Origin of the sequence: Mesorhizobium sp. M0139, from assembly GCF_040322455.1 — a bacterium.
Lineage (GTDB): Bacteria > Pseudomonadota > Alphaproteobacteria > Rhizobiales > Rhizobiaceae > Mesorhizobium.
This window is the reverse complement of sequence record NZ_JAMYTN010000017.1, coordinates 54,835-111,718: the sequence shown is the minus strand read 5'-3', so window position 1 is coordinate 111,718 and position 56,884 is coordinate 54,835. Positions and strand designations below refer to the sequence as shown.

Genomic DNA, 56,884 nt, shown 5'->3' with positions numbered 1-56,884 from the left:
GTCCTTGGCGAAGGCGGCGATCGCCTCGATGCCGAGTGCCGCCATCTGCAGCGGGTATTGCTGCGAGGTGGCGCCAATGACGCCTTCGGTCACCGACTTCACGCCGGGGCAGCCGCCATCGACCGAGACGATCAGCACCTGGCTTTCGAGACCGACCGCCTTGAGCGCCTGGTAGGCGCCGACAGCGGCGGGCTCGTTGATGGTGTGGATGACGGTGATGGAGTTGTCCTTCTGCAGAAGGTTTTCCATCGCCTTGCGGCCGCCTTCTTCATTGCCGTTGGTGACGTCGTGGCCGACGATGCGGGCATCGTCCTCATCGCCGATCTTGTTGGGATCCTTCACGTCGATGCCGAAGCCCATCATGAAGCCCTGGTCGCGCAGCACATCCACGGTCGGCTGTGAGGGGGTCAGGTCGAGGAAACCGATCTTGGCGTCCTTGGCCTTGTCGCCGAGGGTCGCGGCTGCCCAGGCGCCGATCAGCTTGCCGGCTTCCAGATTGTCCGTCGCGAAGGTCGCGTCGGCGGCATCGATCGGGTCCAGCGGGGTATCGAGCGCGATCACCAGCAGGCCGGCGTCACGCGCCTTCTTCACCGTCGGCACGATGCCCTTGGTGTCGGACGCGGTGATCAGGATGCCCTTGGCGCCGTCGGCGATGCAGCTTTCGATCGCCGCCACCTGGCTCTCGCTGTCGCCGTCGATCTTGCCGGCATAGGTCTTGAGGTCGACGCCAAGTTCCTTGGCCTTGGCGGTCGCGCCCTCCTTCATCTTGACGAAGAAGGGGTTGGTGTCGGTCTTGGTGATCAGGCAGGCGCCGACGCCGGCGGCCGATGCTGTCGAAGCAAACGCCATCAGGCCGAGGCCCGCCGCGGCGAACACGGTGGACTTCAATAAAGCTTTGGTCACGATCTTCCTCCCATGGAACCATGCGGATGCCGCCAACCGGCATCTTGAGCGCATCCACTGAAGTTCTCCCAGTGTGGACGCGCCCTCAAATGACACCAGCGGGAGCCGCCTGTCAATAATTAAATCACTCTTATTTATTATTGACAGCTTTGCGCGGTTCACTCATTCTGCCGCAAAAGCAGTAAGAATAAACCAAGGGAAGGAACAAGGGTGGAGACCGGCATTGCGAGGCACGGTTCGCCCGAGGCGGCCGCCAGCCGTCTCCACCGTGGCACCAACCAGAGCGGCATGCGCGACCACAATGAGCGGCTGGTGCTGTCGTTGGTTCGCCAGCACGGCAGCTTGGCCAAATCAGACATTGCGCGCATGACCGGGCTTTCAGCGCAGACCGTCTCGGTCATCATGCGCGAACTGGAGGAAGACAGCCTGCTGCTGCGCCAGGCGCCGTTGCGCGGCAAGATCGGCCAGCCCTCCATCCCGATGGCGCTGAACCCCGAAGGCGCCTTCTTCATCGGCCTCAAGATCGGCCGCCGCAGCGCCGAACTGGTGCTGATCGATTTCCTCGGAACTGTGCGTTCCATGCTGCAGCACTCCTACCGCTATCCGGCGCCGCGCGAGACGGTTGAGTTCGTCACCGAAGGCATGAAGACGATGCGCGCCGAACTGACACCTGCGCAGGACAAGCGCATTGCCGGGCTCGGCATCGCCATGCCGTTCGAACTGTGGAACTGGGCCGACACCGCCGGCGCGCCGCGCGACATCATGGACGAATGGCGCCATCGCGACATCCGTGCCGACATCCAGGCGCAGTGCGAATTCCCGGTCTATCTGCAGAATGACGCCACCTCCGCCTGCGGCGCCGAACTGGTGTTCGGCCAGACCGGCGGGGCGCGCGACTTCGTCTATTTCTATATCGGCGCCTTTGCCGGCGGCGGCATCGTGCTCAACGGCCGGCTGTTCGGCGGGCCAACCGGAAATGCCGGGGCGCTGGGTTCGATGCCGGTGCCGGGACCAGACGGCAAGCCGACGCAGCTCATCGACGTCGCCTCGATCGCCATGCTGGAAAAGGCGCTTAACGCACGCGGCGTCGAGGCTTCGCATCTGTGGACGTCGCCTGAGGATTGGGGCGAGATCGGTCACGAGCTCGACGACTGGATCGCCAATGCCGCTCAGGCGCTGGCCTATGCCATCGTATCGGCGTCATCGGTGATCGATTTCGAGGCCGCGGTGATCGACGGCTGGATGCCGCTCGCTGTCCGGCGCCGGCTCGTCGATGCGATCAGGCAGGCGATCGGTACGATCGATGGCGAAGGGCTGAAGCTTCCGGTGGTGCGCGAAGGCACCGTCGGCATCCATGCCCGCGCGCTGGGCGGCGCCAGCCTGCCGCTGTCCGAACGCTTCCTCATCGGTTCGACCACCATTTCCCGGAGCACCTGAATGCTGATCGGTATTCCGTCGCTGCTCGGTCCGGAGCTTCTGGCGACATTGCGCGCCATGGGCCATGGCGACGAGATCGCGCTTGTCGACGGCAACTATCCGGCGGAAGAACAGGCAAACCGGCTGATCCGCGCCGACGGTCTTCACCTCATACCGGTGCTTGACGCCATTTTGAGCGTGCTGCCGGTGGACGACTTCGTGCCGGAAGCGCTGTTTCGTGCCTCGGTAAAAGGCGATCCCTCGGTCGCCGATCCCGTCCACCTCGAGATCGAGGCGATCTGCACCAGGCGCGCGCCGGGCCGCAAGGTGGTTGCGCTGGCGGGCGCCGACTTCTATGCACGCGTCCGGTCGGTATATGCGATCGTCGCCACCAGCGAACCCCGGCTCTATGCCAACATCATCATCCGCAAGGGCGTGATCTATCCGCCGGAGAACAAGAAATCATGATCCTCTGCTGCGGCGAAGCCCTGATCGACATGCTGCCGCGCACCACGACACAGGGAGAGCCGGCCTTTGCGCCCTATGTCGGCGGCGCGGTGTTCAACACGGCGATCGCGCTTGGCCGCCTCGGCGCGCCCGCCGGCTTCTTTTCCGGCCTGTCGTCGGATCTGTTCGGCGGCCAGTTCCGCGAGGCGCTCGGCGCAAGCAAGGTCAGCTCCACCTATGCGCACACCTCCCCTCGCCCGACCACGCTCGCCTTCGTGCGGCTCACCAACGGCCAGGCGACCTACACTTTCTACGACGAAAACACCGCCGGGCGCATGCTGACGACAGAGGATCTGCCGAAACTGGGCGCCGAGATCGAAGCCATGCTGTTTGGCGCCATCAGCCTGATTTCGGACCCGGCGGGTGCTGCCTACGAAGAATTCATGAAACGCGAGCACGAACGCCGCGTCATGATGCTCGACCCCAACATCCGGCCGAACTTCATCCCCGACAAAGCCAAGCACCTCCGGCGCATCCGCTCGATGATGGCGATGGCCGACATCGTGAAGCTATCGGATGAGGATCTGCACTGGTTCGGCGAGGCCGGCTCGCATGAGGACGTCATCCGCAACTGGCTGGATCGCGGCCCGAAGCTGATCGTCGTTACCCACGGCAGCGAAGGTGCCGTCGGCTACAGCAGGGAACACAAGGTCACGGTGATGCCGCATAAGGTGGAGGTGGTAGACACGGTCGGCGCCGGCGACACTTTCAATGCCGGCATTCTGGCCTCGCTGCACGAGCAAGGCCTGCTCACCAAGGCCGGGATCGGCGGCCTTTCGGAGGACGCCATCCGTCAGGCGCTGGCGCTCGGCGCCAAAGCGGCGGCGGTGACCGTGTCGCGGGCCGGCGCCAACCCGCCCTGGCGGCACGAAATCGCCTGATCCACGCTTAGTCCGCCGCCAGCCGCTGCAAGCAGCCGATCACTTTATGTTTCCGCGAGCCGGAAAGACGCACTGAATTAGCCGGATTAATAGGCGGCGAAGCCCGGATTTCCGGCATCTTGCGGCAATGCAGGGAAAGCCTGAAGTAACAGGCTGCGACACCTAGACAACCCGTCCCGCGGCCGGTCCGGCTTTCTAGACCGGCCCAACTCTGGTACCAGCGGCCCGGTTAAGTTGTTGTTTCTGTGCGTGTCATTGTCCCCGGGGCAGCCCGCACCACACCGTTTTGAGGCCGACATGCAGTTCATCGATCTTGGCGCGCAGCGCGAACGTATCCGCGACCGGCTGAAGGCCGCGATCGACAATGTCGTCGAGGAAGGCCGCTATATCCTCGGACCGCAAGTCACCGAATTCGAAAACAAGCTCGCAGCCTATATCGGCACCAAGCATGTCGTGGCCTGCGCCAACGGCACCGACGCGCTGCTGTTGCCGCTGTTTGCCGCCGGTATCGGCCCCGGCGACGCGGTGTTCGTGCCGAGCTTCACCTTTGCCGCGACGGCGGAAGTGGTGGCGCTTGCCAAGGCCGAACCAGTGTTCGTCGATGTCGAGGCCGAGACCTACAACATCGACATCGCCAGCCTCGAGGCGGCGATCGCCATGATCAAGAAGGAAGGCCGGCTGAAGCCGAAGGCGATCATTCCCGTCGACTTGTTTGGGCTTGCCGCCAACTACGAGGCGATCATGGCGATTGCCAGGCGCGAAGGGCTGCTGGTGATCGAGGATGCGGCGCAGTCGATCGGCGGTTCGGCCGACGGCACAATGTGCGGCGCCTTCGGCCATGTCGGCTCGACCAGCTTTTATCCGGCCAAGCCGCTGGGCTGCTACGGCGATGGCGGCGCGATGTTCACCAATGACGACGCGCTGGCCGACCAGCTGCGCTCGTTTGCGTTCCACGGTAAGGGCGGGACGCAGTATGACAATGTCCGCGTCGGCATCAATTCACGCCTCGACACCATCCAGGCGGCGATCCTGATCGAGAAACTCGCCATCCTCGAAGACGAGATGGTCGCCCGCCAGGTCGTGGCCAAGCGCTACGCCGAAGGTCTCGGCGACATCGTCAAGGCGTCACGCAATCTGGGCGGTGGCCGCTCGGCCTGGGCGCAATACGCCATCGAGACGCCGAAGCGCGACGGGTTGAGGGCGCATCTCGGCGAAAAGGGCATCCCTTCGGTGATCTATTATGTGAAGCCGCTGCACGAGCAGGTCGCCTATCGCGACTATCCGCGCACGCCGACCGGGCTTGCGGTTTCGGAGGAACTGCCGAAGCGCATCCTGTGCCTGCCGATGCATCCCTATCTCAGCGAAGCCGACCAGGACCGCATCATCGAGACGATCCGCAACTACATTGGCTCGAACTCGGCGCATGTAGCGGCGGCGTAAGTTACGCCGCGTCCGCCGCCTTCCCGCTCGCAATAAAATGCGGGTTGGCGAAATCCTCGTCGTCGCTCTGTTTGCGCTTGCCATAGGTGAGCGGCTCGCCGTCCAGCGTGCGCGTCATGCCGCCGGCGGCGCGCAGTACGGCGTCGCCGGCCGCCGTGTCCCATTCCATGGTGCGGCCGAAGCGCGGATAGATGTCGGCTTCGGCTGCGGCGAGCAGGCAGAATTTCAGCGATGAGCCGACCGAGACGATCTCGGCGGCGCCGAGATCCTTGATGAAGGCTTCGGTCTCCGGGGTGTTGTGCGAGCGGCTGGCAACGACCGCCAGCGGCGTGACCGCCCTCCTAACCGAAATCCGCCGGCGGCCGACGATACGGAAGTCGCCATCGACCTCGATTGCTTCGGCCCAGCCCGGCCGTCCAGAGAAGAACCGCCCGCTGCACGGTGCGAAGACGACGCCGATCTCCGGCACGCCGTGCCGGACAAGCGCGATGTTGACGGTGAAATCGGTCCGGCGGTTGACGAATTCCTTCGTTCCATCGAGCGGATCGATCAGGAAGAAGGCGCCATCCAGATCGGGCGGCACAATGCCTTCGGCGACCTCTTCCTCGGCCACGCAGGGAATATCGGGATAGGCCGCACGCAGGCCGGCGAGGATGATCGTCTCGCTCTCGCGGTCGGCTTCCGTGACCGGCGAGGAGTCCGACTTGCTGTCGACCGCGCAGCCGGCCTTGAAGACCCGCATCACCTCGCGTCCGGCTTCGAGCGCCAGGCGCTCGAACACGTCGAGCATCACTTCGTCGTCAGATGCCGCCGCCGCTGTCATATTGGTCTTCGGCAATGTCGCGCTCATTCAGCCAGTGTTCCAGAGCCTCTACCATCTCCTCGGCCGTCTTGCCGAGTGTCTTGAGATGGATTTCGGGATTTTCGGGAGCTTCATACGGGGAATCGACGCCGGTGAAGTTCTTGATCTCGCCATTCAGCGCCCGTGCGTAAAGGCCTTTCGGGTCGCGTCGGGCGCATTCCTCGAACGGCGTATCGACGAACACTTCGACGAACTCGCCGTCGGCCATCAACTCCCTGGCCATGCGCCGCTCGGCGCTGAAGGGGGAAATGAAGGAGACGATGACGATCAGCCCGGCATCGGCCATCAGCTTTGCCACTTCGGCGACACGGCGGATGTTTTCGACCCGATCGGCGTCGGTGAAGCCGAGATCGCGGTTGAGGCCGTGGCGGACATTGTCGCCGTCGAGAATGTAGGTGTGGCGCCCGGAAGCGAACAGCTTCTTCTCGAGCAGGTTGGCGATGGTCGACTTGCCCGAACCGGAAAGGCCGGTGAACCAGAACACGGCGGGACGCTGGCTCTTCAAGTCGGAACGGCCACGCTTGCCGACATCGAGCGACTGCCAGTGGATGTTTTCGGCGCGGCGCAAGGTATGCAGGATCATGCCGGCGCCGACCGTGGCATTGGTGATGCGGTCGATCAGGATGAAGGCGCCGGTATCGCGGTTGTCGGCGAAGGTGTCGAAGGCGATCGGCGCCCGGGTCGAGATGTTGCAGATGCCGACTTCGTTCATCTCGAGCGACTTCGCCGCCTCGCGAGCGAAGTCGTTGACGTTGACGCGGTATTTCAGGTCGGTGACGGTGGCGCTGGTCTGGTCGGTCTCGGTGCGCAGTATATAGGAGCGTCCCGGCAGCAGCGCTGCCTCGTCGAACCAGACGATGTTGGCGGCGAACTGGTCGGCGACCTGCGGCCGTGCCGCCGGCGACACCAGCATGTTGCCTCTGGAGACCTCGACCTCGTCATCGAGCACAAGGGTGATGGCCTGGCCGGCCACCGCCTGGGCAAGATCGCCGCCTTGCGCGACGATGCGCTTGACCCGCGAGGCCTTGCCGGATTTGGCGACCACCACCTCGTCGCCCTGCGCGACGGAGCCGGACGCGATGGTGCCGGCAAAGCCGCGGAAGTCGAGATTGGGCCGGTTGACATACTGCACCGGAAACCGGAACGGCAGTTCGACCGCGGCCTCGTCGACCGATATGGTTTCGAGATGCTCGATCAGCGACGGGCCGGAATACCACGCCGTCTTGCCGGAGCGGCTGGTGACATTGTCGCCATAGCGGGCCGACATCGGGATCGGCACGATCGTCTGGAAGCCGAGCTCGTGCGAGAACTGCCGGTAATCCTCGACGATACGGTCGAACACCGCCTGGTCGAAATCGACGAGGTCGATCTTGTTGACGGCAAGCACGATATGGCGGATGCCGAGCAGCGAAGCGATGATCGAGTGGCGCCGGGTCTGGCGCAGCACACCCTGGCGCGCATCGATCAGCACGATGGCGAGATCGGCAGTCGATGCGCCGGTCGCCATGTTGCGGGTGTACTGTTCATGGCCGGGGGTGTCGGCGACGATGAACTTGCGCTTGGGCGTGGCGAAGAAGCGGTAGGCGACGTCGATGGTGATGCCTTGCTCGCGCTCGGCCTCGAGGCCGTCGACCAGAAGCGCGAAGTCGATGTCGTCGCCAGTGGTGCCGTGCTTGCGGGAATCGCGCTCGAGTGCGGCGAGCTGGTCCTCGAAGATCTGCTTTGTGTCGGACAGAAGACGGCCGATCAGCGTCGACTTGCCGTCGTCGACCGAGCCGCAGGTGAGGAAGCGCAGCAGCGACTTCTTCTCCTGCGCCGCCATGTATTCGCGCACGCCGTCGGTGGGAGCGAGGCTCTTGGCCAGGATATGGCGCATGCTCAGAAATATCCCTCGCGCTTCTTCTTTTCCATCGAGCCGGCTTCATCGCGGTCGATGAGGCGGCCCTGGCGCTCGGAGGTGCGCGCCGTCAGCATCTCGCCGACGATGGCTTCGAGCGTGTCGGCGTCGGATTCGATGGCGCCGGTCAGCGGATAACAGCCAAGCGTGCGGAAACGCACCAGGCGGTTCTCCACCGTCTCACCGGGGCGCAATTGCATGCGATCGTCATCCTTCATGATCAGCATGCCGTCGCGTTCGACCACCGGCCGCTCCTTGGCGAAATAGAGCGGCACGATCGGGATGTTTTCCTGCAGAATGTACTGCCAGATATCGAGCTCGGTCCAATTCGACAGCGGAAACACGCGGATCGATTCGCCCGGCGCAATGCGGGTGTTGAAGATCTTCCACATCTCCGGCCGCTGGTTCTTCGGGTCCCAGACATGCTGGGCGTTGCGGAAGGAAAAGATGCGCTCCTTGGCGCGCGACTTCTCCTCGTCGCGCCGCGCCCCGCCGAAGGCAGCGTCAAAGCCGTATTTGTCGAGCGCCTGGCGCAACGCCACCGTCTTCATCACATGGGTGTGGGTGTTCGAGCCATGGTCAAAGGGGTTGATACCGTCGCGCACGCCGTCTTCATTGACGTGGACCAGCAGGTCGAAGCCGAGCTTCTGCGCCATCTGGTCGCGAAAGGCGATCATCTCGCGGAACTTCCAGGTGGTGTCGACATGCAGGAAGGGGAAAGGCGGCTTGGCCGGATAGAAGGCCTTCATCGCCAGATGCATCAGCACGGAGGAATCCTTGCCGACGGAATAGAGCATCACCGGCTTGGAGAAGGAGGCTGCAACCTCACGGAAGATGTGGATGGATTCGGCCTCGAGCCGCTGCAGATGCGTAAGCGCGATGTTCATGGACTGTGAGCGTTCTCTCGTGCAATCCAGACCTTGCATCAGATGGATCGGGCGTCCTTGTCAGGCGCCCGGTTCAAGCTTCACTGCTGGACACTATCGGTTCGTGCCGGCGTTCTAGCAGATCGCCACCTGATATAACAACGCTGGAAAGGCCGGCGGCCACACCGATCGGGAACGAATTTTCCATGAAAGGCTCCGAGAACGGAAATTCCTGCCCGGCGAACCGATAGCCTTCACAGCCCCAGAAAAATCTTGCCTGAACCGAAAGACTTGCCGGCCCGACCTCGTCGCACTTTCGAAAACCGCACCCAGCCGCTATACCGGCTCCTGAACCTGCGCCGGGCGGCATGCCGCAAATGCCGCCGCCAAACATCGTCCGTCGCCAAGCGACCCAGCGCATTGTGAACCAGAGCATTGACCCCGATTTCCGCCATCAAGCAGCACGTTTCGCCGTCACGGATCAACATCACCTTCTCCATTCTGTGCTTCTTTTTCCCGCCGGTGCTGGGATCGGCGGTCAGCTTTTTGTTCAATGGTGGCGGCCTGTGGTCGGTGCTTCTGCTTGCGCTGAAAAGACGGCGTTTCAACATCGACCGGCCGATGACGGCGATGACGGTGGCCATCTATGCCTATTGTGCAGCCAGCGTGCTCGCCTCCATCGTCAACAATTCGATCGCCAGGGATGCGCCGCATCTGGCAGGGCTGATCACCTTCCTGTTTTTCCCAGTCTCATACGCGACCTGGAGCATTAGCGAGAAACCAACGCTGACGCGCATTGTCGTGCTGGCGAGCGCTGCCGCCTGCCTTGGCGCCCTGCTGCTGGCGGTCGTGCAATATCACGGGCTGGGCATACGGGCCGAAGGCGGCGCCGGCAATCCGATCGTGTTCGCGACCGTCGCCTGCCTCAGCATGATGATGTGCCTGGCAGGCGCCTTATCGGGTGTCGAAAAGAACAGGGCGTTGCTGGCCTGCGCGACACTGGCCGGCGCGGTCGCCATCGTCTATTCGGGATCGCGGATCATCTGGCTGGCGATGCTGGTGGCCGGCATCGCGGTCCTGCTGATCAACCGTCGCAAGCTCAACAACAGAAACGCCATTCGGCTTTTGCTGATTGCGGGCGCGATCGGCATCGTCATCGCTGTCATTGGTCTCCCGATCATTTCCGAGCGCGCGGCCTTCCTGTTCAGCGACTGGGATGCGCTCGCCACGAAGGGCGACCACACGACCGCGCTCGGCTTGCGCGCAGCACTTTGGCAGATTGGGCTGAGCGCCTTCCACGACATGCCGATTTTCGGTCACGGCATTGCTGCAAGCCGTGAGCTGATAAAGGATGGGTTCCACAGTCAGTTCAACATGCCGTCCACGGGCTTCAGCCATTTTCACAATGGCTTCCTGACCGCATTGGTGGAGGCCGGGCTGCTTGGAGCCATAACGCTCGCGGCTGTGTTCTTCGTTGCCGCGAGAAACGCGGCCATCGTGCTGCGCACCAGCACGGACGCGATCGAGCGGTTCGGCGCCACGATGATTGTCGTCACTGCGATCACCTACCTCATCGGCGGCCTGACCGGCATCCTGGTCGGCCACGACATCCTCGATGCCACACTGATGGTGTTCCTGGTGTCCGGGACATATCTTGCATCGGGCCGGCAACAAATGCTGCCGGAACAACAGGCCCCGGCGCCCCAGGCAAGCCGGCCGTGAAAGTGCTGGTCACAGGCGCGACGGGTTTCATCGGCAGGCAGGTGGTCAACCAGCTTCGCGAAGCCGGGTTCGGGGTGCGCATGGCATCGCGCCACCCGGAACGGCTCGGTCCCGTGAGCGATGCGGTTTTGTTGCCGGACTTTGACGCGCCGGCCCAGGCATTCCAGGCGCTGATGCGAGATGTCACCCATGTCGTCCACTGTGCGGCGCTCAACAATGACCGCAAGGCGAGCGAAGCCGACTTCATGGCCGCCAACGCGACACTGACCGCCCAGCTGGCGCGCGCGGCCGCCTCGCGGACAAGCGGGCGCTTCATCTATCTGTCGTCGATCCGGGCAGTAGCCGGTCCCGGTTTCAGCGGAACGATCAGCGAGGCGACGCTCCCTGCCCCACAATGCGCCTACGGGCGCTCGAAACGCGAAGGCGAGATCAAGACACTGGAAGCCTATGCGTCCAGGCCCTCCGATGCCACGGCGCTGCGCCTGCCGCCGGTCTATGGCGAAGGCATGAAGGGAAACCTGCGTGGAATGATGCGGGCTGCCGCCATTGCCTTACCATTGCCCTTAGGCGCTTTCACCGCAGTTCGTTCGCTGATATCGCGCGACGCGGTGGCTGGCGCCGTGGCGCATCTTTTGACTCGTCCCACGCCACCGCGCCCGACCTATGTCCTGGGCGATGCTTCCCCCGTTGCGATGTCCGAAATCTTGACTGCATTCAGGCACGGATACGACGTTCCGACCCGGCTCGTTCCTGTGCCGGCCTGGCCATTCAGGCTGTTCGCCACACTGCTTGGCAGAAAAGCAGCGTACGACGCTTCCATGGCGACACAGATTTGCGACCCGTCACTGCTGATCTCGGAAGGCTGGATGCCCGAAACCGACACGCTCGGCCGGATTGAGGAACTTGCACGACAGGCCCGTCAGGTCCGGTAGATTGTGCCAAGCAGGATTTTGACGTCGAGTCCGATCGAGGCTCCCCTGAGATATTCGGCATCCGTTTCGGCGCAGAGTTTCGGATCCGACATGTCGATGCCTTTCATCTGTGCCAGCCCGGTAATGCCCGGAAGTGCGGCAAGCACACCCAATTGCCTGCGGCGTTCGATCAATTCGGTTTGCGTGGGCAGGCATGGACGCGGCCCAACCAGGCTCATCTCGCCCTTGAGCACGTTCCAGAGCTGCGGCAGCTCGTCGATCTTGAATTTCCGCAGCACCTCGCCGACGGCAGTGACGGAAATTGCCGGCGCCTGATGCGAGGGCAGAGACGGCGTTCCCACAACCATCGTGCGCAGCTTGTGGCAGGCAAACGGCACCCCGTGCTGGCCGACACGGGTTTGAGAGAAGAGTGCCGGTCCAGGCGACGTCGTCCTGATTGCTAGCATGGCAAGCAGGACGAAAGGCGAGGCCAGTGGCAGCAGCAGCGCCGCCACCGCCAGGTCGAAAGCTCGCTTGGGTTCCCTCATGGCCGTCTCTGCATGCTCTAGATCCGCCGCCAGATGAACGCCAGATAGAGCCCAAGCGTCCCAGCCAGCGTCTGCCGGTAGACGCCGCTTTTCCTGAGAAGGCGCAGGCGTCGCAGGATACCGCCCTTTCGCGCCCTGATGAACAGGCCGAGACACGCGGCGGCATCCCTCGAGAGGATGTCGCGATTGACCGCCAGGCCACTCAGATTGTGATCGGTCCAGACGGCGAACTCGCCCCTGAACAGGCGCCCCAGCCGCGACAGCCTCGCCTTCCAGGACACGTTGGCGCCGACCAGATTTGCCTCATGCTGGCGGTAGCGCACCAGCGGTCGCGGGTCATAACGGACAATGCCGCCGGCAGCCGTGACGATCAGGTAGGTCCACCAGTCATGGCTGACGAACTCGGTCCTTGCCGATGCCTTTGCCAGCAACTTTCGCGCGGCGCGGTTGATCATCATCGTGTTGCCGCCGGCAATGCTTTGCACCAGCGCATTGCGAAATGCGGGTGGATGCTGGAACAGCGGCGAATACCCTTGCGCCGCTCCGGTTTCGGACATGGTCGCGGTCCTGGAGCAAAACAGCAGCGGCGTTGCGGCATCGTGCCCTTGCATCCAGGCAATAGCGCTCTCCAACCTATCCGGCTCCCAGATGTCATCCTGGTCGCAGAAGGCGTAGTAGTCGGCCTCGATGCGCGGATCGATGATCATCGCGCGGAAATTGGCGGCAAAGCCCTGGCGAGGACCATTCGACAGGGTCAACCGGCCCTTGGACCAGCGGCTCTGCCAGGCGCCGATAATGGCCGAAGTGCCGTCTGTCGAACCGTCGTCGGAAACCCAGAGGTCGACAACAGGATGCGATTGCGCAGCCAGCGACGCGAGCTGCTCGTCAAGGAAAGCCGCGCCATCTTTCGTGCCCAGCAGCACGGCCACGCGCTGATCTTGTCTGCTCACTGGTTCAGAATCATCTGCAAGCGCCTGGGAACGGCCATCGGATTGGTTTCAATAGCCAATCCCGGTCGATCAGGACAGCATGTTTGTTTTTACGCAATTCCTCAGGGAAAGCGCTACGCGATTTCCCGGGAAACCGCTTCACACTTTTCCGGGAATTGCTCTAACCCGCTGCCCGACTGTTTTCGCAATGGTTTCGCGGCGCGCGTCGGCTTGAGGCTCTTCCGCCTGATGAAGCCCGGCCATGACGGCGAGCGCGGCGGCCTTGTCCTGGTCGCGCATGGCCGCCTGCAGCGACGTCAGCGCCGCTTGGACCCTGGGCCACCCCACGACATCGGTTCTGAGGCCGAAGATCTTGGGGATATCGAGCGCGACAATCTCCTCATTGCCGCCATGCAGCACCTCGTGAAGCTTCTCGCCCGGCCTGATCCCGGTGAAACGGATCGGAATGTCGGTGTAGGGGCTTTTGCCGGCCATGCGGATCATGGTTTCGGCGACTTCGAGGATCGGCACCGGCTTGCCCATGTCGAGCATATAGATGGCGTAATCGTCCTTGCCCTGGCGCCGCTCGGCATCGGCTGCCGACATGATGACGAGGTCGACGGCTTCGGCCACCGTCATGAAGTAGCGGGTCATGCGGCGATCGGTGATGGTGACCGGACCGCCGGCCTCGATCTGCGCCTGGAAGATGGTGGCGACCGAACCGTTGGAGCCGAAGACATTGCCGAACCGCACGGCGATGAACTTGGTGCCGGAGCGACGGCCATTGGGTTCGGTGGCGTGCGTTTCGTGCAGCGAAGAGACGATCTGCTCGGCGGCGCGTTTCGTCATGCCGAGCACCGAGGTCGGATCGACCGCCTTATCGCTGGAAATCAGCAGGAACTGCGGCACCCCGCATTTGGCGGCAACCTCGGCGCAGACGAGAGTACCCAAAATGTTGGTCTGGATCGCCGATTCCCAGTTTTCCTCGAGCAGCGGCACATGTTTGAGCGCGGCGGCGTGGAAGATGATGTCGGGCTTGAAGTCGGTGACGGCGCGGGTGATCTGGCGCCGGTCGGTGACATCGACGATGCGGCTCTTGAGCCGGGCATGATCCTTTTCGTCAACCTGCTGGTCGAGCTGGAAAATCCCGAACTCCGAGATGTCGGCAACCAGAACCGCCTCGGCGCCGAGTTCCAGCGTCCGCTTGACCAGGATGCGGCCGATGGAGCCGGCGCCGCCGGTCACCAGGACGCGCTTGCCGCTGACGAAGCCGCCAATGCGCTCAACGTCCGACGGGACCGTGGAGCGGCGCAGGATCGTTTCCATCTCGACAGCGTCGAGAACCAGCTTTCCGCCCTGCCCGAGCTCCGAGACACCGGAGAACTGGACGACGGCGATGCCGCTGTGACGGGCGACACGGACCAGCTCCGAGTATTCCTCGATCTCGCGCTCGGTGCCATTGCCGAAAATCAGCATGTCGAGGCTTTTGGTGCCTCTTGCATATTCTTCGAGGACCTCGACCAGGCGGGGCCGCACGGCCACCACCGGAACGCCCTGTATCTGCGTGCCCAACGGCGCGCCGTTCTCGATGGCCATGATGCCGGCGATGGAATATTCGGCCGGCTCGGCCGTGCGTGTGAAGCGGATGATGACGTCTGCTTCGCCAAGCCTGCCGACGAACAGCGCTTGTTTGATCGCCGCATTGTTTGGGTTGCGGCTCAGGATTCGCCAGCTCGCCCCGTCGCGCAGGAACCGGTAATAGAGCCGAGGCGCCGATATGATGGTGAAGGAGACGAGGAAAAAGACGATGAACTGGCGCTCGTTGAGGCCGGTCACCGGCTGAAACGATCGAACCGCCAGCGAGACGACATAGAGCGTGACGGTCAGGATGGCGCAGCTCTTCAGGATGTTGAAGAAGTCCGGCGTGGAGGCGAAACGCCACACGGTGTTGTAGAGGCCGCAATAGCGAAACAGCATATGGCTGAGAAGAACAATACTTGCCCAGCACGCCAGGCCGGCCGTGGAGAGCGCGTCGAATGAAAGTCTCGACTGCGAAAGCCCCAGACTCAGCGCCACCGCGACCAGGACCATGACCAGATCCTGGATCATTATAATGGCGCGCCGCATCTTCGGCCGAAGTCCGGACACGACCTCTACATAGGATGTCATTGGGTAGTACTGAACTCCAGGCGCAAGGACATGGACACTAACGTGGTGCAAGAGCGACGGAAACCCGTCACCGATCACCTGTTTAGAGTGCCAATCCCCAGCCCCGCCGCTTTGTATCGCATAGCGTGGAGTTGTAGTGATCGCCACTAATTTTTTTGGCGGACCCTTTGGTTAAGGGATTGAAAATAATTGAACGAACGAGGTTTTCGCCAAGTATGGCAAAATATCGAGCCGCTGGGGTAAACGGCGCGCCTTGAGCCTCTGCCGGGATTGTAGCCAAGTGCCAGGATGCGCCTCTGCTCATAATCAGAGGCATGAACTTACGATTCGCGCAGTGCGCCGATTGCGATATCGAGGTAAGGGGCGTCGACCTGTCGCAAGCGATTCGTGGTCCATCGCGACTTCATTGCGACGCAATGCGTTGCCAAATGCGTGCCGCAGTGGCTATGAAGGGCGCCTTTGGCCGGTCCAACGGCCATGGGACGTGAATCACAACAACAAAAGACTGCGACACTAGGAACGATGATTGCGGCACTAAACGGCGCTGTCGACGATATCAGCAAGGCCATGAAGCTGCACCGGGTCTGGATTGCGCTTGCTCACGAAGACATCGGCGATCAGCATAGGCGCACGACGCTCGGCCCGCTTTGGCTGCTGGTCAACTACGTAGCGTTCGTCGGCACGTTCGTATTCGTGTTCCAGCCCGCCGGCAACGATGCTGCGGGCTATGCTGCCTATGTCGCCATCGGCCTTCTGGTGTGGTTCTACCTGATGGAGGTCATCAGCTTGAGCGTATCGCTCTTCAAACGCGAAGAGAGCTTCATAGAAGGTACCACGCTGCCGTTGTTTGTGTATGTGATGCGATTGGCGCTGCAATCAATTATCCGCGCGGGCTATGCGATCGTGGGTTGCGTTGTCATTCTGTTCCTGAGCGGGTCCGGGCTCAATGCTGGTTGGCTGTGGTCGCTCGCGGGACTGCTCATGATCCTGATTGCCACCCCAGCCGTTATCACGGTCTTCGCTTTTCTTGGCGCTTTCTTCCCGGACAGTGAGTTCATCGTCGGCAACATGATGCGGGTTGGCATGTTTTTTACGCCCGTTTTCTGGGTGTATGATGGGCAAGACGGCATTCAAAAATATGCCTATCACTGGAACCCGTTCACCTATTTTCTAGAGATCGTTCGAGTTCCGATCATCAGTGACGAATTGCCAATGCACGCTTTCGCTGTAACCGGCACCATCTCTCTGACTGTATGGGCGATTGCATTGCTGCTGCTTGGCCGGTATCGCAAGCAAGTCGTCTTCATCATCTGAGTTTTCGATGGTTTCCATAAAGTTGCACAATATTAGCTTGGTCTACAAACTGCATGAGAGGCTGACGCTTTCCGCGCCCGATCGGCGTGTGAGCGGGCCAGGCGGCAAAATTGAAGGCTCAGGCAGAAAGCAGTATGTGCAAGCTCTCGACGGCGTCAGTTTCGAGCTCAAGGCGGGCGACCGATTGGGCCTAGTTGGCCCAAACGGTGCCGGCAAGACAACACTTCTCAAGGTGCTTTACGGTATCTACGAGCCGTCGGCAGGAAGCATAGAGATTGAAGGCAAGGTCGACGCCTTGTTCAACATCAACATAGGCTTTCGCCGCGAGGCCACTGGGCGCCGGAACATCGTCTTGCGCGGATTGATCAACGGCTGGACGGAAGCCGAGATCGAAGAAAAAATGGAGGGCATCATTGCCTTCAGCGAACTCGGCGACTTCATTGACCTGCCGTTCAAGGCATACAGCCAGGGCATGGCCGCGCGGCTTGCGTTTTCAATGGCAACGTCGCTAGACCCGGAAATCCTTCTGATGGATGAATGGATCGGAGCGGGCGACGCCTCTTTTCAGGACAAGGCCAAAAGGCGTATGGACGAACTCGCGGAAAAGGCAGGCATCATCGTTCTGGCAAGCCATAATGAGAGCCTGATCGAAAGCGTGTGCACAAAAAAACTGACGCTCAAAAGTGGCCGGGTGGAATCGCTTACGACGAAGTCGGTCAAAACCTCACAAGTTGGAAAAACTGCTTTGTCGCGACCAAGATAAATTCTTGACGACAGGCTTCATCGCATCAAAAATCGCTGCCCCGCTAGCGCACCATGCCATGAAATTCGGTTAGCCACGTGTGAAGCTACTCTGGTTCTGCCATCCATTTTCGATACCCAAGCTCAAGACCTGACAGAAGAACATCGCCCAAAAGAGTGACAACCCGATGTGCAATTGCAACGGCAGTGGAGGTGGCCGCTGGTATGCCGATCGTCGTAAGGCCTGCGATGAAGACCGCCTCTCTAACACCCAATCCACCTGGCGCCCCTGGCACAACAAAACCAAGCAGCCAGCCAGCGGCTGACACGCCGATCACCATCTTCCACTCCATCGTGGGTCCGTACAGTACATGGACAAGGACGATGACGATTAAACCATTAGCAAGAAAAAAAAGAACATAAGAAGCGATACTTAGCGCCGCCATCGAAAAGGTGACGTGTCTGCGGCTCTGCTTGAAATATCGACCAGCAACAATAGGGGCCAGCACAAAAGCTGCTAGTCCACCTACAAGATAGGCTGCGGAGGCTAGATAACGATTTATTCCGTAATCCTCACCTGCCTGAAGCACAAAAGAGAATGAGAAAAGGAGTGCCACGCTTCCGGCAGCCAAGACCATCAAAACAATCTCCATCATCTGTGCGTAAGACAACGCTTCCTTTGAAGCACCCAATCGAGACGCCACGACAAAGCGGCCAACAAGGTGAACCACATTGGTTGGCAGATACTTATAGACTTGGGTACGCGCGAAAATACGCAGGGCAAGAAATGGAGCGATTGCCTTCTCTCCGACTGAGGCCAAGAGGGTGAACCAGGCCAGTCCAACAAGCTGTAGAACGAGCGCATAAAAAATCGCACCGGCCAAAACAACGGGGATGAACTGGGGTATCTGCAACATTTCGTAGAGCTGATCAGCGTACCCGTAGACGGAGCGCACAACAAAGAACATTGCGGCCACAGCAATGACAACACCGCCAGTACGAAGGATCTTAGCGCTTTGCATGAGCGTCGAACGGCTTCACAACCGATCTGCCGTCCGAATTCGTGACCTCAGCGATAATGTTCGGGTTGCGATCGTCGCCGCGAGTCGCAACGATCAACTCAGCCACCATGCCGAACAGAGTGAATTGCACTCCCACGATCATCAGGAGCGTCGAAACAAGCAGCAACGGGCGGCCGCCGATTGCTTCGCCGCCAAACCACCGTGCGCAGAGAAACAAGAAAATCATAAACCCGATCGCGAAGACGGCCATGCCGAGACCACCAAAAAGATGGCCGGGACGTGAATTGAACTTAGTGATGGTCACAACCGTCAGCAGATCCAAGAAGCCCTTCAGAAGGCGACCAATTCCGTATTTGGATTTTCCGAAGCGGCGAGGATGATGCTGGACGACGATCTCACTGACCTGGAAACCGGTCGCATGAGCTAGGGCTGGGATGAAGCGATGCAGCTCACCGTAGAGGCGAATGTTATTGAAAACCTCTCGGCGGTACGCTTTGAAACCGCAATTGAAATCGTGCAAGTCGACGCCGGAGACTTTCGCTGTCGCTCGATTGAAAAGCTTTGACGGCAGCGTCTTGCCGAGCGGATCATGGCGCACCTGCTTCCACCCCGAAACGACATCGGAACCAGCGCGGATTTCGTCCAGAAAACGTGAAATTTCCTTCGGGTCGTCTTGAAGGTCTCCGTCCATCGTGACGATGACGTTACCCAGGGCACTTGAAATGCCGGCCTGGAGCGCCGCTGCTTTGCCAAAGTTCCGCCGAAGGCGGATACCCTTTGCATGAGGATGGGCCTCAGTGGCGCTCAGAATCTCCTTCCAGGTATTGTCCCGACTCCCATCGTCTACAAAGATGATCTCTTTGAGCGAGGCTTCCGCCGCATCGATCTGCTCAAAGGCCGCCTCGATCTGGATAATGAGCTCCCGAACAGTGTCTTGCTCGTCCTTTACGGGCACCACTATCGATACAGTCTGCACGTCAGGCCCTCAATGTCAGAAGGGAGGTCTGGCTGGGGAATGGCAATGCCGGCGCCAATCCGCGCATCACCCGTTCCTGCAGGCCGCAGGAGTTGATGGCCTCGCGATATTCGAGCCTGTTGCTATTGTCGAACAGAATCATGCCACGAGGTGATAGGCGGCCGACCGACTTCGCCAGACATGAGACCCTAGCTCGACCGTCGATCACGATAAGATCGAATGTGCCTTCGACTTGATCAATCGATGATACATAGTGATCGAACGAGCTTTCCGTATAACCCTTTCGATTGGACCGGGCCTTAGTCGAATTGGCAGCAGCTGTTGGCTCCACAACCCGCACGGTGATGTTCGGATAGACACCAAACATGCTGCCCATGGATTGTGCGAACGTGGCGTCATGCTCGACAGAAACGACTGAGCCGCTTCGTTTCGCCAACCAAATGGTACTAGCGCCGGCACCAAACTCATAAACCCGGGCTCTGCGGTTACGCGAAGCCAGGAAAATTTCCACGGCATCAATCGCCGAGAACGTCCACCATGGCACATCAAGTCGAACCAGGTCGGTGCTGTCGTAGATACCAAATAGACTTCTAATCCAGAGGGCCGAGCGGTTGTTCGATCGTTCCAGGCTTGCAAGTAACCCACAGCGGTCAGCAATCTTCCTCGCGAATCTTACAGCGCTTACGTAGGCGTTTTTCAAAACTGAATTCCGACTTCAATTGGTGTTTGCAATTTTGCCCATCCAGACGGCGTGACTAAACCTGCATATATCGATCGAAGGGCGGGCGGGCCAGAGAGAAGTTGGAGATCGATGTATCCGCTCCAGCCGTAGTCGTCACGTGGCCGTCCACCAAGGGCCTTTGCCACGTCCGGCCGGTGCAATCCTCCCAATCCCAACCCTACAACCGTTCCCTTGCCATCAAGGAAAGCAATACAGCGGTAGGTGGAAAGGAGATCGCTACCCAGTAGTGGAGGCCGTTTGTCCGACTTGTCTGCGACCCAACCTGAGACGCGTGCCCACTGCGGATCTTGTGTTTTGGACACGGCATCTACAAAGCCCGTTATATTGCCCGGCTGGCTGGAGATAGTCATCTGCGTTCCCAGCGAGGGACAGCCAAAATCTCTTCCGTCGAATGGGACATGATTGAACTTCTTCAGATAGTCCTCAAGCGCATAGTACTGATCCGGCACTGGTGTAACGTACTGCATGAGGTCAGGGTCTCTGACACCGAGAGACAACGCCAACGTTGCGATATCTTTTCCTTCAGCCCTTGCAAGAGCCTCCGCCACCCGCGGCGTGCCATTCACCAGAACTATTGCGGCTGCGGTAGCAAATATCGCGATCGAGAAACGACGACCAAAAGCAGTATGCCGAAAGAGGCAAAAGCCTGCTCCAAACAATCCTACCCAGAAAAGTTCTGGAATGGTCGCATATCTGCTCGCCAGGGCTGCCGCGTCTCCCCACAAATTTGATCTACCAATTGCCGCCAGCCCACTCGTCATGGCCGCATATGCCATAATCGCAACCCAAAAGGCTGATCGAATGCTGCTCTCGTCAGGCCGCAGAATGCGAAATCCCGCAATCAGGAAGGCTGCCAAAATTGCGATTGCGCCAAGCGGAATTGCCGCGGATTCGGAAGTTACGATGCCACCACCGATGAACGTAAGGCAGAACAGGACGATCTGTACTGGATTGAAATTGCGTGAACCGTGTTGCGCGGGGACGTGCTGAAGCAGCGCGATCATAATCACGTAGGCTACGCCTATCACGAAAATCGCAATACCAAGCCGCCTCGTTTTGTCTGAGCAGAATCCTTGGATGCCGATCGCGCACAATGCAGTGAGGCCCGTGCTGTAGAATTGGGCAGCAATGGCTGCCAATGCTATCGCAACGACATAGCCATATGGATTATCGTGCTCGGCTGATTGCCAAAAAGTCAATGCAGCCAGGACCGTGAAGAGATTCGCGCCAATCCAGGCTACTCCGCTCATACCAAGAAAGAAGTTGTGTGCAGCGAGTGGACTGAAGACGAAAAGCGATACGGCTATCCCGATGACAAATGTTTCACACTTGGATTTCGTAGAGAGTGAGAGTGCATACGAAAGAGCGACAGCGATGAGAAGCGAGAAGACGGCGGTAATGGCTGAGAGGCCGAAATTGTCCCCGCTGGAGAGATGGAAATTCAGGAGATAGAAGAGCTTTGCGCCAGCAACGATATGCTCGTTCGATTTTGCATAGAGGTCCGATGCCGCTGGGAGCCCGTCCAGCGATCTGATCATCGGGGAGAAAATGTCCCAATAGTCATTGTCAGGAACCCCTCTCGCCTGCACTGTCAGGATGAGCGCAACCAGGAAGAGCGCGATCGGCCCAAAGGAAGCAACCAGGAAAACGGGAACTGAGCGGCTGATAGAACCTGTACGAACGTCGGTCGACATCAATTCAATACCGTTGATCCTGAGATTACTGCATTGCCTTGTGGTAGTTGGCACCTCGCACAACACGCTGAGTTGCGCAACCACGAAGTCGACGCCTGGCCGGCGGAGCAACAGATAGGCCCGATGCGAAGCCCTACAAGCCGGCGCGGCCGAAACGCATCGATATTCACCCCATGCTGAGGTGCAGGAACGCCGATCGAATATATCGTAGCGGGGCAGTTACTTTCCACGATGTCGACTGCAGCAGGGCATCGTTCCTTGCTGTGAGGTACTGAATCTGCTGCTTGGCAGCATCGAGTTGTTTTGCGGCGTCGAAGTCGTACTTATCGTCTCGGCTTATGCGCATTTCACGCAATTCGCGCTCTGTCTCCTTGAGCAGATCGATGTCGGGTTTCTGCAGCGCTGGAGCGGCCTTCGAGAGGCTTATGTAGAATTCGTGCATACTTGGGCGGGGGGATTCATGCTTGTGAAAGGCCAGTTCGCCCGATTTGATGTATCCGAGTGAGCGAAGTTTCTTGATCAGATACCGGAACGACGTCGGCGTGAACTGCCATCCGTGCGCGTCGAGATAGTCGTCGCTGGCCTGTGCGCTTTCGAACAGTGTCCTGGCTTCTTCGCCGCCTCGCACCAAATCGACGTCATCAAAGGTCGGCTCGATCCAGACGATCTGTTTCGCCTTGGTGCAAGTGTACGAGGCTTGGTCGAATATGATTCCGGGCGCGTGCCGTTTGCGTTGCTCTGTGTACGCCTGCAGCGCCTGTCCAACAGTGGACAGAGGGCGCAATGCATCAAAGCAATAGCGTTTGTCCGGCACGGCCAGAACCAGCCGGCCATCGGGTTTCAGAAGGGTTTCACAGTCCTGGATAAACCGAACGATATCGGTCACGTGCTCGATGACATGCGAAGCGAAAATGAAATCGTACCGTTCCTTTTTGCCAATGACCTCAAGCAAGCTGCGTCCGTCCGAAACGTAGTCGACCTCTTCGATCTTTGATGCATTGTTGCTATATTTCTCACGCAAGGTCGCAGCATCTGCATGGTCGATCGTTTCGACGTTGAAGCCACCGGTCTTTGGTAAAAGCGGGTTGTAGCTTGGACCGACCTCAAGGCCAAAGCCGCTCGAATCGAATAGTGAAAGTAGCAATTCTGTCCTGTCCATGTATCCTCCCGGTGCCAGGAATGGCCGATGCTAGCCAAATGTGTTGACCAACCAAAGCCAGCATTTCTCTGCCTCCGATCGATATGCAGCACGCACATCCTCTGAAACAGGCGAGTGTACCGCCTCTACCCTTGAAAGGAGCTACCAACTTCGCGGGGGTTGCGAAGCGTGGCCGTCGACGGCAGCCGCGCCAGTCTTCGAAATGCCCGATTCGTCATATGATTCCATCGCTGAACTGGATCCTCTTCAAGAACCCCATTTGAGTTCCAATGCCCTTCCGCCTCATATCCGACAGAATTTCATCAATGTGGCCTTCATGACCGAGCTCTTGGAGACAGGCCTCAACATCATAGATTGAATACTGCAAGCGATACACGAGATCTCGCTTGAGAATCGGGCATCTCAGAAACTTCCGATATAGAAACCCGCCCGTGTGAATTTGGGAGCGTCCCGATATTCGATTCAGTATCTCACCTTGTATCTCAATTCGCCGAGAGCCTTTGACTTCCTTCTTCTTGAAGCGAAGCGCGACCGGAATACTGGTGTTCATCGCAACCAATTCGCTTGACGTAAGATCCTTTAGGTGCGGTTTGATATCATTTGGTGAATAAATCAAATCTATTTCATTTGAACCCGGTATAATTGCTCTTGACAACCCAATTTCACCTGCATCTATAGCCCATTTTCTCGAATTAACAGGCAGGTAATTTTTCCAGAACTTTATTGTTGCGGAGGAGTCCAGCACGCGGCGCGACATCGAGAAGCAGAACGATTGGATATGGTAGAAAATCTCCCAATTCTCGAATGCGGCGCATATGTCAGCTTTCGAGGTTGAGAGCCGCTGCATCATCTCCGTCAGACCTTCCCTGAAAAGATAGATGCTGTCGTTGAGATAGATCAGACGATCAATCTCAAAGTTCTCGCGCACGAAATGTGTTGCGTCCTGGAAACCGCCAATGTCGAATCCCGTATTATCTCGCGAGAGTATCCAACGACTTTGCGAAGAAAGCGCTGCCTTCATCGATTCGTTGAGGGCATGATTTGCAACCACGATGACATTTATTTCTGCTTCCGCAAACGCATCGAGAGCATTCTGGACGTACCATGGAAGACTATGTGGCTGCCATATCAGAAAGATAGCAAATCTCCCATTCTCGAATATACGACTGCCTTCAATGCTCTCCGTAATAAAGCTATTCTTCCCCGAAAAGCGGCGCAGTAACGCGGAAACCACCTTTGGGTAGTGAAAGACAGCACGAGCACAATACTTGAGCGGAGTTGCGATCAACTTACCAATAGACTTTTTCGCCACGTTTCTACTTCCCATTCACAATAATATTCCATGCCATTCTTGATCACCGGTGGCTCTTAGGTCCAATCGCTAGTCGTCAACTACGCACGCTCCGCAACAGCCAATTTATATGTGCTGAAAGCGCTCGCATTGGTCCGGTCACCCGCCAGCTTGTTGAGTCCCGCAATTCTCGAACGGCGAATTCGCTTCGCCTTAGCCTTTCCTCGATCGCGCTAGTGGCCTCTTGTGCTCGTGCAATCTCGTTGTCGCGCCTTTCGAGCTGTTGCACCCAATTCTCTTGGTTCAGCGCAAACTCCGCGTCGCGCTGTTCAATCTGTCGCTGCCACTCCTTGCGGCTCAGCGCAAACTCCGCTTCCACCTGCCTTGCCGCCTGGACGGCAGTTCCGCGCTGGGCAACCGCCTGGCCAAGATGAGCGAAGGTGTCTCGCACGGCCTGCCGCTCGCTATCCTGTTTGCCGGCGGCGAAAAGCGCTGCAACTGCCTTTGGATATTTCTTGCCAATCCCCAAAACGCCCAGGCCATATCCATGCAGGAACTCAAAATGCGGCCGACCCGACGAGACCTCGCCCCACAGGCGAAAGACGCCGAAATCGCGCTCGCGCACATTCGTATCGTGAAAGAGCACAATGGCGTTTTGCGTTAGTTTCGGCTGCCAACTCTCGAAGTCATGTCGGACAGCGTCGTAGCTGTGCAGGCCGTCGATGTGCAGCAGGTCGATGCTACCGTCCTCGAAATCGTCGACGGCATCGTCGAAAGTTGACCGCATGAGGCGCGAGAAGTCAGCATATCTTGGTGCGTGGTAGGCGGCCAGATCGGAGTACACCGCTTCGTCGTAGAAGCCGGCATGCTCGTCACCCTTCCAGGTGTCGATTGCACAGCCGGTGCAAGGGAGGCTCAACAGTTCGATCGCCTGACAGGCTGCGCAATAAGAGACTCCGGTGTGCGTGCCAAGCTCGACAAACCGATTTGGCCGTAGCGCATCAAACAGCCAGAACATGAATGGAACATGCTCGATCCAGGCAGACGGAGCTACCTGGTCAGGGAACCGGAATGTCGTCGAGGTGAAGGGGATCATCGCTGCTTCACGATGCCAGACAAGCGCATGGTCTCAACAAGAGGAGGATAATCATCAACAAGGTTTTGCATCAGCCGGCGCACCACGGTCTCCGTCGATTGCCGCCAGTCCGGCGCGGTCCACCCAAGCGTATCAGCGAATTTCGCCGTCGACAGCCGTGAATTGGCGGGGCGCTTTGCCTTGGTCGGATAGTCGCTGGTCGCGATGTCGCGTATCCGCGCGTGCGGTCCACCAAGCGCCCGGCTTGTCTCCAGGATATGACGGGCAAAGCCGCTCCAGTTGGTCTCGCCGGTGCCGACGAGATGATAGATGCCGTAGCCGTCAAAGTCATCGCGCAACGTCGCCGCCGCATGCAGGATCGCGTCGGCAATATCAAGCGCCGACGTCGGATTTCCCCATTGGTCGGCGACGACAGCGATCTCGTCGCGGTCGCCGGCCAGCCGCAGCATGGTTTTCACGAAATTCTTGCCGAACGGGCTGTAGACCCAGGCCGTGCGCAGGACCAGGTGGCGCGGATTGGCAGCCGCCACCGCCAGTTCGCCGGCAAGCTTGGAAGCGCCGTAAACGCCGAGCGGCGCGGTGGCGTCGGTCTCGACATAGGCGCCGTCCTTGGTGCCGTCGAAGACGTAGTCGGTCGACAGATGGATGACGGGCACGCCGAGCCGGGCCGCCGCCTCGGCGACCTTGCCGGCGCCGACGGCGTTCACCGCGAAAGCAAGGTCTGGCTCGTCCTCGGCCCGGTCGACCGCAGTGTAGGCGGCGGCCGACACCACGATATCCGGCCGCGCGGCCGCGAGCGATTCGAACACCGTATCGGGCTGCGTGAGGTCGAGTGCCGGCCGGCCGACGGCGACGACCTCGATGCCATCGCGCCTCTGCCCGGCCTCCAGCAGGCTGGAGGCGACCTGACCGTCGCGTCCGGTGACAACCAGCCTCACGCCGCGCCCTTCCTGCCTTCAACCTGGCCATGGGACTGGACGTGCCCCAGCCGCTCGCCGGCATAGCACTGCTCGCGGATCGGTCCCCACCACCACTTGTTGTCGAGGAACCAGTCGACCGTCCTTGCCAGGCCGCTGTCGAAACTCTCCGCCGGCGCCCAGCCGAGATCCCTGCCGATCTTGGAGGCATCGATGGCATAGCGGCGGTCGTGGCCGGGGCGATCGGTGACGAAGCTGATCAAATCGCGGTAGCTCCTGCCGCCGCTGCGCGGACGCCTGATGTCGAGCAGGTCGCAGATCGTCTCGACGACGCCAAGATTGGTGCGTTCGGAATTGCCGCCGACATTGTAGCTCTCGCCCGGCTGGCCCTTGGTGGCGACCAGCTCCAGGGCACGGGCATGGTCCTCGACGAACAGCCAGTCGCGCACATTGGCGCCGGCGCCGTAGACCGGCAGCGGCTTTTCGTCGAGTGCGTTGAGGATGACCAGCGGGATCAGCTTTTCGGGAAAGTGATACGGCCCGTAATTGTTCGAGCAATTGGAGAGCACGACTGGCAGGCCGTACGTCTCGTGCCAGGCCCGCACCAGATGGTCGGACGCCGCCTTCGAGGCGGAATAGGGCGAGGACGGCGCGTAGGGCGTTTCCTCGACGAACATGCCGCCGTCGAAGGGCAGATCGCCGAACACCTCATCGGTCGAGACATGATGGAAGCGGAAGCGGGCTTTTCTGTCCTCGCCAAGGCCGCGCCAATATTCGAGCGCAGAATTCAGCACCCGGTAGGTGCCGACGATGTTGGTCTCGATGAAGGCGCCGGGTCCGTCGATCGAGCGGTCGACATGGCTTTCGGCGGCGAGGTTCATGACGACGTCGATCTCGTCGCGGTGGAGGATGTCGAGAACCGCCCGCTCGTCACAGATGTCGGCCTGCGCAAATTTGTAGTTGTGCGCATTCTCGATGGTGCGCAGCGAGGCGAGATTGCCGGCATAGGTAAGCTTGTCGAGATTGGTCACATGGTAGGCCGGATTGGCGCACAAATGCCGGCACACCGCCGAGCCGATGAAGCCGGCACCGCCTGTCACCAGAAAATTCATGGCGCTCTCCTCACATCGTCGCGCGTCATGCGAACACCTCGGCCGTGGCGAGCGGCGGCGCCTTGAGGTCCTTGGCCGAGAGCTCGAAGCCGCCGGTGGGCGATGGCCAATCGATGCCGATGTCGGGGTCGTCGAAACGGATCGATCGGTCGTGCGCCGGCGAATAGGTGTCGGTGACCTTATACACAACCTCGGTGTCCGGCACGAGCGTGACGAAGCCGTGCGCGAAACCCTTCGGCACCAGGAGCTGGTTGCCTTTCTCGGCCGATATTTCGAGCGCGACCCATTTGCCGAAGGTTTTCGAGCTGCGGCGAATGTCGACCGCCACGTCGAGAATCTTGCCTCTGATCACACGCAGCAACTTGTCCTGCGCGCGTGGAGGAAGCTGATAGTGGAGCCCCCGCACGACACCTGCCGCCGCCGAATAGGAGTGATTGTCCTGGACGAAACGCAGGTCGATGCCGGCTTCAAAAAAGCGCTCGGCATTCCAGGTCTCGATGAAATAGCCGCGCGCATCGCCGTGCCGCTTCGGCACGATCTCGAGCACGCCATCAAGACCAAGCTGCCTGAAGTCCACTCTAGTTCTCCGTCAGCTCAGTGACACGCCGGCGCAGATAGGCGGCGTATTCGTTCTTGCCCAGGCGCGTCGCGCGCTCAAGCACCTTGTCGGCAGTCAGCCAGCCCTGCTCGAAAGCGATTTCTTCAGGACAGGCGACCTTGATCCCCTGGCGGTGCTCGATCGTGCGCACGAAGGAAGAGGCTTCATGCAGGCTGTCATGCGTGCCGGTGTCGAGCCAGGCATAGCCGCGGCCGAGCTGATGCACGTGCAATTTCCCGCGCTCGAGATAGACGTTGTTGACCGCCGTGATCTCGAGTTCGCCACGCGCCGAGGGCTTGATCGTCGACGCGATGTCGACGACCTCATTGTCGTAGAAATAGAGGCCGGTGACCGCCCAGTTGGACTTCGGCTCCCGCGGCTTCTCCTCAATCGTCAAAGCCGTGCCGCTGAGCTTGTCGAACGACACCACGCCGTAGCGCTGCGGGTCCTCGACATGGTAGGCGAACACCGACGCGCCGCTTTGGCGCTGCGCAGCAGTGCGGCAGAGCTGCGACAGGCCGTCGCCGAAATAGATGTTGTCGCCGAGAATCATCGACACATTATCCTTGCCGATGAAGTCGCGGCCGATGATGAAGGCCTCGGCAAGCCCGTTGGGCTGCGCCTGCTCGGCATAGGAGAATTCGACCCCGAAATCCGAACCGTCGCCCAGCAACTCCCGAAACACCGGCAAGTCGCGAGGTGTCGAAATGATCAAAATCTGGCGGATACCGGCGAGCATCAAGACGCTCAGCGGATAAAAAATCATCGGCTTGTCGTATATCGGCAGAATCTGCTTAGAGATCGCTAATGTAAGGGGATACAGACGCGTCCCGCTGCCTCCTGCAAGGATTATTCCCTTCAACAAGCTCTCCTTGAATTACCGGCCCCCGCCTCGAAATCAAGTTGCCCGTGCTTAGGTTTCGCGCAATGGCTTGTCAATTCAATCTCGGCCGTGGATCGGCGCCAGAATTGCTCTGCATCTGCCGCCTCGCGGCAATTTGACCGACCAGGCACAAGCTGACGATGCAAATGGGCGTGGCGATTTGGCAACCGGCTTGCACCATCGGCTGGCGGACGCGTGACAACAAAAAGCCGGCGGGCCCTGGGCCCGCCGGCTCATTCATTTGTCCGGTTTCAGGGCTGCTTGGGCAGCAGCGACCATACTGCCGGCACCAGGCTGGCGGCGAGCGCAACCTTGATCAAATCCCCGAGGACGAACGGCAAAACGCCGAACTGCCACGCCTTTTCCACGCCGATGAGGGTGGCCAGCCAGGCAAAGCCCATGGCCATCATGACGATTTCGGCGACCAGCATGGCGTTGAACAGCTTGATCGGGTGGCGGTCCCAGCCGCGGTCGGCGGCCCAGCCGACAATGGCTGCCATGACGACGAAGCCGGCGAGATAACCGCCGGTGCCGCCGATCATGTAGGCGATGCCGATGCCCTTTTCAGGCGTGCTCTGGAAGACCGGGAAGCCCATGGCGCCTTCGGCCATGTAGAGAAGCAGGGTAGCGACGCCAAGCCGCAGGCCAAACGCGGTGGCGATCAGCAGGACGGCCAGCGTCTGCATCGAGATGTCGACCGGCCCGAGCACGACTTTCGTCTTGGCCGACAGGGTCAAAAGCAGCGTTCCGGCGATCGCCAGCAAAAGCTGGGTTGCCAGGCGCTGCGCGCCCTCCTGGGGCAAAGCGAGAGAAACAAGCGGGCGCATCGTCGTTGCAAGTGCCATGGTCTTCCCCAATCCGGATTGCCGCAGATCGCGGCCTTGCGTTTTTCTATATTGGCTTCCGTGTTATGCGGCAATCAGTTTTGCCGTCTTCCTGAACAGAGATTCAACGACACCGCCATGGCGCTCAAATTCGACACCAGCTTCGATCCCGCCTATGGCCAGGGCGTCACCGTCGCGCCCGAGGTCTTGCGCGTCACCGCCAAAAACCCCAGCCCATTCACCTTTCACGGCACAAACAGCTACATTGTCGGCCGCGACACACTGGCGGTGATCGACCCGGGTCCGGATGATGAAGCGCATTTCCAGACGTTGCTGAAGGTGATCGCAAACCGGCCGGTGAGCCATATTTTCGTCAGTCACACGCATCGCGACCATTCTCCGCTGGCCGCCCGGCTGAAAGCGCGCACCGGTGCCGCCGTGCTGGCCGAAGGCCCGCACCGCCCGGCAAGGCCGCTGCGGATCGCCGAGATCAATCCGCTCGACGCCAGCGCCGACACCGGTTTCGTGCCGGATGTCACTTTGCCCGACGATACGCTGGTCGAGGGCGATGGCTGGACGATCCGGACGGTGCTGACGCCGGGCCACACCGCCAATCACGCGGCATTTGCGCTCGAAGGCACCGGCATCCTGTTTTCGGCCGACCATGTGATGGCGTGGGCGACGTCGATCGTGGCGCCGCCGGACGGCGCGATGGCCGACTACATGGCCTCGCTGGATAAATTGATCGCGCGCGGCGACCGCCTGCTGCTGCCCGGCCATGGCGGCCCGGTGAATGCGCCGCGCAGCTTCATGCGCGGGCTGAAGACTCACCGCAAGATGCGCGAACGGGCGATCCTCGAACGGATCCGGGGCGGCGACCGGACAATCCCGGACATGGTCAAGGCGATCTACAGGGACACCGACCCGCGCCTGCATGGCGCCGCCGGCCTGTCGGTGCTTGCCCATCTCGAGGACCTGGTGGCGCGCGGCCTGGTTGCTACCCAGGGTGACCCGGCCATCGACGGCGTTTTTGTGCCGCTGGGGTAGAACTACTCAGCCGGCGCCGCACCCACCTGGCCCGCAACTTCCTGATCAAGTTCGGCGAGGAACCCGACGATGCGCGCCGCATTGTCGCCGAGGTCGTAGCGGCCGTAGCGGGAGGCCGAGCGCATGTCGACGACGATGGTGTCGCCATCATTGCTGACCCGGATGGCGACGTCGGCGGGCAGGCCCACGACGAAGCTCCGGGCAACGGCCGATATCGTCACCTCGTCTTGACCGTCCGTCACCGGATATGGCGCGGTAAGTTGCCAATCGCGGCGGTCGAGCACGGTTTCAACGGCGTCGACGACGGTTTCGAACGGCAGATTGTAGCTGTGCCCGGTGACCAGCGGATAGGCGTCGGCCTGCAGGCGCGCTTCGCCAGCCGTTGGCGGCGCGAGCACGTTCATGTCCTTGGTGCGGTCGCTGGTGTCGAGCACCGGCGGATTGTCGAGGTCCGTCGAAATGTCCCTCAGGGGCGGCGTGGTCGCCGCCAAATAGGTGGCAAAGCCGTAGGGCGTCAGCACCAGCAGCGCCAGCAGGGCGCCGACCGAGAGGTCGCGGCCGCCACGGTCACCGAAATGCCACAGCCGGGACAAAGCGAGGCCGGCAAACAGCAAAGCGAATGCGGCAAGCAGGGCGACGATCGCCAGCACCCACAGGAAGGCCGGCGTTTCCACCAGTTCGAAATGATGGCCGGCCAGCACGGTGAGCAGCAGGACCAGGGCAAAAGCGCCCGTGCGCCGCGACCAGCCGGCCGCCTTCGATGTCTGCCGCTCGTCAATTTCCATTGTCTTCAGCACCGCCCCAACCCGCACAGACGCTTAGAGCAAAGGATGCTCAAATTGAACATCCCCTGCCCTAACGTTTTTGCCGCCGGTAGCTTGAAGGTCAAGGAAACGCACGGTCCCGGTCAATCCGTCGGCAGGCGGTAGTCGCTGAACTGCTTGCGCAAGGTGATCTTCTGGATCTTGCCGGTGGCGGTGTGCGGGATTTCGCTGATGAAAGCGACGTCGTCGGGCATCCACCATTTCGCCACCTTGCCGTCCATGAACGCCAGTATGTCCGCCTTGCTCGGCTCCTTGCCGGGTTTGGCGACCACGACCAGCAAGGGCCGTTCGCCCCATTTCGAATGATGGACGCCGATCGCCGCGGCCTCGGCGACATCGGGATGGCCGACGGCGAGGTTCTCCAGGTCGATGGTCGATATCCACTCGCCGCCCGACTTGATGACGTCCTTGGCGCGATCGGTGATCTGCATGTAGCCGCCGGAATCGATATGGGCGACATCGCCAGTGTCGAACCAGCCGTCCTTGTCGAACTGCTCGGCTCCGACGCCGCCATAATAGGCGCTGGCGACGGCTGGACCGCGCACCTTCAGCCGGCCGAAGGTCTTGCCGTCCCAAGGCAGTTCCTTGTCGTCGTCATCCGTCACCTTCATCTCGACCCCGAAGGGCGGGTAGCCCTGCTTGCCCTGGATATCGAGCCGGTCCTCGCCCTCGAGCGCTTGATACTGCGGCTTCATGGTGCACAGCGTGCCGAGCGGCGACATTTCGGTCATGCCCCAGGCATGGATGACTTCGACACCGTAATTGTCCTGGAATTTCCTGATGATGGCGCGCGGGCAGGACGAGCCGCCGATGACGACTTTGCTGAGATAGGGAAGCTTCTTGCCGGTCTCTTCCAGATGCTGCAGCAGCATCATCCAGACGGTCGGCACGGCGGCGCTGAAGGTCACCTTCTCGGTGTCGAGCAGCTCGTAGATCGAGGCGCCGTCCATCTTGCAACCGGGCATGACCAGCTTGGCGCCGATCATCGGCGCGCTCTGGCCAAGGCCCCAGGCATTGGCATGAAACATCGGCACGACGGGGAGGATCGTGTCCCGCGCGGAGAGGCCCATGGCGTCGGGCATGGCGGCGATCATGGCATGCAGCACATTCGAGCGGTGGCTGTAGAGCACGCCTTTGGGATCGCCCGTCGTGCCGGAGGTGTAGCACATGCCGGCTGCGGTGTTTTCGCCGAAAACCTTCCAGGCGAAGTCGCCATCGGCCTCGTTCAACCAGTCCTCATAGGCAACCACATTCGGCAGCGTCGTTTCAGGCAGATGCGCCTTGTCGGTCAGGACGATCACCTTTTTCAGCGATTTGACCGCGCCGGCGATCTTTTCCAGCAGCGGCATGAAGGTCAGGTCGACGAAGATCCCTCTATCCTGCGCATTGTTCATGATCCAGACGATCTGCTCGGGGAACAAACGCGGGTTGAGCGTATGGTAGATGGCGCCGATGCCCATGATGCCGTACCAGGCCTCTATGTGGCGCGCCGTGTTCCAGGCCAGGGTCGCGATGCGGTCGCCGAGCACAAAGCCATCGCGCTCCAACCGTTGAGCGACCTTGAGCGCGCGGCGATGAACTTCAGCATAGGTGGTGCGAACGACAGGACCTTCGATCGAGCGCGAGACGATCTCGCGCGTCCCGTGCTGCCGCTCGGCATTGTCGATCAGCTTGTGGCAGAGCAGCGGCCATTCCTGCATCAGTCCGAGCATCTGGTTCCTCCCATTGCTTCCTCGTTTTTCCCGTCTTTTGTTCCATTGTGGGACGAACGGACGGATTGTCCAGCCATGACGTCTCCAACCGTTAACGGCTGAAGCAAGCAGTGATCGAAAGGCGGGGAAAACCGCCACAATCCGGCCATCGTCGACGTTAAGGTTCGTTAACGGGGTAGGGGTGCGGATTGGCGACTGAAAGAGGTTCGCATGGACACGCAGCTCGACGACAAGCAGATCGACGACAGGCAGATCGACGACAGGCAGCTGGCTGACAGCGGGGCCGAAGACGTGCAGTTGGACGATATTCAACTCGACGACAAAGAGCTTGAAGACACGCTTGCCGCAAGTCTGGCCGATCTCGTGCCGGAGGCCAAAAAGGTTTCCGAAGACGAATTTGTCGAGGTGGTCGGCGGCGCCCTTGAGGCGGTCGGCGGCACGCTGCTGTTCAAAATGTGCGTCCAAAACGAAGGCGAAGGCCAGCATGTCGCCGCCGCATCGATCGGCGACGGCGGCAATCGCCAGTTCCTGCTGCTCACCTTGCCGACCGGCGGCGGCCCGCTGAAGGTCGAGACGACGTCAAGAAGCACCAACCCGGTAGCCGGTATTGCCGCGGCCTATGCCGGCCTAATGGACGTGTTCAAGACCGCAGCCTAGCATTCCACGCGGGATCGTTTTTAGTGATCGGAAGGCCAGCTCTGGCCTACTGGCGAAGGCTTGCGCAACGAGTTCTCCAGACACATTTTAGGGACATGGGAAGCAACCCCGCACGCTCTCAATCGGACTGTGCTCCCAATCGAACAAGGAGAACCCCGCATGGACCAGATCGCCAACCCCGCCCCCGGCTTTCAGAGCAATCCCGGCAAGGTCATCACCGTCGAACCCTATCGGGGTACCGTGGTCGTGCGTGCCGGCGATACGGTGATCGCCTCATCGACGCGGGCGAAGCTTCTGTCCGAACCGCCCTACCGCCAGGCATTCTACATCCCCTTCGAAGACATCGACTTCACCCAGCTCGGCAAAACCACCCTGTCGACCCACTGCCCCTACAAGGGCGACGCCAGCTACTGGAGCGTGCTGCCGGCCGGCGAGACCGGCAAGGACGCAATGTGGGGCTATGAGCAGCCGTTCGACGAAATGGCTGAGATTCGCGACCACGGCGCCTTCTATCCTGACAGGGTGACGATCGAAGCAGCACCGGCCTGAGCAAGCGACTCAAGCCGCCGTTGCTCGCTTCGTCATCCCAGGGTCTTCGCGACGGAGCTTCGCTCCTGTTTCATCCTGGGATGACGAAGCTCAGAGGCCTCGGCTAATCTCAAACGTCGGCGACGTCAGTCCAAAGGCGATGAAACTGCCTGCCGCCGCCTGATCCTAATCAGTCGTCCCGTCGTTGCCGACACCGTCGGCGTCATCCAGCCGCACGAACGTCAGCCCCTTGGCCTTCAGCGCGAGCAGACCTTGCACGACGCCCTCGCCGGCGGCGTGGGTCGGCTGGTTGATGTGGGCGATGATGACATCGCCATCCTTGGCGGCGGCGATGCGCCGGGCAGTTTCTGTTGCGCCGAGCAACGAGCCGCCATCGCCGTTGATCGAAAAGCCGGCGACCTTGAAGCCAAGCTTGCGGATCATGGCGATAGCCGACGGGCTGTATTCGGCGGTCGCGCCGCGAAACCATTTCGGCGCCGGCTCGCCGGTGCCAGCGAGAGCGGCAGCGCCCGATTCGACTTCGGCCTGCACCGCTTCCGGGCTGCCGGCGCTGCGGATGCCGTAGATCTTGCGCGGCGTGTCAACGGCCGGGATGTGATGGCCGCCATGGTTTTCCAGTTCGAACAGGTCCGGATGCGCGCGCATGATCTCGACGGCGGCGGCGTTGCGCTTCAGCCAGATACCGGTGACGAAGATCGTCGCCGGAATCCGGTTCTCCACCAGCGCCGACAGGATCCTCGTATCGGTCTGCCCGCCGCAGGCGTCGAGCGTAAGCGCGACGCGGCCGACACTGCTACCGTCCTCAGCCTTCAGATGCAGTGCCGGCTCGACAAGCGGCGCGGCCTGGGCCGAGGACACGGCCACGATAGATAGCGCCAAGGCGCAAAACAGCTTTTGCAAGGGATGCCTGTCTTGTCTGAGAATCGGCGCTGTCATAGCCGCATCCCAGGACCCGCAACAAGGCGGAAATCGGGATAGTGGCCGTGAGAAAGCTGATATCCAGACAATGTGACCGCCGCGCACCGTCAGACGGCGTGTTCCAGTTCCACATGCGTGCGTGACAGGACTTCGCGCACGGCCGCGACGACCGGTTCGACCTCGAGGCGCCAGACGCAGCAGGCCTTGCTGGGATCGAGCGGATTGCACAGGCTGCCCGCCACGCAATTGCACGGCATGGATGGCTGCAAGGCGAGGCTGGGCACGCCGACCGGTCCCCAGACGGCCGGGCTGGTCAGGCCGAACAGGCCGACAACCGGCGTTCCGGCCGCTGCTGCCATGTGCATGGGGCCGCTCTCATTGCCGACAAACAGCCGCGCCTGCTGCAACACCGCCAGCAGCGTTTCCAGCGACAGCGCGCCGACGAGGTTGACGATCGACGCGGCACTGGCGAGGATCTGCTCGGCCGGCTTGCGCTCGTCAGGGCCGCCGACGAGTACGAAATCCAGTCCGGTTTCGCGCGAAATCGTGTCGATCACGGCGGCAAAGCGTTCATGCTGCCAGCGCCGGCCGTGAAAACTGGCGCCGGCATGCACCGCGATAAAGCCATTTGGCCGCAGATGGTGTTTGTCCAGCAATGCCTGGGCCCTCGCCGTCTCCATCGGCAATGGCCGAATCGACGGCACCCGCACGCGCAGACCGACGCCGAGCGGCTCGAGCGGCGAAAGGTAGCGGTAGAGATAGTGACGTTCGCCAAAACCGAACGGCTCGGCAAAGACATTGGCGGGCTGGCGCTCATGCCAGCGCAGCGGCCTTTCAGGAGGATTGTAGCCGATGCGGGTGCTGGCGTTGAGGAACCTGACGATGAGCCGCGATGTCTTTGAATCGGTGAGGTCGATGGTCAGGTCGAAACGGAATTGGCGCAGCTGGCTGATCATCGAATAGAGTTCGCGTCCACGCTCCAGCGGGGTGCCGCGCATGGCGGCGCGGCGGAAGGTCACGACTTCCGAGGCGATGCCGTGGGCGGTCACGAAACTGGCGAGGCGCGCCTCGCAGAGGAAGACGATCCTGACACCGGGATATTCGAGCTGCAGGTTCCTGGCGAGCGTGGAGGACAGAACAACGTCGCCGATGAACTTGGTCTGGATAATCAGGATCGAGCGGAAGGGTCTGGGCGAAATCTGTAACATCTTTTTCTCGGCACCGGGCGGGTTGGGGGGCCGTGAAATTGGGCAGAAACGATGTCGGGATTGCGTGTTGAGCCGCGCACATCAGCGTGAATTTGCTTACAAAATCGTAAGCTTAGCGCCAAACGGCCACCCAGGGTGGCCGTTTCATCGCTGCCGAAATGACTATGTCGAAATCAGGATGCCGCGGCGCTCTTTTTGGGGCGCGGCACTGCTGTTTTGGCAATCTGCACCGCGGCTTGGGCTGCGGCCAATCTTGCGATCGGCACCCGGTAGGGAGAGCACGAAACATAGTCGAGGCCGACCTCTTCGCAGAAGCGGATCGAGGCCGGATCGCCGCCATGTTCGCCGCATATGCCGAGCTTGATGTCGGGCCGCGTCGCCCTGCCCTTTTGCGCAGCCATGCGCACCAGTTCGCCGACGCCCTCGATGTCGAGCGAGACGAACGGGTCCTGCTCGATGATGCCTTTCTGCCGATAGGTCTCGAGGAAGGACGCCGCATCGTCGCGCGAGATGCCGAAGGTGGTCTGGGTGAGATCGTTGGTGCCGAAGGAGAAGAACTCGGCCGTAGCGGCGATGACGTGGGCGCGGATCGCCGCGCGCGGAAGCTCGATCATCGTGCCGGTGAGATAGTCGATCTTGACGCCGGTCTCGTCCATGACAGCCTTGGCGACCGCATCGATGCGCGCCTTGACGTAGTCGAGCTCCTTCACCAGGCCGACCAGCGGCACCATGATCTCGGGAACGACCAGCGCGCCGGCTTTCTTGCCGGCCTCGACGGCTGCCTCGAAAATGGCGCGCGCCTGCATCTCGGCGATCTCGGGATAGGAGACGGCGAGACGGCAGCCGCGATGGCCGAGCATCGGGTTGAACTCGTGCAAGGCTTCGGTGCGCTGCCTGAGCTTGTCGGGCGAGACGTTCATGGCGGCGGCGACCTCCGCCACCTCCGCTTCCGTCTTGGGCAGGAATTCGTGCAGCGGCGGATCGAGCAGCCGGATCGTCACCGGCAGGCCGGCCATGATCTCGAACAGTTCGAGGAAATCCGAGCGCTGCATCGGCAACAGCTTGGCAAGCGCGGTGCGGCGGTCCTTCTCGGTATCGGCCAGGATCATCTCGCGCATGGCGACGATACGCTCGCCGTCGAAGAACATGTGCTCGGTGCGGCAGAGACCGATGCCTTCGGCGCCGAAGGAGCGCGCCATGCGCGCATCGAGCGGCGTCTCGGCATTGGTGCGCACCTTCATGCGGCGCACCGCATCGGCCCATTCCATGATGGCGGCGAAATCGCCCGACAGTTCCGGCTGCAGCATCGACACGGCGCCCTTCAGCACCTGGCCGTTGCTGCCATCGATGGTGATGATGTCGCCCTTGCGGAAGGTCTGGCCCATCGACATCAGCGTGCCGGCCTTGTAGTCGACACGCAGCGAGCCGGCGCCCGAAACGCAAGGCTTGCCCATGCCGCGCGCGACCACGGCGGCGTGGCTGGTCATGCCGCCGCGCGTGGTCAGGATGCCTTCCGAAGCATGCATCCCATGAATGTCTTCGGGGCTGGTTTCGATGCGCACCAGGATTGCCTTGCGACCTTGCGTCTTCAGATCCTCGGCATCGCTCGAGGAGAAAACAATCTCGCCGGTCGCCGCGCCCGGAGAAGCCGGCAGGCCGACGCCGATGACATCGCGCGCGGCCTTGGGGTCGATGGTCGGATGCAACAGCTGATCGAGCGAGGCCGGATCGATGCGGGCGACCGCCTCCTCCGTCGTGATCAGCTTGTCGCGCGCCATTTCGACGGCGATCTTCAGCGCCGCCTTGGCGGTGCGCTTGCCGGAACGCGTCTGCAGCATCCACAATTTGCCGCGCTCGATGGTGAATTCGAGATCCTGCATGTCGCGGTAGTGCTGTTCCAGGCGGTCGGAGATGTCGACGAAGGAGCGGAACGCGTCCGGCATCAGTTTCTGCAGCGACGGCTTGTCGGAGCCAGCGGCAATGCGCGCCGCCTCGGTGATGTTCTGCGGCGTGCGGATGCCGGCCACGACATCCTCGCCCTGCGCGTTCACCAGGAACTCGCCGTAGAGCATCTTTTCGCCGGTCGAGGGGTTGCGGGTGAAGGCGACGCCAGTGGCCGACGTCTCGCCCATATTGCCGAACACCATGGCCTGGACATTGACCGCCGTGCCCCAGCTTTCCGGGATGTCGTGCAGGCGCCGGTAGGTGATGGCGCGGTTGTTCATCCAACTGGAAAACACCGCGCCGATCGCCCCCCACAGCTGCTCGTGCGGGTCCTGTGGAAACGGCCTGTCGAGCTCCTCCTCGACCTTGGCCTTGTAGAGGGCAATGACGCTCTGCCATTCCTGCGCTGTCAGTTCGGTGTCGAGCTCGTGGCCGAGGCTGGCCTTCTGGTCTTCGAGGATTTCCTCGAACACTTCGTGGTCGAGACCCATGACGACATCGGAATACATCTGGATGAAGCGGCGGTAGCTGTCATAGGCAAAGCGGGCATCGCCGGAATCGGCTGCCAGCGCCTCGACCGTCTCGTCATTGAGGCCGAGATTGAGCACGGTGTCCATCATGCCCGGCATCGAGGCCCTGGCCCCGGAGCGGACCGAGACCAGAAGCAGCTTCGACGGATCGCCGAAACGGCGCCCGGTCAGTTGCCCGATATGGTCCAGCGCCTTGACGACGTCGGCCTTCAACGCGGCCGGATAGCTGTTGCCGTTGGCATAATAGGCGTTGCAGACTTCGGTGGTGAGGGTGAAGCCCGGCGGCACCGGCAGGCCAAGACTGCACATCTCGGCCAGATTGGCGCCCTTGCCGCCGAGAAGGTTGCGGTCGCCCGCACGTCCCTCCGCGGCGCCATCGCCGAAGGTGTAGACCCATTTGGTCATGCTCGCCCTCCAAGTCCTCGGAAGATAGAACACCGGGGCCAAGACCCGGTTCCCCCGCGTTCCGACCCGAGCGTTATTATGCTGCAGTGCGAAAGGCAAGGTGTGGCAGCGAAGCCCGGCGACTACAATCGATTAAGCAAAAGCAGCGTCGAAAAGACTTGCCGGATCGCTGCCCAGGATATAGAACATATAGGGAACAAGTTGGGAGCAGCGTGATGAAACTCAACGGAAAACTCGACTATCTCGAACTGCCCGCGACCGGCGCAACGCTGGACAGCGTCAAGGCTTTCTACAGCGCCGCCTTCTCGTGGTCGTTCACCGATTACGGGCCGACCTATTCGGGCTTCGGCGAAGGGCTCGATGGCGGCTTCCAGGCCGATGCAGCGGAGGCGCCGGCGAAACCATTGCCGGTGCTCTATTCGCAGGATCTGGAAGCAACGCTCGACGTTGTCGAAAGCGCCGGCGGCACGATCGTTAAGCCGATATTCTCGTTCCCGGGCGGCAGGCGGTTCCATTTCACCGATCCCGCTGGCAACGAGTTGGCGGTCTGGGGCGAATAGCGCGTCCCCGCGCCAAGCGGTGGATCAGTTTTGCACAGTGGCCAACTCGGCATTGAGCTTTCGTGCCGCTCGTCCTATAAGGCCGCGCGCAGCGGGCAAAGCTCGTTTGCTGGGGCGTCGCCAAGTGGTAAGGCATCGGTTTTTGGTACCGACATTCCCAGGTTCGAATCCTGGCGCCCCAGCCAAATCACATGCCTTTGGAATCAATGATTTACCGAACTTATCGATGGCTGCCGTCAGGAGCTATCTGACTCCCACGCGACCCCGACTCCGTTGACAGAGCCGGGGCCGTGCGGAGAGGATCAGTAATCGTTGTCGTCCTGGATGACGACGGGATGATGCCGATGATGTCGATAATAGCGATGATGGCTGCGCTCGATCGAGCCGGTCACGATGACCGTATCCCGGCGATGATGTCTGCGGCCGTGGTCGTAGAAGGCAACCGTGCCGTGTCTGCGGTGATGAAGGCGTTGACCCTGGTCATTGATGACCTTTACGCTCCTGTGATGATGTCGATGGTGGGTCGTGATGACCACGTCAGCTTCGGCTGCCGGAGCTATCGTCGGCATGGCAATGAACAGCGCCAAGGCGCTCACGATCATTGTTTTCATTGTAATATCTCCACCTGCTAATTATCCCTTCGCGGGGATAACCGCGTCCCATCCCTTTGGTTCCGAGTAGCGTCGTCGGTCCCCGGGCGCGATCAGTGACGGCTGCTCCCGTGCAACACGGCGTATCGAAAGAAGAAGTTACGACAGCAGCTCCTGTTGGCAACTTCTGGCAAAGGCGCTCTTTCAAGCCGACCACCAGGGTTACGCCACTCGACAAAGCAGCGCTGCACAGGACCCTTCTATGTCGTCGCGTTCGATCTCCTGATCTGTGACGGGAAACACTTGTCTTGCGAGGAAGACCATCGGCACAATTTGTGAGATTTACGAGACCAATCAGGCCATTTCAGATCCCATAGGTCGGGCCGTCTCAGATCCCGTAAGAAAGTGCAAGGTAAACCACCGGCGCCAAGATCAGCAGAACCGCGATTCCGATAACCACTGCGATTGCCAGGCGCTCTGTTCGCCTGACAAGCTCAGCGACCTTGTCGTCGTCAGCCGATGGTATGAGGTCAAGAACGGAAGAAACTTCCGCAGGACTGTCGTTGTCGTTTGCGGGTCGGGTTGCGCCGTCACGCACAGATCTTTGGACAAAGGTCACTGTTAGCCTCGCTATTGAAACGCACGCCGTGGCGGTGTCACGACAATCGGGTGCCCGCTAACCTCTCAGGAATGGCGGGCACCCGATTGACCACCGATGAAGGGACTCATGCTCGGCAGCCCGGTTCCAATGTATCGGGAGGGCATAGGTTGCCCGCCTTCAGGCCTATGGCTCCGACGTCAGGACTTCAGTCATACCCTGGTCGGACCTTGGTCTGGCAATCGACGAAGCGATGGCGGCCATTTTGTTTCGACGCAGAAAATGCGGGAACATTAGTAGGCTCTTACGAGTTCACTCCCAGCAACTAGTTCGGGAGAGATACGGTGAACAACATAATCTGGCTCATCGGAGCAGTCGTTATCGTGATTGCGATACTGAGCTTCCTGGGCTTCCGATAAACGTGGCAGCTGAATTGCGGTCGGAGCCTATTGCCATCTGTGCCTTATAGGCATCGCTTTCGCGTTGGCCGGGCGCTTTGCATGTGGGCTTTGGCGTTCGCTCTCAGGTGGTGCTTAAATTCCTTCTCTTCGAACCTTACAGAATGCGCGTCGCAAGCAGGTCGCAAGGGCGACGGTCCTGTTGCAACAGTCGGATCGACGCCATCGCCGACGAAATCAACAAAGCATGCTGCGTCAGCTCGCCTCGCGCATCGCCTCGGCGGCCTGCAGATCGACCGAGACCAGTTGGCTGACGCCCTGCTCGGCCATGGTCACGCCGAACAGGCGGTTCATGCGCGCCATCGTGATCGGGTTGTGGGTGATGATGACGAAGCGCGTCTCGGTGGTCGCGGCCATTTCGTCCATAAGGTTGCAGAAGCGTTCGACATTGTGATCGTCGAGCGGCGCGTCGACTTCGTCGAGCACGCAGATCGGCGCCGGATTGGTCAGGAACACGGCAAAGATAAGCGACATCGCCGTCAGCGCCTGCTCGCCGCCGGACAGCAGCGTCATGGTCTGCGGCTTCTTGCCGGGCGGACGGGCCAGGATTTCGAGCCCGGCTTCGAGCGGGTCGTCGGATTCGATCAGCTGCAATTCGGCCGTGCCGCCACCGAACAGATGCGAGAACAGCCGCTGGAAATGGCCGTTGACCACCTCGAAAGCGGCAAGCAGCCGTTCGCGGCCTTCGCGGTTCAGGCTCTGGATCGCTTGCCTCAGTTTGCGGATTGCCTCGATGATGTCCTCGCGCTCGGAAACGATGGCCTCCAGCCGGTCCGACAGTTCCTTCTGCTCTTCCTCGGCGCGCAGATTGACGGCGCCGAGCCGCTCGCGCTCAACCTTCAGCCGGTCGAGCTGGCGCTCGATCTCGGCCATTTCGGGCATCGGGCTGTCGGCTTCCAGGCCAGTATGGCGAATGACCAGATGCGGCGGCGTGTTCAGCGTTTCCTGGATGCGCGCCTCGACCTCGAGCCGGCGCTCATCGGCGGCGGTCAAACGCTCTTCGGCGCGGACGCGGGTTTCGCGGGAATCGGCCAGCGACTGGATCGCCGCGGTGGCGGCCTTGTCCAGCTCGGCCTGCTTGTTCTCGGCCTCCTGCAAGCGGTCGGCGGCCGCCTTGCGCAAGGTCTCTGCCTCGGTCAGCTGCGACAGCAGCGCGCGCCGCCTGGCGTCGATCTCGTCGGGGGCGTCGGCCAGCGTTTCGCGCTCGGCCTCGGCCTCGGCCCTGCGCTCGCCGAGAGAGGCGATCTGGGTCGAGGCGTTTTCGGCCCGCTGCAGCCAGTTGCTGCGCTCGGCGCCGATGGCATCGAGCCGGCGCGTGCGCGCCTCGGCTTCGCGGCGCAGGCCTTCATGGACGGCACGCGCGTCGGCCAAGGTTGCGCGATCGCGGCTGACATTGGCGGCGGTCTGTTCGAGCTGAAGTTGCAGGTCGCCGAGATCGGGGGCGTCCTGCAGCAGCATTTCGGCCTCGGCGAAGGCGGCGGCCGTCTCTTCATGGCTGTCGACGATGCGCGCGCGCGCCTCGTCGAGCGCGGCGCGGCGGCTTGCCAATTCGCCGCCGGCCTTTTCGGCCTCGGCCAAGGCGTTGCGGGCGGCGTCCAGGCCGTGCTGGGCATCGCGCCCTGCCTGGCGGGCATTGCGTTCGGCCTCGCTCGCCTGGCGCAGCGCCTGTTCGGCCTGGGCAAGGGCGGCTTCGGCCTCGCGAACGATCTGCGCCGCCTGCACCGCCTCGGCATCGAGCTCGGCCAGCCGGTTCTTCTGCGCCAGCCTTTGCGCCGCCGCGGTCGGTGCATCGGCGCTGGCGGTCAGCCCGTCCCAGCGCCACAGCGCGCCATCGCGGCTGACCAGCCGCTGGCCGGGCGCAAGCAGCGTCTGCAGGCGGCGGCCATTAGCCGCGTCGACAATGCCGATCTGCGCCAGTCGGCGGGCAAGCTGCGAAGGCGCGCGCACCACGCTGGCGAGGCTCTTGATGCCTTCCGGCAAGGCCGCATCGCCTGGTTGAACCTGGCTTTCGCCCCAATGCACCGGCGCGCTGCGGTCGAGCGGCACGTCGAGGTCCTCGCCAAGCGCAGCACCAAGGGCCGTCTCATAGCCGCGTTCGACGCTGAGTTGCTCCAGCACCGACGGGAAAAGATCGCCGCTGGCGGCATTGAGGATCTTGGCCAGCGTGCGGGCTTCGGTCTCGATGCCGGCGAGTTCGGCCCTGGCATCCTGCAGCGGCGGACGGGCGGCACTCTCGGTGGCGCGCGCCTCGGCGACCGCCTGTTCGGCAGCAATGGCGCCGGCCTCGGCTTCCTCCAGCCGGGCGAGCGCGTCCTCGACCAGAGCACGTTTTTCGGCCGGGTCAGGCAAGCCCGCAACCTTCGACACAATTTCGGACAATTCGCGGTCGACGTCGGCCAGCTGGCGGGCAAAGCGGTCGCGGCGTTCGGCGTTTTCGCGCAGCGTGCGCTCGATCTGATTGCGCGAGGCGGCAGCCTCCGCGCGTTCGGCGGTCAGCGCAGCGAGCTTTGCTTCGCTCTGCGACAGCGTTGCGCCGGCCTGCTCGAAAGCGGCCCGCGTCGTGGCCTCGCGCTCGGCGGCGCCGGCATTTTCGGAGTTGAGCGTGGCTTCTTCCTCGCGCAGGCGCTCAAGAATATCCGCATTGTCGCGGACCATGCGCTCCTCGCGGGCGATGTCGCCGTCGAGCTGCTGCAGCCGGCGCTCCAGTTCGGCCTGGCGGGCGCGGATGCGGCCAGCCTCCTCCTCGATCTGAGCCTTGGCGATCGACAGGCGCTGGAAGGCGGCAGCCGCGGCGGCCTCGGCATCGCGCAGATCGGGCAGCCGGTGGGCGCCGATGCCTTGCTCACGGGCGGCAGCCATCTGGGCGGCGGCGCGGTCGCCGACCAGAGCTGTGGCAACCGCCAATGCCGAACGCGCATCGCCCTCCTGGGTTTTGGCCAAAGTCCAGCGCAGATGCAAGAGCGTGGCTTCCGCCTTGCGGATATCGGCCGACAGGTTCTTGAAGCGCGATGCCTGGCGCGCCTGGCGCTTAAGGCTTTCGATCTGGCTCTCCAGTTCGCCGACGACATCGTCCAGCCGTTCCAGATTTTGTTCGGCCGCCTTCAGCCGAAGCTCGGCCTCGTGACGGCGCGTGTGCAGGCCGGAAATGCCGGCGGCCTCTTCGAGCAGCGCGCGGCGCGCCTGCGGCTTGGCCTGGATCAGTTCGCCGATGCGGCCCTGTCCGACCATGGAAGGCGAGCGCGCGCCGGTCGACTGGTCGGCGAACAGAAGCTGCACGTCCTTGGCGCGGGCTTCCTTGCCGTTGATGCGGTAGAGCGAGCCGGCTTCGCGCTCGATGCGGCGCGACACTTGCAATTCATCGGCGTCGTTGAAGGCGGCGGGCGCGGTCCGGTCGCTATTGTCGAGGAACAGCGTGACTTCGGCGGTGTTGCGGGCCGGGCGCGTTCCCGAGCCGGAAAAGATCACGTCGTCCATGCCGGACGCGCGCATGTTCTTGTATGAGCTTTCGCCCATCACCCAGCGCATCGCCTCGACAAGGTTCGACTTGCCGCAGCCATTCGGCCCGACAATGCCGGTCAGGCCACGTTCGATGACGAACTCGCCGGGTTCGACGAAGGACTTGAAGCCGAGGAGGCGAAGGCGCGAAAACTTCATTCGCGCCTGCCTGGAAGGCACAAAGGTGCGCTGACGCCGAAGCGCAGTCGCTCCGGCGCCGCCTGGACGTCAGAGCAGAGGGTCGATGATGGCCGATATTTCCTCAATCGACATCGCACCTTTGTAGGTTTTCCCGTTGATGAAGAAGGTCGGCGTCGAGTCGACCTTGAATTCATCGGCGCCGCGCTTCTGGACCGATCTCACATCGTCCAGAAGTTTCTGGTCCGTCAAGCAGGCCTCGAAGGACTCCTGTGTAAAACCGGCGAGCTTGGAGATCTGCAGCAGCGCATCCTTGGTATTGTTGACGCCGACCCAGTTGGCCTGCTGCTTGAACAGCACGTCGACCATCGGGAAATAATTGTCCTTCGAACAGCGCGCCAGCATGAAACCGGCCTCGGCGCTCGGATCGAACGGGAATTCGCGCAGGATGTAACGCGCCTTGCCGGTGTCGATGTATTTGGTCTTCAACTCAGGGAAGGTGGTCGCCGCGAAATGCGCACAATGCGGGCAGGTCATCGAAGCATATTCGACGATGGTGACCTTGGCGTCATCCTTGCCGAGCTGCTTGTCGGGCAAAGCGCCGGGCTTCAGCAGTTCGGCCATGTCGACATTGCCGGAAGACTCCGGGACCTTGACGGCGGCCGGAGTGGCAGGCGTCGAAGCAGGCACCGCGGGAGCCGCAGGCTTCACATCCGCTGCTTTGGCATCCTCGCCTGAATCGCTGCATGCGGCGAGCATAGCCACTGCCGGAATGACGGCCAGCGAAGACAGGAGGTTTCTGCGGGACAAGCTACGGTTCATGCGAATCACCTGACTGTGGTTTGATTTTGCAACGCAAAGGCTAGAAAAGGCGAGAGTTGGCGGGAATTAAGGCATCGCCGTCCCCATTCCAATCGCCAAACTCTACATGCAGGATCACGAATGCGCGAGATAGATGACGCGTTCATGACCGACTGATTACCGGTTGATTACCTTGGCCGCTTCCTTTGGCCAAGAATTGTGGCGCCAAGACGCTCCAGCGAGGCGCGCAAGCCTTCATCCTCGATCTTGCCGACGGTATCGGACAATTTGGCCTTTTCGACAGAAGTCAGTGCTCTCGGCGTCGGTTTCGGCCGGGCTTTGTCCCTCAGCACCGGCTTTTGCACGATCCGGATCCTGCCGATCGCGTTGAAGCCGAGAAAGGCATTGACGCGGTTGATGATCTCGCCGGTCTCGTGCTGTAGGTGCAGCGCGGCCATGCCCTCGCAGGCGATGACCAGCACCGCCGGCTCGAACGGATCGTCCTCATGCATGCGGCGCGGCCACTGGATTTTTTCGGGGCGCGAATGGCCGGCGAGCCTGGGGCCGGCGATCTCTTCCCATGACTGCACCAGCCCGATCGAAATGCCGGCCCGCTTGCGCAGCACGGGGTCGAGGATCGCGGTCGCGAGATCGCTCACCGGAACGGGATTGCCGTAAGGCGTTCTCCCTGCCATGTACGTTCTCCAGCCACGCTCCTCACCAGCCTAGAGCCAGCCCGCGATCAATGGCACTGCACGAACAGACCCGCAAGGCCGCATCCGGACCAACTCTATCGGGAGAGATCGCCGCGCGTCTGCTTGCCTGGTACGACGCGCACCATCGCGAACTGCCGTGGCGGATCACGCCGCACGCCGCGGCCGGCGGTGCACGGCCGGACCCCTATCGCATCTGGCTTTCGGAAGTGATGCTGCAGCAGACCACGGTCGAAGCGGTAAAATCCTATTTTCGCGCCTTTGTCGAGAAATGGCCTGATGTGAAGGCGCTGGCGGCTGCGCCGGCCGAGGATGTGATGAAGGCCTGGGCCGGGCTCGGCTATTATTCACGGGCGCGCAACCTCAAGGCCTGCGCCGATCTGGTTGCGAGCCAGGGCGGCCGTTTTCCCGACAACGAAACGGGATTGAGGGAATTGCCGGGGATCGGCGCCTATACGGCGGCGGCGATCGCGGCGATCGCCTTCGACCGTCCGGCGGCGGTCGTCGACGGCAATGTCGAACGTGTCATCTCGCGGCTCTATTCGATCGCAACGCGGCTCAGCGAGGCAAAGCCTGAAATCCGCGCGCTCGTCGCAAGACTGGTTCCGCAGACAAGGCCGGGCGACTTCGCCCAGGCAATGATGGACCTTGGCGCCACGATCTGCACGCCAAGACGGCCGCGCTGCATGCTGTGCCCGGTGCGCGAGGATTGCAGCGCCATCCTGTCCGGCGACCCCGAGCGCTTTCCGGTCCGCCTGCCCAAGGTCGACAAACCACTCAGGCGGGGTGCCGCCTTCGTCGCCGAGCGCGGCGACGGCGCCATCCTGTTGCGCAAGCGGCCTGACAAGGGCCTGCTCGGCGGCATGACCGAGGTGCCGACCACAGGTTGGACAGCGCGGATCGACGGTGCAACCACTTCGGAGGCAGCGCCCTTCCCTGCCGACTGGCGGCGCGCTGGAGAGATCGCGCATGTCTTCACCCATTTCGCGCTCGAGCTCGAAGTTTTTCACGCTCAAGTGAAAAGTGATGCGCCGGAAGGGCATTTCTGGTCGCTGGCCCATGACATTTCCGGAGAAGCGCTGCCGACCGTCATGAAAAAGGTCATCGAAGCAGCGATACCGGGCGCAACCAAAAAACACCGCCCAATTGACTAGCATTCGCTTTGAAAGGCCAGAAATGAGTGAAATCCGCCATATCGTGTTCGACATCGGCCGCGTCTTGCTCCACTACGATCCGAACATTCCGTTCAGCCGCCTCATTCCCGATGCCGAAGAGCGCAAGTGGTTCTTCGACAATGTCTGCACGCATGACTGGAACATCGAGCAGGATCGTGGCCGGACGTGGGAAGAGGCGGAAGCGCTGCTGATCGCGGATTACCCGGATCATGCTGAAAACATTCGCAATTTCCGGCGCTATTGGAACGACATGGTGCCGCATGCCTATGAGGACAGCGTCGCCATCATGCTCGGCCTGATCGAGAGCGGCCGCGACGTGACCATGCTGACGAACTTCGCCGCCGACACGCTTGCCGAGGCAAGACTGCGCTTCGATTTCCTTAGCCGCCCGCGCGGCGTGACCGTGTCGGCCGATATCCGTGAGATCAAGCCCGACCGCGCCATCTACGACCATCACGTGGTCGCGTTCGGCCTGGAGCCCTCCGCCACGCTGTTCATCGACGACAGCCCCAGGAATGTCGACGGAGCCAGGGCGGCTGGCTGGAATGCTGTGCTGTTCACAGATGCAAAAACGCTCAAGGCGGACCTTGAGCGGTATGGCATCGCGACCTGAGCTACGCAGAGGGGTCGAGGTAGCGCTTTATGGCGCCCCCCTCTGCCCTGCCGGGCATCTCCCCCACGAGGGGGGAGATTGGCAGCCTCGCCGACGGCTCTTTCTTACAACGTTGAAGGTTGGCGAAAACAATGAAGCGCGCGATCTCCCCCCTCGTGGGGGAGATGGCCGGCAGGCCAGAGGGGGGCGCCGTAGGGCGCCGACCTTTATGTGGTAGCGTCAGGCCCCTGCCCGTTCCATGCCGAGCCTGGCGATGCGGCGCAGTTCGTCGATCGGGGTCAGGCCGCCCGAGCGCTCATAGTGCCAGAAGGTCCAGCCGTTGCAGGCGTCCAGGCCCTGCACTTCGGCGCCGATCTTGTGGATCGAGCCGGCGCTGTCACCGATGGCAACCGTGCCGTCGGCGCGTACCTTGGCCGACCAGCGCTTCTTGGCATCGTAAAGCGTGGCGCCGGGCTGCATAAGCCCGGTATCGATGAGGCTGACAAAGGCGACGCGCGGCTCGGCGCGCTTGCCGGTGAGCACGGCGAGATCGGCGCTTTCCAGCGGCCGCACCGCATCGATGCGCTCATTGGCGGCGTCGATATAGGCCTGTTCGCGCTCGATGCCGACGAAATGGCGGCCAAGCCGCTTGGCCACGGCGCCGGTGGTGCCGGAGCCGAAAAACGGGTCGAGCACGATGTCGCCCGGCTTGGTCGAGGCCATCATGATGCGGGCGAGCAGCGCTTCCGGCTTCTGCGTCGGATGCAGCTTGTCGCCATTGTCGTTCTTCAGCCGCTCGCCGCCAGTGCAGATCGGGAACAGCCAGTCGGAGCGCATCTGGATGTCGTCGTTCGATGCCTTCATGGCTTCGTAGTTGAAGGTATAGCCCTTGCCCTTCTGGTCGCGCGAGGCCCAGATCATGGTCTCATGCGCGTTCTGGAAGCGGCGACCGCGGAAATTAGGCATTGGGTTGGTCTTGCGCCAGACGACATCGTTGAGGATCCAGAAGCCGAGATCCTGCATCTTGGCGCCGACGCGGAAGATGTTGTGGTAGGAGCCGATGACCCAGATGGTGCCATTCGGCTTCAGCACGCGGCGTGCCGCCAGGAGCCAGGCGCGGGTGAAGGCGTCATAGGCCTCGAAACTCTCGAACTGGTCCCAGTCATCGTCGACGGCGTCGACCTTGGACTGGTCGGGCCGGTGCAAATCGCCGTCGAGTTGCAGATTGTAAGGCGGATCGGCGAAGATGACGTCGATGGATTTTTCCGGCAGCCGGTCGAGCGCGGCGACACAATCGCCCTTGAGGATCGTGTCCAGCCACTCGGATTGCTGGGGGGCGTGGGAGAGGTCGGCGAGAAGACGCACGGCAGACATTTTTACACCCAAGGCACGCGTTACTGTTTACTCCCCGTTATGGTTACCGATCAGCGTAAATATTCGGTGAAGGACGCAACGGTCCAGGCAGCCCTGACGTCGTCAATTTGCGCAGCCCGGCCCGTTGGTGTATGTCGCGCCGCTTGAGCCTTGCCGGGCCTCCATCACCCTCCCTCGTTCGGATTGCCATGCCCCAGCCAGATCTTGTCATCTTCGATTGCGACGGCGTGCTCGTCGATTCCGAAATCATCGCAGCCCGCGTCGAGGCCGAATTGCTGACCTTGGCCGGATATGAAATCTCGGCTGAGGAATACGCCGAAACCTATGCCGGACTGACCTTCAAGGACATCATGATGCGGGTCGAGCAAAAATCCGCCATCCCGTTCCAGGCCTCGATGATCGACCGGGCCGAAGAGCTGGTCGACCGCAAACTGCGCAGCGACGTGCGCGCCATCGACGGCGTGCGCGAGGCGGTCGCCGCGGTCACCGCGCCGCGCTGCGTCTGCTCGAACTCACGCTTGGAGCGGATCGAGTTCATGCTCGAGAAAGTGGGCCTGCTGCCGTTCTTCGCCGGCCGGATTTTTTCAGCGCTGGAAATACCAAGCAAGAAAACCAAGCCCGCGCCGGATGTGTTCCTGATCGCGGCGCAGCAACTCAACGCCAATCCGGCAAACATCTTCGTCATCGAGGATTCGGTGCACGGCGTCACCGGCGCCAGGGCCGCTGGCATGCGCGTGATCGGCTTCACCGGCGCCGCGCACAGCTATCCCGGCCATGCCGATGTGCTGACCGAAGCCGGCGCCGAAACCGTCATCCGCCGCTGGGCCGAACTGAAAAGTGTGGTTGCCGCTCTGTCGGAATGGTCGGACGCCTGAACCGATCAGTCCTTGGCTTTGGCCGACTTGGCCGGTTTCTTCTTTGCCCTGTTGTAGGCAATCGCGGCACGGACGAGCGCTTTCAGCGCATCCGCATCGATCTCGTCGCCCTCCGCCACATCGATGGCGCGCCACACCTTGCCGTTGAGCCCGTTGTTGAACAGCCTGTCGGGATCCGGCAGGCTGGCGCCGTGAGAAAAGGTCAGCTTCACCTTGTCCTTGTGAGCGTTGCCGACGGCGATCATGCCGTCGCGCGACCATACCGGGCTGCCCATCCACTTCCACTCCTCGATGATTTCCGGGTCGGCGTCGAGGATGGTCTTGCGCAGGCTGGCCAACGTCTTGCCCCGCCAATCGTCCAGCTCCCGGATTCGGGCATCTATCCGCTCGGAGGCAGAGGCGCCTCCCTCGTCCTTGCTCGACATGCTGACCTTCATGGTCTGCCTCCGTTCACATCTTCTCGCCGGGCAATCGGCTGGCCTGGCTCACCCAGGAGGCGAAGCGGGCTTCGTCGATCTCTTCGCCTTCATGGATGTCGAGATAGCGCACTTCCTTTTGCCTGGAACCGCCGGGAGGCACAGGATCGAGCGACGTGCCGCGAAAGAAGGCGACTTTGACGTATCTGGTGAAGCAATGCAGGCTGAGGAACCAACCCTCGCCCTCGATGCCATAGAACGGTGAGTTCCACTTCACCGCCTTGCAGACGCTGGGGACGGCGCTGACGATAAGTGCGTCGATCCAGCGCCCGACATCGCTTTTCCAGCCCGGCATGGCAGCAATATAGGCCTGCACCGGAGCGTCCCCATAGGCCTTCGGGATCTGCGGGTTGCCGCCCGAAAGCAGGACCGGCTTTTCCGGCTTGTCTGGGGCCGGTTTTGCGACCTTCGATTTTCCCGGCGCCTTGGCCATGTCCTACCCTTGCGCGCCCTGCTCGCCACGCGATCTCGCGACGTAAGGCAGCACGAACATGTAGAGGCCGCTGAACAGCAGCAGGAATAGCGGCAGCAGCGGCGAATAGACCACCCAGGCCGGAGGTTGCCCGAACGCCATGGTGATGAAATTGGCTGCCACGGTCAGCGTGAAGATGATCGACAGCCAACGATGGGTTTGACGTATCCATTTGCTCAAGTTCATTGCAACTTCCTCTTGAAACCAGCGCCTACCAACGCGCCAGTTGGGTGATCTGGATGAGATTGCCGCAGCTGTCGTTGAGCTGGGCGATAGTCGAGCCGGTCACTTCTGTCGGCGCCATGGCGAACGCACCGCCGCGTCCCTTGATGCGCTCGTAATCACCCTTGACGTCGTCGGTGAACAGCATGAGCGCGGGCTGCCCCTGCTTGAAGATGGCCTGCTGGTAGGCCTTGGCGGCCGGGTTGTCGTTGAGCGCCAGCTGTAGCTCGGCTCCCTCGGGCTCATCGGGTGAGATGACGGTCAGCCAACGAAAAGCCCCATTGCTGAAATCGGCCTTCACAGCAAAGCCCAGCACGTCGGTGTAGAAGCGCAGTGCGTTGTCCTGGTTGTCCACATAGACGCTGGTCAGCTTGATCTTCATCGATTTCCTCCTTTTTGCATTCGGTGCCCCGCGATCAGGGCATGGTACCGGCAGGCTTCAATCCGGCTTCGCCAGAAGCTGCTCCAGCTTGGTGAGGAATTGCTGCCACCCGGCCATGGCTCCGCCATAGGCCTGCTTCTGGCTCGGATGGAAACCCGACTGCTCGACGCGCAGATGGGTCCCCTTGCTGGTGGGCGTGAGCGTGAACGTCACCACGCTCTTCAGATTGTAGGCGGCATCCTCATGCGCAAAATCCCAGCTGTAGGACAGCGTCCTGCCTTGCTCGACGGCGAGGACCTCGCAATCGAGCACGCCGCCCCAGTCGCCGCGAAGATTGAAGCTGTGGCCGACGACAGGCTTGAAATCGTTCTTCATGAGCCATTCCTCCATCAGATGCGGCTGCGTCAACGCGCGCCAGATCTTCTCCGCCGGCCAGGATATTTCACGTTCGACGACGACGGTGCGCAGTTCGGGATTGCTCACTGGTCCATCCTTTTAAGCAGGTTTTCGAGGTCATCGAAGCGGCCCTCCCAGAATCCTGTCATTTGAACTGTCCAGTCGGTCAGCGGACCAAGTGCCTCGGGCTGCGCGCTGTAGTGGGTCTGGCGTCCGGCGTGGCGGTCACGCACCAGCCCGGCCAGCTTCAGGACGCCGAGATGCTTCGACACCGCCGGTTGCGAAACCCCGGACTGCGCCGTCAGCGCCCCCACGGTCTGCTCACCTTGGCGGCACAAGCGCTCGAAGATGGCCCGCCGGGTCGGGTCGGCAAGCGTTCTGAACAAAGTATCGTGGGCGTCCGGCATCGAGATCAATAACCTGCGAGCTATTGATTGACGTATAACCGCCGGGATATGGATGAGTCAAGTGCGCTGGCGGAATGGATCGAGATTAAAGCGCAGACGCGACCTGCCGCAGGCGCACGCCTGCAGGATTACGATCGGATCGTTTGGATCTTTCAAAGAGTTGACCGGCACCGTCGCAGCAGCGACGGCGCCCAGGCGCTTAGTTCGTCGCGGGAGCGCGCTTCTTTTTCTTGCCGGACTTCTTGTCCACCGCCGCCGGCGCGGTGTCGTCATAGCCGGCATAGACAGTGTAATCCCGGGCGGAGGGTTCGGGCACGACGACGTTGGGATCGGTGAACACGAACTGGGTGGCGGTCGAGGGATCGCTGACCTGGATCTGATAGGGGTGGATCTGCGAATAAAGTACGTCGGGGCCGTGCATGACGGCAATGCGGATCGGCATGGTGATGGTGCCGGGGGCGAACAGCGGTCCCGGCACGATCTTGCCGGCAACCCCAACCTTCATCGTCAACTGGCCGTTGGCACGGCTGCAATCGCGGCTCACATCGCTGATCGAGGCCTGGTAGATGATCTTGGCCGGATCCTTGTTCGGATCGACGATGGAGCCGTCAGGCGCCGTCTGCGCGGCGGCAGCGGCCTCGGCATCCTGTGTTGCATCAGCCTTTTTCTTTTTCGGCTGCGGCGCGCCCTTGGCGTAGGTATTGAAGTATGCGGTGCCGTCACGCACCGTCACTTTCGGGCAGTAGGCCTGCAACTGGCTGGCGAGAACCTTGGGATCCTGAGGCGGTATTGGCGCATTCGGGTCGGTCTTCTTGCCGAAACCGAGATTGAGGATGCCATTGTCGCTCGATTGGCAACCGGCGGCGGCAAGCATAAAGCCCGTTAGCGCCAGACCCGCGACAAAGCGACGGTTGAACCTATGAAACGCCATGAAACTGCACTTCCCTCTCGCAAAGTTGGTGACGTATAGCAACGCCACGGCAAAAATGCGACTGAGGCGGCTCGGAAAATTAACCAATTGCCGTGGATGAAACCGGCGGCAGCAATGGACCTTTGACGATGCGCTATGTGAGTACCCGCGGGGATGTGCCCGTGCTTGGATTTGCCGATGCGGTGCTGGCGGGGCTGGCCCGCGACGGCGGGCTTTATGTGCCGCAGACATGGCCGCAGTTTTCGGCAGCCGAGATCCGCGCCATGCGCGGCCTGCCCTATGCGGACCTCGCCATCCGCGTGCTGACGCCCTTCCTCGGCGGCGAGATCGCCGCACCCGTCTTCGAGCGCCTGGTGCGAGAAGCCTATGCCACCTTCCGCCACCGGGCCGTCTGCCCGCTGGTGCAGACCGGCGCCAACACGTTCATCCTCGAGCTCTTCCACGGTCCGACGCTGGCCTTCAAGGACGTTGCCATGCAGCTGCTTGCCCGGCTGATGGACCATGTACTGACTGAGCGTGGCCAGCGCGCCACCATCGTCGGCGCGACCTCGGGTGACACTGGCGGCGCCGCCATCGATGCCTTCGCCGGCCGCGACCGAACTGACATTTTCGTGATGTTCCCGCATGGCCGCGTCTCGCCGGTGCAGCAGCGGCAGATGACGACATCGACTGCCGCCAACGTCCAGGCGCTGGCGATCGAAGGCAATTTCGACGATTGCCAGGGCCTGCTGAAGGATATGTTCAACGATCATCGTTTTCGTGATCGCGTGTCGCTGTCGGGCGTCAATTCGATCAACTGGGCCCGCATCATGGCCCAGATCGTCTATTATTTTTCCTCGGCGCTTTCGCTCGGCGCGCCGGACAGGCCGGTCTCCTTTACCGTGCCGACCGGCAATTTCGGCGACATTTTCGCCGGTTACGCCGCCAAGAAGATGGGCCTGCCGATCGAGCGGCTGATCGTCGCCACCAACGACAACGACATATTGGCGCGCACTTTCGCGACCGGTGAATACCGCACCAAGGGTGTGTTTGCGACGACGTCGCCATCGATGGACATCCAGGTATCGTCGAACTTCGAGCGACTGCTGTTCGAGGCCTGCGACCGTAACGCAGAGACGGTGCGGCGTTACATGGCCGGCCTCAAGCAATCCGGCGCCTTCACCATCGAAACCGCAGAAATCGACCGGATGCGGTCCGAATTCGACGCCGGACGCGCTGATATGGACGAGGTTGCCGCCACCATCCGTTCAACGCTCGAATCCAGCAATTATCTGCTCGATCCGCACACGGCCGCGGCCGTGCATGTCGCCGCCGGCAAGGCTGACGGTGCAGTGCCGATGGTGGTGCTGGGCACGGCGCACCCGGCCAAGTTCCCGGCCGCGGTCGAAGCCGCCTGCGGCGTGTCGCCGGCCCTGCCGGCATGGCTGGGGTCCTTGATGTCAGCCGACGAAAAGTACACGGTACTTCCATCCGACCTGAAAATGGTGGAAGATTACGTGAGCCGCCACTCAAGGGCAGCGCGTTAGGGAGTACTTGCCATATGGGTGTTGAGGTAAGCCGTCTGTCGAACGGCCTGACAGTCGCCACCGAAACCCTTCCAAGCCTCGAATCCGTTGCCCTTGGCGCCTGGGTCAAGTCCGGCGCCCGCAATGAGCGTGACGACGAGCACGGAATGGCCCATCTGCTCGAGCATATGGCCTTCAAGGGTACGAAAAGGCGGACGGCCTTCGAGATCGCCTCGGAAATCGAGGATGTCGGCGGCGAGATCAATGCCGCCACATCAGTCGAGACGACGTCCTATTACGCCAGGGTGCTGTCCGACGATGTGCCGCTGGCGGTGGATATCCTTGCCGATATCCTGCAGGAGTCCGAATTCGACCCGGAGGAACTGGAGCGCGAGCAGCATGTGATCCTGCAGGAGATCGGCGCCGCGCACGACACGCCCGACGACATCGTCTTCGACCGTTTCACCGAGACCGCCTTCCGCCACCAGACGATCGGCCGCTCGATCCTCGGCACGCCGGAAACCGTCAAATCCTTCACCTCCAAACAGCTGCATGATTTCATCGAGCGCCAGTATGGCGCCGAGAAGATGGTGATCGTCGCGGCCGGCGACATCAAGCATGACAATTTCGTGCGCGAGGTCGAAAAGCAGCTCGGCGGTTTCCGCAGCAAGTCCGACAGCACGATGCCGCAATATGCGCAGTATGTCGGCGGCGATTTCCGCGAGGATCGCGACCTGATGGACGCGCAGATCGTGCTCGGCTTCGAAGGCCGAGCCTATCATGTGCGCGATTTCTACGCTTCGCAGGTGCTGTCGATGATCCTCGGCGGCGGCATGTCGTCCCGGCTGTTCCAGGAGGTCCGCGAAAAGCGTGGCCTGTGCTATTCGGTCTATGCCTTCCACTGGGGTTTTTCCGATACCGGCATCTTCGGCGTTCATGCCGCGACCGGGCAGAGCGACATTGCCGAACTGGTGCCGGTCATTATCGACGAGCTGCAGAAGGCCGGCGAGAATATCCTTCAGGAAGAGCTCGACCGCGCCCGCGCGCAATATCGCGCCGGCCTGATCATGTCGGCTGAAAGCCCGGCCAGCCGCGCCTCGCAGATCGCCAGGCAGCTGCTTCTGTTCGGCCGGCCGATCGCCAAGGAGGAGTTGATGGAACGGCTGTCGGCGCTGACCGTCGAGCGGCTGACCGACCTTTCGTCCCGGCTGTTTTCGACCAAGCCGACGCTGACTGCGGTTGGACCGGTGGGTACGCTCGCGCCCTATGAGGCGATTCTCGATTCGCTTGCGGGCACGCACACCACGGCCCGCAAGCTCGCCGTCTAAGCCTTCAAGCGCCGGTGTTCGCGCTCCCTTTCTTTCGCCGTGACCTGCCGGCACTGAAAGGCGACCGGGTCATGCTGCGCGTGCCCTACACCAACGACTATCGCGAATGGTCGGCGGTGCGCGGCGAAAGCCGTGCCTTCCTCGAACCGTGGGAGCCGCGCTGGACGCCCGATGAACTCGAC

Annotated in this window: 55 protein-coding genes and 1 tRNA gene (2 of these 56 running past the window's edge); 19 read left to right on the top strand and 37 right to left on the bottom strand. The window is 61.5% G+C overall.

What is annotated here, in order from left to right; genetic code table 11:
• On the bottom strand, positions 1-849 hold the 5' portion of the coding sequence (locus NKJ58_RS25945; protein WP_081725578.1) for a sugar ABC transporter substrate-binding protein. It extends 129 nt beyond the left edge of the window; the window shows 849 of its 978 coding nt (coding positions 1-849); it begins with the start codon at positions 847-849; its stop codon lies beyond the left edge, outside the window.
• Positions 850-1,113: 264 nt separating this feature from the next.
• Between NKJ58_RS25945 and NKJ58_RS25940 the strand changes: the two genes are divergently transcribed.
• The 4 genes from NKJ58_RS25940 to NKJ58_RS25925 all read left to right on the top strand — a co-directional run bounded on the left by NKJ58_RS25940 (position 1,114) and on the right by NKJ58_RS25925 (position 5,147).
• On the top strand, positions 1,114-2,340 hold the full coding sequence (locus tag NKJ58_RS25940) for an ROK family transcriptional regulator (protein WP_023709842.1): 1,227 nt from the start codon (positions 1,114-1,116) through the stop codon (positions 2,338-2,340).
• A complete protein-coding gene (locus NKJ58_RS25935; protein WP_023687195.1) occupies positions 2,341-2,787 on the top strand; it encodes an RbsD/FucU family protein in 447 nt (148 codons plus the stop codon). It begins immediately after the preceding gene.
• Positions 2,784-3,707 carry a carbohydrate kinase family protein gene (locus tag NKJ58_RS25930; protein WP_023684582.1) on the top strand — a complete coding sequence of 308 codons (924 nt, stop codon included), beginning with the start codon at positions 2,784-2,786 and terminating at the stop codon, positions 3,705-3,707. The genes NKJ58_RS25935 and NKJ58_RS25930 overlap by 4 nt, the downstream gene beginning before the upstream one ends.
• A gap of 297 nt (positions 3,708-4,004) precedes the next feature.
• On the top strand, positions 4,005-5,147 hold the full coding sequence (locus tag NKJ58_RS25925) for a DegT/DnrJ/EryC1/StrS family aminotransferase (protein ID WP_023684583.1): 1,143 nt from the start codon (positions 4,005-4,007) through the stop codon (positions 5,145-5,147).
• A gap of 1 nt (position 5,148) precedes the next feature.
• Here NKJ58_RS25925 and cysQ read toward each other — a convergent pair whose 3' ends face one another.
• From cysQ to NKJ58_RS25905, 4 genes are all read right to left on the bottom strand, one after another.
• Complete coding sequence (cysQ, locus tag NKJ58_RS25920) at positions 5,149-5,937, bottom strand: 3'(2'),5'-bisphosphate nucleotidase CysQ (RefSeq protein WP_031196090.1); 789 nt, start codon at positions 5,935-5,937, stop codon at positions 5,149-5,151.
• Between the two features lie 10 nt (positions 5,938-5,947).
• Positions 5,948-7,885, bottom strand: a complete 1,938-nt coding sequence (gene cysN, locus NKJ58_RS25915; protein WP_023742691.1) for a sulfate adenylyltransferase subunit CysN — start codon at positions 7,883-7,885, stop codon at positions 5,948-5,950.
• Between the two features lie 2 nt (positions 7,886-7,887).
• Positions 7,888-8,793, bottom strand: a complete 906-nt coding sequence (cysD, locus tag NKJ58_RS25910) for a sulfate adenylyltransferase subunit CysD (protein WP_352498447.1) — start codon at positions 8,791-8,793, stop codon at positions 7,888-7,890.
• Positions 8,794-8,866: 73 nt separating this feature from the next.
• A complete protein-coding gene (locus NKJ58_RS25905; protein ID WP_352520121.1) occupies positions 8,867-9,208 on the bottom strand; it encodes a hypothetical protein in 342 nt (113 codons plus the stop codon).
• On the opposite strand from NKJ58_RS25905, the gene NKJ58_RS25900 reads away from it, so the two are divergent.
• Together NKJ58_RS25900 and NKJ58_RS25895 are read left to right on the top strand one after the other, a co-directional pair.
• The gene (locus NKJ58_RS25900; protein ID WP_352520122.1) at positions 9,208-10,494 is read left to right on the top strand and encodes an O-antigen ligase family protein; all 1,287 of its coding nucleotides are present in this window, start codon (positions 9,208-9,210) and stop codon (positions 10,492-10,494) included. The genes NKJ58_RS25905 and NKJ58_RS25900 overlap by 1 nt on opposite strands.
• Complete coding sequence (locus tag NKJ58_RS25895) at positions 10,491-11,426, top strand: NAD-dependent epimerase/dehydratase family protein (RefSeq protein WP_352520123.1); 936 nt, start codon at positions 10,491-10,493, stop codon at positions 11,424-11,426. The genes NKJ58_RS25900 and NKJ58_RS25895 overlap by 4 nt, the downstream gene beginning before the upstream one ends.
• Here NKJ58_RS25895 and NKJ58_RS25890 read toward each other — a convergent pair.
• The 3 genes from NKJ58_RS25890 to NKJ58_RS25880 all read right to left on the bottom strand — a co-directional run bounded on the left by NKJ58_RS25890 (position 11,414) and on the right by NKJ58_RS25880 (position 15,051).
• Positions 11,414-11,953 (bottom strand): sugar transferase, encoded by a 540-nt coding sequence (locus tag NKJ58_RS25890; protein WP_352520124.1) that lies wholly within the window; start codon positions 11,951-11,953, stop codon positions 11,414-11,416. The genes NKJ58_RS25895 and NKJ58_RS25890 overlap by 13 nt on opposite strands.
• Before the next feature lie 17 nt (positions 11,954-11,970).
• The gene (locus NKJ58_RS25885; RefSeq protein ID WP_023705481.1) at positions 11,971-12,903 is read right to left on the bottom strand and encodes a glycosyltransferase family 2 protein; all 933 of its coding nucleotides are present in this window, start codon (positions 12,901-12,903) and stop codon (positions 11,971-11,973) included.
• A gap of 138 nt (positions 12,904-13,041) precedes the next feature.
• The gene (locus tag NKJ58_RS25880; protein WP_352854107.1) at positions 13,042-15,051 is read right to left on the bottom strand and encodes a UDP-N-acetylglucosamine 4,6-dehydratase; all 2,010 of its coding nucleotides are present in this window, start codon (positions 15,049-15,051) and stop codon (positions 13,042-13,044) included.
• A 459-nt stretch (positions 15,052-15,510) separates the two neighbouring features.
• Here NKJ58_RS25880 and NKJ58_RS25875 point away from each other — a divergent pair, with 459 nt between their 5' ends.
• The gene (locus NKJ58_RS25875; protein ID WP_245259960.1) at positions 15,511-16,365 is read left to right on the top strand and encodes an ABC transporter permease; all 855 of its coding nucleotides are present in this window, start codon (positions 15,511-15,513) and stop codon (positions 16,363-16,365) included.
• A gap of 37 nt (positions 16,366-16,402) precedes the next feature.
• The gene (locus NKJ58_RS25870; RefSeq protein ID WP_245270990.1) at positions 16,403-17,128 is read left to right on the top strand and encodes an ABC transporter ATP-binding protein; all 726 of its coding nucleotides are present in this window, start codon (positions 16,403-16,405) and stop codon (positions 17,126-17,128) included.
• Positions 17,129-17,213: 85 nt separating this feature from the next.
• On the opposite strand, the gene NKJ58_RS25865 is transcribed toward NKJ58_RS25870, so the two are convergent.
• From NKJ58_RS25865 to NKJ58_RS25810, 12 genes are all read right to left on the bottom strand, one after another.
• Entirely contained in the window at positions 17,214-18,128 is a 915-nt protein-coding gene (locus NKJ58_RS25865; RefSeq protein ID WP_023742698.1) for a lysylphosphatidylglycerol synthase transmembrane domain-containing protein, read from the bottom strand.
• Positions 18,115-19,104 (bottom strand): glycosyltransferase family 2 protein, encoded by a 990-nt coding sequence (locus NKJ58_RS25860; RefSeq protein WP_031246422.1) that lies wholly within the window; start codon positions 19,102-19,104, stop codon positions 18,115-18,117. The genes NKJ58_RS25865 and NKJ58_RS25860 overlap by 14 nt, the downstream gene beginning before the upstream one ends.
• Position 19,105: 1 nt before the next feature.
• Positions 19,106-19,804, bottom strand: a complete 699-nt coding sequence (locus NKJ58_RS25855) for an O-methyltransferase (protein WP_023742700.1) — start codon at positions 19,802-19,804, stop codon at positions 19,106-19,108.
• Positions 19,801-21,624, bottom strand: coding sequence for a hypothetical protein (locus NKJ58_RS25850; RefSeq protein ID WP_352854104.1), 1,824 nt, complete (start codon positions 21,622-21,624; stop codon positions 19,801-19,803). Before NKJ58_RS25850 ends, NKJ58_RS25855 begins: the two co-directional genes overlap by 4 nt.
• Positions 21,625-21,706: 82 nt before the next feature.
• Positions 21,707-22,699, bottom strand: a complete 993-nt coding sequence (locus NKJ58_RS25845; protein ID WP_023742702.1) for a class I SAM-dependent methyltransferase — start codon at positions 22,697-22,699, stop codon at positions 21,707-21,709.
• Positions 22,700-22,913: 214 nt separating this feature from the next.
• Positions 22,914-24,011, bottom strand: a complete 1,098-nt coding sequence (locus NKJ58_RS25840; protein ID WP_352854102.1) for a rhamnan synthesis F family protein — start codon at positions 24,009-24,011, stop codon at positions 22,914-22,916.
• Between the two features lie 76 nt (positions 24,012-24,087).
• Positions 24,088-25,086: a class I SAM-dependent methyltransferase gene (locus NKJ58_RS25835; protein WP_023742704.1), complete on the bottom strand. Its 999-nt coding sequence runs from the start codon at positions 25,084-25,086 to the stop codon at positions 24,088-24,090.
• Entirely contained in the window at positions 25,083-26,024 is a 942-nt protein-coding gene (gene rfbD / locus NKJ58_RS25830; RefSeq protein ID WP_352839000.1) for a dTDP-4-dehydrorhamnose reductase, read from the bottom strand. Before rfbD ends, NKJ58_RS25835 begins: the two co-directional genes overlap by 4 nt.
• The gene (rfbB, locus tag NKJ58_RS25825) at positions 26,021-27,115 is read right to left on the bottom strand and encodes a dTDP-glucose 4,6-dehydratase (RefSeq protein ID WP_023742706.1); all 1,095 of its coding nucleotides are present in this window, start codon (positions 27,113-27,115) and stop codon (positions 26,021-26,023) included. Before rfbB ends, rfbD begins: the two co-directional genes overlap by 4 nt.
• Before the next feature lie 25 nt (positions 27,116-27,140).
• Complete coding sequence (gene rfbC / locus NKJ58_RS25820) at positions 27,141-27,692, bottom strand: dTDP-4-dehydrorhamnose 3,5-epimerase (protein WP_352854099.1); 552 nt, start codon at positions 27,690-27,692, stop codon at positions 27,141-27,143.
• A 1-nt stretch (position 27,693) separates the two neighbouring features.
• Positions 27,694-28,575, bottom strand: coding sequence for a glucose-1-phosphate thymidylyltransferase RfbA (gene rfbA / locus NKJ58_RS25815; protein ID WP_023684600.1), 882 nt, complete (start codon positions 28,573-28,575; stop codon positions 27,694-27,696).
• Between the two features lie 272 nt (positions 28,576-28,847).
• The gene (locus NKJ58_RS25810) at positions 28,848-29,441 is read right to left on the bottom strand and encodes a biotin transporter BioY (protein WP_023705510.1); all 594 of its coding nucleotides are present in this window, start codon (positions 29,439-29,441) and stop codon (positions 28,848-28,850) included.
• 117 nt (positions 29,442-29,558) lie between these two features.
• Between NKJ58_RS25810 and NKJ58_RS25805 the strand changes: the two genes are divergently transcribed.
• Positions 29,559-30,467, top strand: coding sequence for an MBL fold metallo-hydrolase (locus NKJ58_RS25805; RefSeq protein ID WP_023742707.1), 909 nt, complete (start codon positions 29,559-29,561; stop codon positions 30,465-30,467).
• A 2-nt stretch (positions 30,468-30,469) separates the two neighbouring features.
• Here the strand turns inward: NKJ58_RS25805 and NKJ58_RS25800 are convergent, their stop codons facing one another.
• Together NKJ58_RS25800 and NKJ58_RS25795 are read right to left on the bottom strand one after the other, a co-directional pair.
• Positions 30,470-31,252 (bottom strand): DUF1499 domain-containing protein, encoded by a 783-nt coding sequence (locus tag NKJ58_RS25800; RefSeq protein WP_023731363.1) that lies wholly within the window; start codon positions 31,250-31,252, stop codon positions 30,470-30,472.
• Positions 31,253-31,374: 122 nt separating this feature from the next.
• Positions 31,375-33,003, bottom strand: a complete 1,629-nt coding sequence (locus NKJ58_RS25795; protein WP_023684604.1) for a fatty-acid--CoA ligase — start codon at positions 33,001-33,003, stop codon at positions 31,375-31,377.
• 297 nt (positions 33,004-33,300) lie between these two features.
• On the opposite strand from NKJ58_RS25795, the gene NKJ58_RS25790 reads away from it, so the two are divergent.
• Together NKJ58_RS25790 and NKJ58_RS25785 are read left to right on the top strand one after the other, a co-directional pair.
• Positions 33,301-33,660 (top strand): hypothetical protein, encoded by a 360-nt coding sequence (locus NKJ58_RS25790; protein ID WP_023670697.1) that lies wholly within the window; start codon positions 33,301-33,303, stop codon positions 33,658-33,660.
• 159 nt (positions 33,661-33,819) lie between these two features.
• The gene (locus NKJ58_RS25785) at positions 33,820-34,209 is read left to right on the top strand and encodes a DUF427 domain-containing protein (protein ID WP_023731365.1); all 390 of its coding nucleotides are present in this window, start codon (positions 33,820-33,822) and stop codon (positions 34,207-34,209) included.
• Positions 34,210-34,374: 165 nt separating this feature from the next.
• Here NKJ58_RS25785 and NKJ58_RS25780 read toward each other — a convergent pair whose 3' ends face one another.
• The 3 genes from NKJ58_RS25780 to ppdK all read right to left on the bottom strand — a co-directional run bounded on the left by NKJ58_RS25780 (position 34,375) and on the right by ppdK (position 39,214).
• Positions 34,375-35,145, bottom strand: coding sequence for a polysaccharide deacetylase family protein (locus tag NKJ58_RS25780; RefSeq protein ID WP_050588131.1), 771 nt, complete (start codon positions 35,143-35,145; stop codon positions 34,375-34,377).
• A gap of 89 nt (positions 35,146-35,234) precedes the next feature.
• Complete coding sequence (locus tag NKJ58_RS25775; protein WP_352520004.1) at positions 35,235-36,335, bottom strand: glycosyltransferase family 9 protein; 1,101 nt, start codon at positions 36,333-36,335, stop codon at positions 35,235-35,237.
• A gap of 173 nt (positions 36,336-36,508) precedes the next feature.
• A complete protein-coding gene (gene ppdK, locus NKJ58_RS25770; RefSeq protein ID WP_352520003.1) occupies positions 36,509-39,214 on the bottom strand; it encodes a pyruvate, phosphate dikinase in 2,706 nt (901 codons plus the stop codon).
• A 215-nt stretch (positions 39,215-39,429) separates the two neighbouring features.
• On the opposite strand from ppdK, the gene NKJ58_RS25765 reads away from it, so the two are divergent.
• Entirely contained in the window at positions 39,430-39,774 is a 345-nt protein-coding gene (locus NKJ58_RS25765; RefSeq protein ID WP_352854094.1) for a VOC family protein, read from the top strand.
• Between the two features lie 110 nt (positions 39,775-39,884).
• Positions 39,885-39,959, top strand: a tRNA-Gln gene (locus tag NKJ58_RS25760).
• Between the two features lie 117 nt (positions 39,960-40,076).
• Here the strand turns inward: NKJ58_RS25760 and NKJ58_RS25755 are convergent.
• The 4 genes from NKJ58_RS25755 to NKJ58_RS25740 form a co-directional block, all read right to left on the bottom strand.
• Positions 40,077-40,385, bottom strand: a complete 309-nt coding sequence (locus NKJ58_RS25755; protein ID WP_023670691.1) for a hypothetical protein — start codon at positions 40,383-40,385, stop codon at positions 40,077-40,079.
• 1,230 nt (positions 40,386-41,615) lie between these two features.
• Positions 41,616-45,074 carry a chromosome segregation protein SMC gene (smc, locus tag NKJ58_RS25750; RefSeq protein ID WP_352520002.1) on the bottom strand — a complete coding sequence of 1,153 codons (3,459 nt, stop codon included), beginning with the start codon at positions 45,072-45,074 and terminating at the stop codon, positions 41,616-41,618.
• Between the two features lie 69 nt (positions 45,075-45,143).
• The gene (locus tag NKJ58_RS25745) at positions 45,144-45,875 is read right to left on the bottom strand and encodes a DsbA family protein (RefSeq protein WP_023687169.1); all 732 of its coding nucleotides are present in this window, start codon (positions 45,873-45,875) and stop codon (positions 45,144-45,146) included.
• Between the two features lie 167 nt (positions 45,876-46,042).
• On the bottom strand, positions 46,043-46,549 hold the full coding sequence (locus tag NKJ58_RS25740; RefSeq protein ID WP_023687168.1) for a DUF721 domain-containing protein: 507 nt from the start codon (positions 46,547-46,549) through the stop codon (positions 46,043-46,045).
• Between the two features lie 50 nt (positions 46,550-46,599).
• On the opposite strand from NKJ58_RS25740, the gene mutY reads away from it, so the two are divergent.
• Positions 46,600-47,721, top strand: a complete 1,122-nt coding sequence (gene mutY, locus NKJ58_RS25735; protein WP_023668390.1) for an A/G-specific adenine glycosylase — start codon at positions 46,600-46,602, stop codon at positions 47,719-47,721.
• Positions 47,722-47,743: 22 nt separating this feature from the next.
• A complete protein-coding gene (locus tag NKJ58_RS25730) occupies positions 47,744-48,355 on the top strand; it encodes an HAD family hydrolase (protein WP_023818955.1) in 612 nt (203 codons plus the stop codon).
• 219 nt (positions 48,356-48,574) lie between these two features.
• On the opposite strand, the gene NKJ58_RS25725 is transcribed toward NKJ58_RS25730, so the two are convergent.
• A complete protein-coding gene (locus NKJ58_RS25725; protein ID WP_023687165.1) occupies positions 48,575-49,708 on the bottom strand; it encodes a site-specific DNA-methyltransferase in 1,134 nt (377 codons plus the stop codon).
• Positions 49,709-49,896: 188 nt separating this feature from the next.
• On the opposite strand from NKJ58_RS25725, the gene NKJ58_RS25720 reads away from it, so the two are divergent.
• Entirely contained in the window at positions 49,897-50,583 is a 687-nt protein-coding gene (locus NKJ58_RS25720) for an HAD family hydrolase (protein ID WP_023740718.1), read from the top strand.
• Positions 50,584-50,588: 5 nt separating this feature from the next.
• On the opposite strand, the gene NKJ58_RS25715 is transcribed toward NKJ58_RS25720, so the two are convergent.
• From NKJ58_RS25715 to NKJ58_RS25685, 7 genes are all read right to left on the bottom strand, one after another.
• Positions 50,589-51,020 (bottom strand): DUF1801 domain-containing protein, encoded by a 432-nt coding sequence (locus NKJ58_RS25715; protein WP_023668394.1) that lies wholly within the window; start codon positions 51,018-51,020, stop codon positions 50,589-50,591.
• 13 nt (positions 51,021-51,033) lie between these two features.
• The gene (locus tag NKJ58_RS25710; RefSeq protein ID WP_023668395.1) at positions 51,034-51,492 is read right to left on the bottom strand and encodes a DUF1801 domain-containing protein; all 459 of its coding nucleotides are present in this window, start codon (positions 51,490-51,492) and stop codon (positions 51,034-51,036) included.
• A 3-nt stretch (positions 51,493-51,495) separates the two neighbouring features.
• On the bottom strand, positions 51,496-51,717 hold the full coding sequence (locus NKJ58_RS25705) for a hypothetical protein (RefSeq protein WP_023668396.1): 222 nt from the start codon (positions 51,715-51,717) through the stop codon (positions 51,496-51,498).
• A 25-nt stretch (positions 51,718-51,742) separates the two neighbouring features.
• Positions 51,743-52,135 carry a VOC family protein gene (locus NKJ58_RS25700; protein ID WP_023687162.1) on the bottom strand — a complete coding sequence of 131 codons (393 nt, stop codon included), beginning with the start codon at positions 52,133-52,135 and terminating at the stop codon, positions 51,743-51,745.
• A gap of 57 nt (positions 52,136-52,192) precedes the next feature.
• A complete protein-coding gene (locus NKJ58_RS25695; protein WP_023740717.1) occupies positions 52,193-52,618 on the bottom strand; it encodes an SRPBCC family protein in 426 nt (141 codons plus the stop codon).
• Positions 52,615-52,938 (bottom strand): ArsR/SmtB family transcription factor, encoded by a 324-nt coding sequence (locus NKJ58_RS25690; protein ID WP_023740716.1) that lies wholly within the window; start codon positions 52,936-52,938, stop codon positions 52,615-52,617. Before NKJ58_RS25690 ends, NKJ58_RS25695 begins: the two co-directional genes overlap by 4 nt.
• 199 nt (positions 52,939-53,137) lie before the next feature.
• Positions 53,138-53,869, bottom strand: coding sequence for a hypothetical protein (locus NKJ58_RS25685; RefSeq protein WP_023740715.1), 732 nt, complete (start codon positions 53,867-53,869; stop codon positions 53,138-53,140).
• Positions 53,870-53,997: 128 nt separating this feature from the next.
• On the opposite strand from NKJ58_RS25685, the gene thrC reads away from it, so the two are divergent.
• The 3 genes in view from thrC to NKJ58_RS25670 are tightly spaced (at most 14 nt apart) and all read left to right on the top strand, a layout consistent with a single transcriptional unit that may run on beyond the window.
• Positions 53,998-55,395, top strand: coding sequence for a threonine synthase (gene thrC / locus NKJ58_RS25680; RefSeq protein WP_023740714.1), 1,398 nt, complete (start codon positions 53,998-54,000; stop codon positions 55,393-55,395).
• A 14-nt stretch (positions 55,396-55,409) separates the two neighbouring features.
• Complete coding sequence (locus NKJ58_RS25675; protein WP_023668402.1) at positions 55,410-56,702, top strand: M16 family metallopeptidase; 1,293 nt, start codon at positions 55,410-55,412, stop codon at positions 56,700-56,702.
• Between the two features lie 14 nt (positions 56,703-56,716).
• On the top strand, positions 56,717-56,884 hold the 5' end (the start) of the coding sequence (locus NKJ58_RS25670) for a GNAT family N-acetyltransferase (protein WP_023668403.1). 429 nt of this gene lie beyond the right edge of the window; only the first 168 of its 597 coding nucleotides appear in the window; its start codon is at positions 56,717-56,719; its stop codon lies beyond the right edge, outside the window.

Bases quoted from the DNA above. Each gene is read 5' to 3' on its own strand.
- NKJ58_RS25935 (WP_023687195.1), top strand. From the start codon at position 2,341: ATGCTGATCGGTATTCCGTCGCTGCTCGGTCCGGAGCTTCTGGCGACA.
- NKJ58_RS25930 (WP_023684582.1), top strand. From the start codon at position 2,784: ATGATCCTCTGCTGCGGCGAAGCCCTGATCGACATGCTGCCGCGCACC.
- NKJ58_RS25925 (WP_023684583.1), top strand. From the start codon at position 4,005: ATGCAGTTCATCGATCTTGGCGCGCAGCGCGAACGTATCCGCGACCGG.
- cysQ (WP_031196090.1), bottom strand. From the start codon at position 5,937: ATGCTCGACGTGTTCGAGCGCCTGGCGCTCGAAGCCGGACGCGAGGTG.
- cysN (WP_023742691.1), bottom strand. From the start codon at position 7,885: ATGCGCCATATCCTGGCCAAGAGCCTCGCTCCCACCGACGGCGTGCGC.
- cysD (WP_352498447.1), bottom strand. From the start codon at position 8,793: ATGAACATCGCGCTTACGCATCTGCAGCGGCTCGAGGCCGAATCCATC.
- NKJ58_RS25905 (WP_352520121.1), bottom strand. From the start codon at position 9,208: ATGCTCTGGTTCACAATGCGCTGGGTCGCTTGGCGACGGACGATGTTT.
- NKJ58_RS25890 (WP_352520124.1), bottom strand. From the start codon at position 11,953: ATGAGGGAACCCAAGCGAGCTTTCGACCTGGCGGTGGCGGCGCTGCTG.
- NKJ58_RS25880 (WP_352854107.1), bottom strand. From the start codon at position 15,051: ATGACATCCTATGTAGAGGTCGTGTCCGGACTTCGGCCGAAGATGCGG.
- NKJ58_RS25865 (WP_023742698.1), bottom strand. From the start codon at position 18,128: ATGCAAAGCGCTAAGATCCTTCGTACTGGCGGTGTTGTCATTGCTGTG.
- NKJ58_RS25845 (WP_023742702.1), bottom strand. From the start codon at position 22,699: ATGGACAGGACAGAATTGCTACTTTCACTATTCGATTCGAGCGGCTTT.
- NKJ58_RS25835 (WP_023742704.1), bottom strand. From the start codon at position 25,086: ATGATCCCCTTCACCTCGACGACATTCCGGTTCCCTGACCAGGTAGCT.
- rfbB (WP_023742706.1), bottom strand. From the start codon at position 27,115: ATGAATTTTCTGGTGACAGGCGGTGCCGGCTTCATCGGCTCGGCGGTG.
- NKJ58_RS25810 (WP_023705510.1), bottom strand. From the start codon at position 29,441: ATGGCACTTGCAACGACGATGCGCCCGCTTGTTTCTCTCGCTTTGCCC.
- NKJ58_RS25805 (WP_023742707.1), top strand. From the start codon at position 29,559: ATGGCGCTCAAATTCGACACCAGCTTCGATCCCGCCTATGGCCAGGGC.
- NKJ58_RS25800 (WP_023731363.1), bottom strand. From the start codon at position 31,252: ATGGAAATTGACGAGCGGCAGACATCGAAGGCGGCCGGCTGGTCGCGG.
- NKJ58_RS25795 (WP_023684604.1), bottom strand. From the start codon at position 33,003: ATGCTCGGACTGATGCAGGAATGGCCGCTGCTCTGCCACAAGCTGATC.
- NKJ58_RS25785 (WP_023731365.1), top strand. From the start codon at position 33,820: ATGGACCAGATCGCCAACCCCGCCCCCGGCTTTCAGAGCAATCCCGGC.
- NKJ58_RS25780 (WP_050588131.1), bottom strand. From the start codon at position 35,145: ATGACAGCGCCGATTCTCAGACAAGACAGGCATCCCTTGCAAAAGCTG.
- NKJ58_RS25775 (WP_352520004.1), bottom strand. From the start codon at position 36,335: ATGTTACAGATTTCGCCCAGACCCTTCCGCTCGATCCTGATTATCCAG.
- ppdK (WP_352520003.1), bottom strand. From the start codon at position 39,214: ATGACCAAATGGGTCTACACCTTCGGCGATGGCGCCGCGGAGGGACGT.
- NKJ58_RS25765 (WP_352854094.1), top strand. From the start codon at position 39,430: ATGAAACTCAACGGAAAACTCGACTATCTCGAACTGCCCGCGACCGGC.
- NKJ58_RS25755 (WP_023670691.1), bottom strand. From the start codon at position 40,385: ATGAAAACAATGATCGTGAGCGCCTTGGCGCTGTTCATTGCCATGCCG.
- smc (WP_352520002.1), bottom strand. From the start codon at position 45,074: ATGAAGTTTTCGCGCCTTCGCCTCCTCGGCTTCAAGTCCTTCGTCGAA.
- NKJ58_RS25745 (WP_023687169.1), bottom strand. From the start codon at position 45,875: ATGAACCGTAGCTTGTCCCGCAGAAACCTCCTGTCTTCGCTGGCCGTC.
- NKJ58_RS25740 (WP_023687168.1), bottom strand. From the start codon at position 46,549: ATGGCAGGGAGAACGCCTTACGGCAATCCCGTTCCGGTGAGCGATCTC.
- mutY (WP_023668390.1), top strand. From the start codon at position 46,600: ATGGCACTGCACGAACAGACCCGCAAGGCCGCATCCGGACCAACTCTA.
- NKJ58_RS25730 (WP_023818955.1), top strand. From the start codon at position 47,744: ATGAGTGAAATCCGCCATATCGTGTTCGACATCGGCCGCGTCTTGCTC.
- NKJ58_RS25725 (WP_023687165.1), bottom strand. From the start codon at position 49,708: ATGTCTGCCGTGCGTCTTCTCGCCGACCTCTCCCACGCCCCCCAGCAA.
- NKJ58_RS25720 (WP_023740718.1), top strand. From the start codon at position 49,897: ATGCCCCAGCCAGATCTTGTCATCTTCGATTGCGACGGCGTGCTCGTC.
- NKJ58_RS25715 (WP_023668394.1), bottom strand. From the start codon at position 51,020: ATGAAGGTCAGCATGTCGAGCAAGGACGAGGGAGGCGCCTCTGCCTCC.
- NKJ58_RS25710 (WP_023668395.1), bottom strand. From the start codon at position 51,492: ATGGCCAAGGCGCCGGGAAAATCGAAGGTCGCAAAACCGGCCCCAGAC.
- NKJ58_RS25705 (WP_023668396.1), bottom strand. From the start codon at position 51,717: ATGAACTTGAGCAAATGGATACGTCAAACCCATCGTTGGCTGTCGATC.
- NKJ58_RS25700 (WP_023687162.1), bottom strand. From the start codon at position 52,135: ATGAAGATCAAGCTGACCAGCGTCTATGTGGACAACCAGGACAACGCA.
- NKJ58_RS25690 (WP_023740716.1), bottom strand. From the start codon at position 52,938: ATGCCGGACGCCCACGATACTTTGTTCAGAACGCTTGCCGACCCGACC.
- NKJ58_RS25685 (WP_023740715.1), bottom strand. From the start codon at position 53,869: ATGGCGTTTCATAGGTTCAACCGTCGCTTTGTCGCGGGTCTGGCGCTA.
- thrC (WP_023740714.1), top strand. From the start codon at position 53,998: ATGCGCTATGTGAGTACCCGCGGGGATGTGCCCGTGCTTGGATTTGCC.
- NKJ58_RS25675 (WP_023668402.1), top strand. From the start codon at position 55,410: ATGGGTGTTGAGGTAAGCCGTCTGTCGAACGGCCTGACAGTCGCCACC.